This window comes from Mycolicibacterium psychrotolerans, from assembly GCF_010729305.1.
Taxonomy (GTDB): Bacteria; Actinomycetota; Actinomycetes; order Mycobacteriales; family Mycobacteriaceae; genus Mycobacterium; species Mycobacterium psychrotolerans.
In genome coordinates, this window is record NZ_AP022574.1 from 448,013 (window position 1) to 505,683 (window position 57,671).

At 68.4% G+C, this 57,671-nt stretch carries 48 protein-coding genes, 1 tRNA gene and 3 pseudogenes (2 of these 52 running past the window's edge); 23 read left to right on the forward strand and 29 right to left on the reverse strand.

From position 1 onward, the window contains the following. The 3 genes in view from G6N45_RS02285 to G6N45_RS02295 are tightly spaced (at most 39 nt apart) and all read left to right on the forward strand, a layout consistent with a single transcriptional unit that may run on beyond the window. Window positions 1–411, forward strand: the 3' end of a protein-coding gene (locus tag G6N45_RS02285; protein ID WP_163720239.1) for an LLM class F420-dependent oxidoreductase. The gene continues 522 nt to the left of window position 1, outside the view; the window shows 411 of its 933 coding nt (coding positions 523–933); the start codon falls outside the window, past its left edge; the stop codon is at window positions 409–411. Window positions 412–450: 39 nt separating this feature from the next. Next, a complete protein-coding gene (locus G6N45_RS02290; RefSeq protein ID WP_308207132.1) occupies window positions 451–903 on the forward strand; it encodes a hypothetical protein in 453 nt (150 codons plus the stop codon). Between the two features lie 27 nt (window positions 904–930). After that, window positions 931–1,419: a hypothetical protein gene (locus G6N45_RS02295; RefSeq protein ID WP_057150270.1), complete on the forward strand. Its 489-nt coding sequence runs from the start codon at window positions 931–933 to the stop codon at window positions 1,417–1,419. A 2-nt stretch (window positions 1,420–1,421) separates the two neighbouring features. Here G6N45_RS02295 and G6N45_RS02300 read toward each other — a convergent pair whose 3' ends face one another. The 5 genes from G6N45_RS02300 to G6N45_RS02320 all read right to left on the reverse strand — a co-directional run bounded on the left by G6N45_RS02300 (window position 1,422) and on the right by G6N45_RS02320 (window position 8,537). Beyond that, window positions 1,422–3,200: an Hsp70 family protein gene (locus G6N45_RS02300; protein WP_163720241.1), complete on the reverse strand. Its 1,779-nt coding sequence runs from the start codon at window positions 3,198–3,200 to the stop codon at window positions 1,422–1,424. Window positions 3,201–3,251: 51 nt separating this feature from the next. Next, a complete protein-coding gene (locus G6N45_RS02305) occupies window positions 3,252–4,733 on the reverse strand; it encodes a dynamin family protein (protein WP_163727624.1) in 1,482 nt (493 codons plus the stop codon). A gap of 42 nt (window positions 4,734–4,775) precedes the next feature. Next, entirely contained in the window at window positions 4,776–6,590 is a 1,815-nt protein-coding gene (iniA, locus tag G6N45_RS02310) for an isoniazid-induced dynamin-like GTPase IniA (protein ID WP_163720242.1), read from the reverse strand. 101 nt (window positions 6,591–6,691) lie between these two features. Continuing rightward, window positions 6,692–7,759: an IniB N-terminal domain-containing protein gene (locus tag G6N45_RS02315; protein ID WP_163720243.1), complete on the reverse strand. Its 1,068-nt coding sequence runs from the start codon at window positions 7,757–7,759 to the stop codon at window positions 6,692–6,694. 262 nt (window positions 7,760–8,021) lie between these two features. Beyond that, window positions 8,022–8,537, reverse strand: a complete 516-nt coding sequence (locus tag G6N45_RS02320) for an Rv0340 family IniB-related protein (RefSeq protein WP_163720244.1) — start codon at window positions 8,535–8,537, stop codon at window positions 8,022–8,024. Window positions 8,538–8,748: 211 nt separating this feature from the next. On the opposite strand from G6N45_RS02320, the gene G6N45_RS02325 reads away from it, so the two are divergent. The 8 genes from G6N45_RS02325 (at window position 8,749) to G6N45_RS02360 (ending at window position 22,645) form a co-directional block, all read left to right on the forward strand. Then, entirely contained in the window at window positions 8,749–10,536 is a 1,788-nt protein-coding gene (locus tag G6N45_RS02325) for an Hsp70 family protein (RefSeq protein WP_163720245.1), read from the forward strand. Between the two features lie 8 nt (window positions 10,537–10,544). Further along, on the forward strand, window positions 10,545–13,070 hold the full coding sequence (iniR, locus tag G6N45_RS02330) for an isoniazid response ATPase/transcriptional regulator IniR (RefSeq protein WP_163720246.1): 2,526 nt from the start codon (window positions 10,545–10,547) through the stop codon (window positions 13,068–13,070). Between the two features lie 136 nt (window positions 13,071–13,206). Next, on the forward strand, window positions 13,207–16,362 hold the full coding sequence (locus tag G6N45_RS02335; RefSeq protein ID WP_163727627.1) for a heterodisulfide reductase-related iron-sulfur binding cluster: 3,156 nt from the start codon (window positions 13,207–13,209) through the stop codon (window positions 16,360–16,362). 106 nt (window positions 16,363–16,468) lie between these two features. Next, window positions 16,469–17,734 (forward strand): pyridoxal phosphate-dependent aminotransferase, encoded by a 1,266-nt coding sequence (locus G6N45_RS02340; RefSeq protein ID WP_163720247.1) that lies wholly within the window; start codon window positions 16,469–16,471, stop codon window positions 17,732–17,734. A 34-nt stretch (window positions 17,735–17,768) separates the two neighbouring features. Further along, window positions 17,769–19,001: a YibE/F family protein gene (locus G6N45_RS02345; RefSeq protein WP_163720248.1), complete on the forward strand. Its 1,233-nt coding sequence runs from the start codon at window positions 17,769–17,771 to the stop codon at window positions 18,999–19,001. Between the two features lie 40 nt (window positions 19,002–19,041). Beyond that, complete coding sequence (locus G6N45_RS02350; RefSeq protein ID WP_163720249.1) at window positions 19,042–19,554, forward strand: 2Fe-2S iron-sulfur cluster-binding protein; 513 nt, start codon at window positions 19,042–19,044, stop codon at window positions 19,552–19,554. After that, the gene (locus G6N45_RS02355) at window positions 19,551–20,543 is read left to right on the forward strand and encodes an FAD binding domain-containing protein (RefSeq protein ID WP_163720250.1); all 993 of its coding nucleotides are present in this window, start codon (window positions 19,551–19,553) and stop codon (window positions 20,541–20,543) included. Before G6N45_RS02350 ends, G6N45_RS02355 begins: the two co-directional genes overlap by 4 nt. Then, window positions 20,540–22,645, forward strand: a complete 2,106-nt coding sequence (locus tag G6N45_RS02360) for a xanthine dehydrogenase family protein molybdopterin-binding subunit (protein ID WP_163720251.1) — start codon at window positions 20,540–20,542, stop codon at window positions 22,643–22,645. The genes G6N45_RS02355 and G6N45_RS02360 overlap by 4 nt, the downstream gene beginning before the upstream one ends. A 36-nt stretch (window positions 22,646–22,681) precedes the next feature. On the opposite strand, the gene rfbA is transcribed toward G6N45_RS02360, so the two are convergent. From rfbA to G6N45_RS02390, 6 genes and pseudogenes are all read right to left on the reverse strand, one after another. After that, window positions 22,682–23,545 carry a glucose-1-phosphate thymidylyltransferase RfbA gene (rfbA, locus tag G6N45_RS02365; RefSeq protein WP_163720252.1) on the reverse strand — a complete coding sequence of 288 codons (864 nt, stop codon included), beginning with the start codon at window positions 23,543–23,545 and terminating at the stop codon, window positions 22,682–22,684. Beyond that, the gene (locus G6N45_RS02370; RefSeq protein ID WP_163720253.1) at window positions 23,545–23,922 is read right to left on the reverse strand and encodes a nuclear transport factor 2 family protein; all 378 of its coding nucleotides are present in this window, start codon (window positions 23,920–23,922) and stop codon (window positions 23,545–23,547) included. Before G6N45_RS02370 ends, rfbA begins: the two co-directional genes overlap by 1 nt. Before the next feature lie 17 nt (window positions 23,923–23,939). Continuing rightward, window positions 23,940–24,686: a maleylpyruvate isomerase family mycothiol-dependent enzyme gene (locus G6N45_RS02375; protein WP_163720254.1), complete on the reverse strand. Its 747-nt coding sequence runs from the start codon at window positions 24,684–24,686 to the stop codon at window positions 23,940–23,942. A gap of 4 nt (window positions 24,687–24,690) precedes the next feature. Continuing rightward, entirely contained in the window at window positions 24,691–26,007 is a 1,317-nt protein-coding gene (locus G6N45_RS02380; protein ID WP_163727631.1) for a cytochrome P450, read from the reverse strand. Window positions 26,008–26,015: 8 nt separating this feature from the next. After that, window positions 26,016–26,208: pseudogene (locus G6N45_RS27960) on the reverse strand (hypothetical protein). Next, entirely contained in the window at window positions 26,205–27,533 is a 1,329-nt protein-coding gene (locus G6N45_RS02390) for a UDP-glucose dehydrogenase family protein (protein WP_163720255.1), read from the reverse strand. Before G6N45_RS02390 ends, G6N45_RS27960 begins: the two are co-directional and overlap by 4 nt. A 196-nt stretch (window positions 27,534–27,729) precedes the next feature. Between G6N45_RS02390 and G6N45_RS02395 the strand changes: the two genes are divergently transcribed. Then, the gene (locus G6N45_RS02395; protein WP_163720256.1) at window positions 27,730–28,320 is read left to right on the forward strand and encodes a DUF4232 domain-containing protein; all 591 of its coding nucleotides are present in this window, start codon (window positions 27,730–27,732) and stop codon (window positions 28,318–28,320) included. Here G6N45_RS02395 and G6N45_RS02400 read toward each other — a convergent pair. The 3 genes and pseudogenes from G6N45_RS02400 to G6N45_RS02410 all read right to left on the reverse strand — a co-directional run bounded on the left by G6N45_RS02400 (window position 28,317) and on the right by G6N45_RS02410 (window position 31,913). After that, complete coding sequence (locus G6N45_RS02400) at window positions 28,317–29,897, reverse strand: DUF7159 family protein (protein WP_163720257.1); 1,581 nt, start codon at window positions 29,895–29,897, stop codon at window positions 28,317–28,319. The genes G6N45_RS02395 and G6N45_RS02400 overlap by 4 nt on opposite strands. 206 nt (window positions 29,898–30,103) lie before the next feature. Continuing rightward, complete coding sequence (gene dcd, locus G6N45_RS02405; protein WP_163720258.1) at window positions 30,104–30,676, reverse strand: dCTP deaminase; 573 nt, start codon at window positions 30,674–30,676, stop codon at window positions 30,104–30,106. An 84-nt stretch (window positions 30,677–30,760) separates the two neighbouring features. Beyond that, window positions 30,761–31,913: pseudogene (locus G6N45_RS02410) on the reverse strand (IS30 family transposase). A 342-nt stretch (window positions 31,914–32,255) separates the two neighbouring features. Here G6N45_RS02410 and G6N45_RS02415 point away from each other — a divergent pair. Then, window positions 32,256–32,329: transfer RNA gene (locus G6N45_RS02415), tRNA-Gly, on the forward strand. Window positions 32,330–32,756: 427 nt separating this feature from the next. On the opposite strand, the gene G6N45_RS02420 is transcribed toward G6N45_RS02415, so the two are convergent. The 4 genes from G6N45_RS02420 to G6N45_RS27970 all read right to left on the reverse strand — a co-directional run bounded on the left by G6N45_RS02420 (window position 32,757) and on the right by G6N45_RS27970 (window position 38,159). Then, the gene (locus G6N45_RS02420; RefSeq protein ID WP_163720259.1) at window positions 32,757–34,883 is read right to left on the reverse strand and encodes an NAD-dependent epimerase/dehydratase family protein; all 2,127 of its coding nucleotides are present in this window, start codon (window positions 34,881–34,883) and stop codon (window positions 32,757–32,759) included. An 83-nt stretch (window positions 34,884–34,966) separates the two neighbouring features. Further along, window positions 34,967–36,556, reverse strand: a complete 1,590-nt coding sequence (locus G6N45_RS02425) for a lipopolysaccharide biosynthesis protein (protein ID WP_246228847.1) — start codon at window positions 36,554–36,556, stop codon at window positions 34,967–34,969. Window positions 36,557–37,348: 792 nt separating this feature from the next. Continuing rightward, the gene (locus G6N45_RS27965; RefSeq protein ID WP_246228848.1) at window positions 37,349–37,603 is read right to left on the reverse strand and encodes a glycosyltransferase; all 255 of its coding nucleotides are present in this window, start codon (window positions 37,601–37,603) and stop codon (window positions 37,349–37,351) included. 10 nt (window positions 37,604–37,613) lie between these two features. Beyond that, entirely contained in the window at window positions 37,614–38,159 is a 546-nt protein-coding gene (locus G6N45_RS27970) for a glycosyltransferase family protein (protein ID WP_246228849.1), read from the reverse strand. A 368-nt stretch (window positions 38,160–38,527) separates the two neighbouring features. Between G6N45_RS27970 and G6N45_RS02435 the strand changes: the two genes are divergently transcribed. Continuing rightward, complete coding sequence (locus G6N45_RS02435; RefSeq protein ID WP_163720260.1) at window positions 38,528–38,719, forward strand: hypothetical protein; 192 nt, start codon at window positions 38,528–38,530, stop codon at window positions 38,717–38,719. Beyond that, window positions 38,712–39,806, forward strand: a complete 1,095-nt coding sequence (locus G6N45_RS02440; protein WP_163720261.1) for a zinc-dependent alcohol dehydrogenase — start codon at window positions 38,712–38,714, stop codon at window positions 39,804–39,806. The genes G6N45_RS02435 and G6N45_RS02440 overlap by 8 nt, the downstream gene beginning before the upstream one ends. A gap of 19 nt (window positions 39,807–39,825) precedes the next feature. Here G6N45_RS02440 and G6N45_RS27975 read toward each other — a convergent pair. The 3 genes and pseudogenes from G6N45_RS27975 to G6N45_RS02450 all read right to left on the reverse strand — a co-directional run. Beyond that, window positions 39,826–40,002: pseudogene (locus tag G6N45_RS27975) on the reverse strand (IS3 family transposase); the annotation flags it as partial. A 158-nt stretch (window positions 40,003–40,160) separates the two neighbouring features. Beyond that, window positions 40,161–40,958, reverse strand: a complete 798-nt coding sequence (locus tag G6N45_RS28290; protein ID WP_322790465.1) for a lipase family protein — start codon at window positions 40,956–40,958, stop codon at window positions 40,161–40,163. Between the two features lie 94 nt (window positions 40,959–41,052). Continuing rightward, on the reverse strand, window positions 41,053–41,709 hold the full coding sequence (locus tag G6N45_RS02450; RefSeq protein WP_246228851.1) for a TetR/AcrR family transcriptional regulator: 657 nt from the start codon (window positions 41,707–41,709) through the stop codon (window positions 41,053–41,055). A gap of 95 nt (window positions 41,710–41,804) precedes the next feature. Between G6N45_RS02450 and G6N45_RS02455 the strand changes: the two genes are divergently transcribed. Then, the gene (locus G6N45_RS02455) at window positions 41,805–42,365 is read left to right on the forward strand and encodes an OsmC family protein (protein WP_163720262.1); all 561 of its coding nucleotides are present in this window, start codon (window positions 41,805–41,807) and stop codon (window positions 42,363–42,365) included. 407 nt (window positions 42,366–42,772) lie between these two features. Then, a complete protein-coding gene (locus tag G6N45_RS02460; RefSeq protein WP_163720263.1) occupies window positions 42,773–46,189 on the forward strand; it encodes a YncE family protein in 3,417 nt (1,138 codons plus the stop codon). Window positions 46,190–46,328: 139 nt separating this feature from the next. Here G6N45_RS02460 and nagA read toward each other — a convergent pair whose 3' ends face one another. The 3 genes from nagA to G6N45_RS02475 are packed head-to-tail and all read right to left on the reverse strand — an operon-like array spanning window position 46,329 to window position 48,739. Further along, window positions 46,329–47,471, reverse strand: a complete 1,143-nt coding sequence (nagA, locus tag G6N45_RS02465) for an N-acetylglucosamine-6-phosphate deacetylase (RefSeq protein WP_163720264.1) — start codon at window positions 47,469–47,471, stop codon at window positions 46,329–46,331. 1 nt (window position 47,472) lies between these two features. After that, the gene (nagB, locus tag G6N45_RS02470; protein WP_163720265.1) at window positions 47,473–48,258 is read right to left on the reverse strand and encodes a glucosamine-6-phosphate deaminase; all 786 of its coding nucleotides are present in this window, start codon (window positions 48,256–48,258) and stop codon (window positions 47,473–47,475) included. A 10-nt stretch (window positions 48,259–48,268) separates the two neighbouring features. Beyond that, the gene (locus G6N45_RS02475) at window positions 48,269–48,739 is read right to left on the reverse strand and encodes a PTS sugar transporter subunit IIA (protein ID WP_163720266.1); all 471 of its coding nucleotides are present in this window, start codon (window positions 48,737–48,739) and stop codon (window positions 48,269–48,271) included. 104 nt (window positions 48,740–48,843) lie between these two features. Between G6N45_RS02475 and G6N45_RS02480 the strand changes: the two genes are divergently transcribed. Beyond that, on the forward strand, window positions 48,844–50,397 hold the full coding sequence (locus G6N45_RS02480; protein ID WP_163720267.1) for a PTS transporter subunit EIIC: 1,554 nt from the start codon (window positions 48,844–48,846) through the stop codon (window positions 50,395–50,397). Between the two features lie 6 nt (window positions 50,398–50,403). On the opposite strand, the gene G6N45_RS02485 is transcribed toward G6N45_RS02480, so the two are convergent. From G6N45_RS02485 to G6N45_RS02495, 3 genes are all read right to left on the reverse strand, one after another. Next, window positions 50,404–50,820, reverse strand: a complete 417-nt coding sequence (locus G6N45_RS02485) for a hypothetical protein (protein WP_163720268.1) — start codon at window positions 50,818–50,820, stop codon at window positions 50,404–50,406. 99 nt (window positions 50,821–50,919) lie between these two features. Continuing rightward, window positions 50,920–51,084 (reverse strand): hypothetical protein, encoded by a 165-nt coding sequence (locus tag G6N45_RS02490; RefSeq protein WP_163720269.1) that lies wholly within the window; start codon window positions 51,082–51,084, stop codon window positions 50,920–50,922. A gap of 302 nt (window positions 51,085–51,386) precedes the next feature. Then, window positions 51,387–51,878: a peroxynitrite isomerase gene (locus tag G6N45_RS02495; RefSeq protein ID WP_163720270.1), complete on the reverse strand. Its 492-nt coding sequence runs from the start codon at window positions 51,876–51,878 to the stop codon at window positions 51,387–51,389. 94 nt (window positions 51,879–51,972) lie between these two features. Here G6N45_RS02495 and G6N45_RS02500 point away from each other — a divergent pair, with 94 nt between their 5' ends. Together G6N45_RS02500 and G6N45_RS02505 are read left to right on the forward strand one after the other, a co-directional pair. Further along, window positions 51,973–53,709, forward strand: coding sequence for an alpha/beta hydrolase family protein (locus tag G6N45_RS02500; RefSeq protein ID WP_163720271.1), 1,737 nt, complete (start codon window positions 51,973–51,975; stop codon window positions 53,707–53,709). A 52-nt stretch (window positions 53,710–53,761) separates the two neighbouring features. Further along, window positions 53,762–54,112 (forward strand): nuclear transport factor 2-like protein, encoded by a 351-nt coding sequence (locus G6N45_RS02505; protein WP_163720272.1) that lies wholly within the window; start codon window positions 53,762–53,764, stop codon window positions 54,110–54,112. Window positions 54,113–54,152: 40 nt separating this feature from the next. Here G6N45_RS02505 and G6N45_RS02510 read toward each other — a convergent pair whose 3' ends face one another. Beyond that, window positions 54,153–55,061 (reverse strand): short-chain dehydrogenase/reductase, encoded by a 909-nt coding sequence (locus G6N45_RS02510; RefSeq protein WP_246228852.1) that lies wholly within the window; start codon window positions 55,059–55,061, stop codon window positions 54,153–54,155. 99 nt (window positions 55,062–55,160) lie between these two features. Between G6N45_RS02510 and G6N45_RS02515 the strand changes: the two genes are divergently transcribed. Further along, a complete protein-coding gene (locus G6N45_RS02515; protein WP_163720273.1) occupies window positions 55,161–55,616 on the forward strand; it encodes a Rieske (2Fe-2S) protein in 456 nt (151 codons plus the stop codon). 85 nt (window positions 55,617–55,701) lie between these two features. Next, window positions 55,702–56,574, forward strand: a complete 873-nt coding sequence (locus G6N45_RS02520) for a glycoside hydrolase family 16 protein (RefSeq protein ID WP_163727643.1) — start codon at window positions 55,702–55,704, stop codon at window positions 56,572–56,574. A 97-nt stretch (window positions 56,575–56,671) separates the two neighbouring features. Here G6N45_RS02520 and G6N45_RS02525 read toward each other — a convergent pair whose 3' ends face one another. Further along, window positions 56,672–56,806, reverse strand: coding sequence for a DUF2256 domain-containing protein (locus G6N45_RS02525; protein WP_163720274.1), 135 nt, complete (start codon window positions 56,804–56,806; stop codon window positions 56,672–56,674). Window positions 56,807–56,888: 82 nt separating this feature from the next. Between G6N45_RS02525 and G6N45_RS02530 the strand changes: the two genes are divergently transcribed. Continuing rightward, window positions 56,889–57,671: the 5' portion of a lipocalin family protein gene (locus tag G6N45_RS02530; protein WP_163720275.1), read on the forward strand. It continues 1,053 nt past the right edge of the window; the window shows 783 of its 1,836 coding nt (coding positions 1–783); the start codon lies at window positions 56,889–56,891; its stop codon lies off the right edge, out of view.

The following is a 57,671-nucleotide window of genomic DNA, read 5'->3' on the forward strand; positions in this document are numbered from 1 at the left end:
ATCATCGGCGGTGGCGGCGCCAAGCGGACACCGGCGCTGGCGGCGCGGTTCGCCGCGGAGTTCAACATTCCGTTCGTCCCGCTGGAGACGCTGACCACGCAGTACGCCCGGGTGGCCGCCGCGGTCGAGGCGGCGGGCCGAGACCCGGACTCGCTCACCTATTCGGCGGCGTTCGTGGTCTGCGCCGGTCGTGACGAGGCCGAGATCGCCCGGCGCGCCGGCGCGATCGGCCGCGAGGTCGACGAGCTGCGGAGCAACTCACCCGCGGTCGGCACTCCCGACGAGATCGTCGACAAGCTCGGTCCATTCCTCGAGGCCGGGGTCCGGCGGGTCTACCTGCAGCTCCTGGACATGTCGGATCTCGACCAGGTGCAGTTCTTCGCCGAGGCCGTTATCCCCCAGCTCGGCTGACCAGCGGATCCCGCCGCGCCGCGGTTACTATCGGTGGCCGTGACCAGGCCGGATCGAGACGAGCACGCGCGTCCTGAGCCGCCGACCGTGCCGTGGCACAACCGCACCTCCACGCTGCTGGGCGTCAGCATCGCCGCGCTCGTGCTGATCGCGGTGCTGATCACGTCGGCGTCGTGGGTGTCGCGTCAGTTCAACGAGCCCGAGCAGGCGCCGCTGAACTTCGTCGACCCGTCTTTTTCGGCCACCGAGGAGACATCGGCCACGCTCACCACGACGGGCACGATCACCAGCACCAGCCCCCCGATGACCACCGACATCAACCCGGAGTCCACAACGCCGACCACGTCGGGGTCGGACACGTCCGGCTCGGAGACGCCCGGTCCGCCGCGGTCCACGCGCCCGCCGCGCACCCGCGAGGACGACGCAGGCACGTCCACGACCCGCAAACGGCCCAGGACCAACGTGACACGCACGCTCTACCCGGCGCCGTAGCGGCGAGCGCCCGCCTACTATCGGGCCGTGGCGCGATACGGATCCGGTGACGACGAGAACTACTACTCCGAGGACGAGCCGACACAGCTCAGCAACTACGGCTACGACCAGCCGCCGGCCGAGGATCCGGTTCCGTGGTATCGCAAACCGGCGGCGCTGGTCGCGTTCGGCGCGCTGGGCGCCGTGCTGATCGCGCTGATCATCTACGGTCTGGCCCGCGCCATCACCGGGGACTCCCCGTCGGAGCCGACGACCTCGTCGCTGACGCCACTGACCTCGAGCTCCGCGCCGGCGGTCGCGCCGACGTCCACGGCGGCCGAGACGACGACCGCCAGCTCGGAGCCGACCACCACCGAGCCCACGACGACCACCACCACGCCGACGACCACGTCACCGACGACGACCACGACCACGACGCCGACCACGACGGTGAGCACCAGCACGAGCACCGTCACCCAAACGGAGACCCAGACTCAAACGGTCACCGAGACGCCACCGCCGCCTCCGGCGCCGTAGCGTCAGCAGGCGGTCTCGGGCGTCGGCAGGCACTCCGGTGCCGGTGACGGTTCCCCCGTAGCCGACGGTTCGGGTGCGGCCGTGGCGGACGGCTCCGATTCAGGGGTGCTCGACGGGCTGGGTTCTGGCGACGGTTCCGGTGTCGGACTGGGTTCCGGCGACGGCTGCGGCGACGGACTCGGTGACGGCGACGGCTGCGGTGTCGGCGACGGGCTCGGTGACGGAGACGGACTGGGTTCCGGTGTCGGAGCGGGAAAGGTCAACGGCGGCAACGGGATCCGCGGCCACTTCGGTGCGGGCAGCGGGGCGGGCGCGGCGGGCACCGGAGCGGGCGCGGCCGGGGCCGGCGCGGGCTGCGGAGCGGCCTGCTTGGCCACCACCTGCTGCTGCGCCGGCGGCGCTGCAGGTGCAGGCGCGGCAGCCGGTTGCGGTGCGGGTGGAGCGGCCACCACGGTCTGGGTCCCCGGGTCGGCCGGCGGCGGCGCGGCGGGCTGGGCCGCCGGTTCGAGGGCGTGCGTCGCGACCGGCGTGCTGATGTCCGACACCCCGGTCGCCACGGTGCCGTCACCGCGGGCGATCTCCGCGGTCAGCACAACACCTGCGATGGCGACGGCGGCCACGCATGCGGCGCCTGCGAGCCACACCGGCGAGCGCCCCCACCGCCTCTGCGCAGGCTCGTCGACGACGGACTCGGGCTCGAAGCGCACCTCCGGCCGCGCGACATCACTACGGGGCAGCGCGAATTCGGTCGCGGCCTCGTCGTCGACTTCCTCGGCCGACCATGCCAGCGGCGTCGCGGCGGGGGCGAGCATGGTCGCCGCCGCGGGCGCGAGCGTGGTGGGTGCCTCGTGAGCGGCGGCCCGCACGGCGATCAGTTCCGCGCCGATGGCCGCAGCGGTCTGAGCGTGCGGCGCGGTGATCACCGGGCAGCGCAACGCTTCGGAAAGCCGTTGCGTGACAAGGGGAATGCGGGCCCCACCGCCCACAGTCACGACGCCCGCGAGGTGCGCCGTCGCGATGCGGTGACGGTGCAACAGGTCGAGAAGCGCGACCACCAGCCGGTCGAGCGGACCGGCGATCACCGATTGCAGCTCGGCCCTGGTCACCCGGATCGTGGTGTGCGGACCGGCGAGCGCGGTTGCCGTCGCGTCGGACAACCGTTCCTTGGCGGCACGGCACTCGGCACGCAGGTCGATCAGCGACGCCACCGCCGACGTCCCGGCCGGGTCGGCGTCGAGGCCGTCGACGACGTGCCGCAGCAGCGCCTGGTCGACGAGGTCGCCGGAGAAGTCGTCGCAACGGACGGTCTGCCCGATCACGGCGAGATCGTTGCCTGCGTCGGCCAGCGTTATGTTCGTGCCCGAGGCGCCGAGGTCGCAGAGCGCGACAACGCCGCGAGAGGGCAGGCCACCACCCGCCGCCACGGCCGTCAGCGCGGCGGTCGCGTCGGAGACCACGTGCAGGTGCGGCGCCTGCGCGCGCATCGCCGCGACGGCCGCGGCGGACCAGTGGGCCGGCACCGCGACGGCCGCCACATCGGGCCGGCGCCGGGGTGCGGCGAGCCGGGTCGCCGCCTCGATCGCGGCGGCGGCCAGCCGGTCCGCGCGGTGCGGGGAGCCGTCGCCGGCGAGCATCGGCACCGGGTCGCCGACGCGGTCGACGAATCCGGTCACGGTGAGGCCGGGCCGTACCGTCACCGCCGCGGGCCGCACCGTCGGCCGGCCGTCGACCACCGCGACGAGGTTCGCCGTGCCCAGCGAGATCCCCAGAGAACTGCGCATACCTTCTAGTCGTTCGGCGCCGCCGAAACGTTAGGCGCGCGCGCCCGAATGTCAGGAGTACTCGGCGACCAGCGCTTCGGCGCTGCGCATCGCCGCCCGGCAGGCGCGCGTCGTGAACGGGTCGTTGAGCGGATGCTCGGCGCGCCGACGCCAGCGCTGGGCGGCGGCGAACGCGGCCCGCGGGCCGTCGTCGACGGTGTCGGGCCCCAGCCCGAGCCGGCTCGCCGCGTCGGTCCCCGAGCCGCCGATCAACCGGCGCAGCGACGCCATCTCCTCCGGGTTCAGCGACGTCGGCCGCGAGCGCAGCGCACTGAGCAGCCGCAGCTCCTCGAACGCGTGGGTGTCGGCGAGCAGCGGCTCGATGTCGGCGAGGATCGCCGGGGTGGCGTAGATCGGGTGGCGAGCCACGATCTCGCGCAGGGACAGTAGCGCGGTGTGCGCCTTGAGCAGGTCGGAGCGCTGCGCGAACTGCTGGTCGATCACCTCGCGCAGCGCGACCAGGCCGCTGCGTTCGAGCAACTCGTCGGCCAGGGCCACCGAGTCGCCCACACCGGCACGCAGCGCCGCGATCGAGATCCGGATACCGAACATGCCGAACCGGTCCAGCAGGGCGGCGCGGGTGGCGGCATCAACGGGAAGGGAACTGTCCTCGCGGACGAACCGGTCGACCGACAGCATCGCCTTTGCGAGCTCGGCAGAGTCGACACCGGCCAGCTTCTCCAACGCGACGAACTCGCTCTGCCGCAGCGTGCGGGCGGTCAGCGCCAGCAGCCCGGACACCGGCACGACGGCCTGGCAGATGCCGGTGCGGTCCATCTCGGCGGTGAACCGCTGGGCGACGTCCTTGGCCGACATCATCGCGTCGATGCGCCCCGCCCCGATCTCGTCGGCCCGCGACGCGACACCGATCACCCCGAGCGCGCCTGCCGAGCCGCCGACCAGTTCGCCGATCTGCTTGAGCAGCGCGATGTCGGCGGCGTTGAGGGTGCGCAGCAGGAACACCACGGCGTCGACTCGCGGCACCCCGTCGCCGGGCACCAGCAGCCGCAGCGTGCGGGCCGACACGTCGCGCGACAGCGACGACGTGCCGGGCGTGTCGATGATCGTGGCGTCGGTCAGCTCGGCGGCCGGCCACTCGACGTCGAGGTCGATGACGTCGTCCGGGTCGAGCTGAGCCAGGTCGAACGTCAACCCCCGGTCGGAGGGGTCGCGGGTGATCGGCACGTTCGACCGCCGGCCGTCGCGGTGGTTGGCGGTCACCCGGGGGGTCGGGCCGTGCCGGAACCACGTGACGATGCGGGTGGCCTCGGTGGCGTCTGTGGGCGCGATGGTGTCGCCGACGAGGGCGTTGACCAGCGTGGACTTACCGGCCTTCAGGGTGCCGGCCAGCGCGATGCGCATCGGCTCGTTGAGCCGGTGGCCGATGCCGGCCAACTCGTGCTGCACGTCGGGGCGCTGCCGGTAGGTGGGGTCGGCCCGGTAGGCGGCGATGGTGCCGCCGAGGATCGCCCGCACGCGGTCGCTGGTGCTCAGTGCCGTCCCGTCCCGATTAGCCCGACTTCTAGGCCCTAGAGCTTAGTGACCCCCGCCGGCAAGCTTGTCGGCGTGCTCGACGACCTGCTTGAGGATGTTGAGCTGGCGTTCCAGCTCCTTGACCCGTCCGGCCCGCTCGGTCTCGGCGACCTTGGCCGCGGCGAGTGTGGCCTGCAGCGACTCGTTCAGCGAGCGGGTGGTCTGGTTGGCGATCTCGCGGTAGTGGTCTCGCAGCTGCCGCTGGATGCCCTTGAGACGGTCGCGGGACTCCTTGCCGACGACGAACGCGACATCGTCGACGAACCGGCGCACGTTGGTCTTGGCCTCGTTGCGCACCCGCAGCATCCGGTTCTCCATGTCCTCCTTGTAGGCCTTGCGCCCCAGCACCAGCCCGGCGCCGAGCGAGAGCGGGTTGAACATCCCCAGTCCGGCGAAGGAGGTCAGCATGCCGAACATCAGCACGCCGCCGTAGGAGCCGCGCATCCCGGTCACGATCTTGTGGCCGGTCTTGATCGGCTTGGCCTCGAGCTGGGCCAGCGAGTTGAATTCGCCGAAGTCCGCGCCCATGTCGCGGGCGTCGATGGCAGGCATGCGGACCGCGTCGAGCCCGGCCTCGGAGAAGGTGCGGGCCACCTCGGCGGCCAGCGCCTCGGCTCGCTGGTAGGCCCACACGAAGTTGTCGCCGACCGCCGTGGCGACCGCGTCCTCGAGTTCGGCGCCGATCTCGGCCCAGTGCAGTGTCGGATCGCCGGCGTCGATGACCCGCTCGGTGTGGAAGGTGATGGTCCGAAACCGTTGCCGCAGATCGTGATCCACATCGGAGGTGAGGTCGGCGATGCCGTCGTTGAGCACTTGCTGCCACAGCGCGGTCTGCTGCAGCGCGTCCTGGGCCTCCTGCTTGCGGGCTTCGAGATCGGCGGTCAGGGCGTCGCGGGCGTGCGGGTCGCCCAGCGCCGAGAGCTCGGACTGCACGGCGAGCATCAGATGTTCGGCGGCGGCCCGGACGTCGGCGAGCACCTGGTCGCGCACCCGGTCCTTCTGCCGGCCGAGCACATCCTCGGAGAGGAATTTCACGATCGTCGGGAAGTTCGACTCCTCGTTGAGTTCTTTGTCGTTGAGCTGCACGGCGTGGCTGCGCAGGATCGACGACGCCGGGATCATCGGCACCCCGAGGCCGGCGCGGCGCAGATGCGCGGCGTTGGCGTCGGTGATCTGGCGCCAATGCGGATACAGATCGGTCTTGGTGGCCACGATGACCGCGACCGGGCACACCTCGAGGGCCTGCCGGATGAACGTCATCTCCGGTTCGGTGAATTCCTGGCTGGTGTCGCTGATCATCAGCATCGCGTCGGCGTCGGGCAGCAGGCCGAGCGTGGCCGACAGATGCGGCTGACCGTGACCGCCGACGCCCGGAGTGTCGATGAACGCCAACCCACCCTTGAGCAACGGGCTGGGCGCGGTCACCTCGACGCGCAGCACCTTTCGGCCGCGGGCCTGCGGCGCCCGGCGCAGATCGTTGCGCAGGTCGGCGACGGGGATGTCGATCAGCTCGGGTTCCTCACCGTCGGGCCGGGCGACCACCAGCCTCGCCGACGCCTGCTCGCCGTAGGACACCACGGTGGCGAGCACGGTGGACTCGTCGTCCCCGACGCGCGCGACCGGCATGTTGAGCAGCGAATTGAGCAGTTGGCTCTTGCCCTGCTTGAGCTGGCCGGCGATCACCACCCGGATCTGCGGGTCGTCGACGCGTGCCCTCGCCCTGGCGAGCCGGGTCACCAGGTCGCCGCGCTGCTGGGTGTCGGCGATCGCGCTGGTGTGGTCGATCAGCTCGACCAGCACGCGATTGGGTTGGGTCATCACGGCCCCTCTACTCGGCGGCACTCTCGAAAGGTCAACGGTAAGCGCGCCACCGGCGGGGACCGATGCGGTCCCCGCCGGCGGCTGTGAGCAGGTTCGGATCAGAACGCGTCGAGATCGGTCGCTGTGGTGTTGTGGGACGCCAGATCGTTGTGGGAGGCCAGATCCGTGTGCGACGCCAGACCGGTGTCGTTGCCCGAGAACAGCGACGTGTCGGTTTCGTTGCCGGAGCCGATCGCGGTCTCGTTGCCCGACCCGATGTTGGACTCGTAGCTCGACGAGTGGTCCTCGATCGACGATTGGCTGGAGGTCTCGGTCGAGGTCTCCACCGAGGTGTTGACGGAGTTGTCCTCGGTGTTGTCGCTGCCGTAGTCGCCGTGGACCTGGGTCCCGGTGTTGACGCCGTTGTCGGTGATGATGATGCCGCCACCGCTGCCGCCGTCACCGCCGGCCGCGTTGCCCGAGCCGATGCCCAGCAGGCTGCCGCCCCCGTCGGCGCCGCCGCCGTGGCCGCCGCTGGTGTCGACGTCGTTGAGCACCGGGGCGTCGTTGTCCGAGATGAGGTCCCCGCCTGCGGTCTTGGAGTTGTCCTCGACCTCGTTGTCCTTGCCGACGACGACGTTGGAGCCCGAGCCGGCGAGGATGTCGCCGTTGTTCATCGTGTTGCCGTCGCCGAGCACGGCGCCGTCGCCGCTGACGATGTCGCCGCCGTTGTCGCCGTCGACCACCACGCCGCCGTTGGTGGCGGTGTTGGTGCTCTTGTCACCCAAGGTGATGTCACCGAAGCCCAGGTTGAACGCGCCGTTCTGGGCGTTCGCACCGGCGTCCTGCACGGGGCTGGCGATGGGCACCTGGTTGCCGCTGAGCAGATCGGTGTTCGTCTCGGGGGCGAACGTCGGTGCCCACGAGGTCTGCGGGGAGAACGGGGAGGCGAAGTTCGAGGCCAGCTGGTGGTGGTCGGCGACCGCGCGCTGCAGGCCGACGATCGGGTCGCCGCCGCCGAGGGCGTAGCCGGCGGGCGCCGCGGTGGCGGCCACCGAGGCCAGCTGCGCGGCGGTGACGTTCGGCAGGCCGGCGTCGCGCAGGGCGCCGTCGGGGTCGATGACGAACGACGCGGCCGACGCGGGGCTGCGGAACAGGTCGAGGATGAAGTCGATCAAGGTCGTCATGGGAGTGCCTTTCTGGAGCTGTTGCGTGGGTCCCGCCGGCGCTTCCCGGCGATCTGCAGACCACGTTATGGAGTTCGCCGGGCCCCGGAAACGGGGACGGCACCCACCGCTGCATCACCCCCATGAGGGATACCGGGGTGAACCTGTTAGGGGATTAGGGGATAGCTCGGGGAGCGTGGGGAATCCACGTATCACCGCAGCTCAGAACGCAGAAGACCCGCGCGGACAAGGTCCGCGCGGGTCGGGTGGAGAGCTCCCGTCGTCAGTCGAAGAGGTCGAACCCGGGGCCGTGGTCGACGGGGTGATCGAGGCTGTGAACGTCGTCCGCCATGGGCGCCCAGTGGTCGTCCACGGACGCTTCGGTGATCGCGGGCTGGTCGAAATCAACGTCGTCGACCTGCAGGGACGGCGCCGGATCCGGCGCGGCCAGCGCCGCAGGCGGTTCGTCGAGATGATCGACGATGGTCGGCACCGCACTGTCGGTGTCGATGACCGAAGCGAGTGGGACATGGTCGTCGAAAGCGTCGAACGCGGCGGTCGCGGCGCCACTGGCCCACACATTGGACACCGGCTCGGCGCCGAAGGCGTCCAGGCCGTGGGCCGGGGCGGACATCGACAGCGACTCGGCGACGACGGGGATCAGATTCTGCACATCGACGCTGGTCACGTCGGTCAGGTGGGCGTCGGCCAGGGCTTGAGCGGGGTCGGCGGCGTAGCGTGCGGCCGCATCCGGATCGCGGACCAGCGACATCACGAAGTCCAGTAGTGAGTTCGCCACGGTGACCCTTCCCCTCGATATGTCCTCGATGCTATCGGCGCAGCGCCGTCCGCGGATCGGTGCGGAACCCAACCCCGCGCCAGGGCCATTAGGGGATTGCCCGTTAGGGGATCGACCACACTAGGGGCGCCTGCGCCGTGGGCGGCGCGGCGGCCGTTAAGGTGGTGGGCGGTCCGCTCGACCGGGCTGGCCGGGGAGGAAACCCACCACCATGACCGAACCACTGGGGTTGTCGATCGGGATGACGAACCTGGTGGCCGCACGTGTCGGCCGCCAGCCGGTGACGCGGCGCTCGATCCTGACCGTCTACCCCGACCGTGCTCCCGAGGTCGGGGTGCCCACCGACGCGACGCCCCCGGGTCTGGTGCTCAGCGGGTTCGTCGACCGGGTGGGCGACCCGGTGCCGCTGGTCGCCGCGGACGGTTCGGCGCACCGCGGTGAGGTCGTGCTCGCCGAGGCCCTGGCCGCGATGGCGCGGTCGGTGGACGGCGGCTCACCCGTGGCGATCGCCGTGCCCGCGCACTGGGGGCCCGGGACCATCGGGGCGCTGCGCGGCGCGCTGCGTTCGCGCCCGATCCTGGCGCCCGGCGGCGTGCCCGCCGCACTCATCCCGGATGCGTCGGCGGCACTGGCGGCGCTGCAGGCCGCGCCCGGTCTGCCGGATCAGGGGGTGGTCGTGCTGGTCGATCTGGGAGGCAGCGGCACCAGCGTCACGCTCGCCGACGCCGGCGCGAACCTCGACCTCGTGGGTCAGACGGTGCGCTACGCGGACTTCTCCGGAGACGCCGTCGACCAGGCCCTGCTCGACCACGTGCTCGCCGGTATCGCCGAGGCCAACGATCCCGATCCGGCGGGTACCGCGGCGGTCGGCTCGCTGGCGAGGCTGCGCGACGAATGCCGTCAGGCCAAGGAGCGGCTCTCCGAACAGACCGCCGCCGTGGTCCCCGCCGAGCTGCCCGGTTTCCGCTCGGACATCCGCGTCACCCGCCCCGAACTCGAGCAGCTGCTCTCCGATCCACTCGGCGGGTTGCTCGCGGCGATCGACGACACGCTGCAGCGCGCCAACGTGTCGGTCGCCGATGTCGCGGCGGTGGCCACCGTCGGCGGTGGAGCGGCGATTCCGATTGTGACGCAACGCCTTTCGGAGCGTCTTCGGGCGCCGGTCATCACCACCCCGGAACCGGCGCTCAACGTCGCCGCGGGGGCGGCGCTGGTGGCCAACCAGAGTCTGGACGCGCAGGCGGCGACGGGACTGGCGCCCGCGGCCGGTGAGGCGACCGAGATGGCACCCGCGGCGTGGGCAGCCGGGGCGGCGGGGCTGGCCGCCGGCCAGGCCGCCGACGACGGGGCGGCGTCGGCGACCTTCCGCGCGCTGGCCTGGTCACAGGACGACGACATCGGTGCTGAGCCGGTGCCGTACACCGGTCCGGACTACGTCTCGTCGCCTGATCCGGCGCGTCCTGCGGTGGCGTTCGCGCCCGAGGACGAACGCTACGACGAACCCCTGCCGCTGCCCTGGTACAAGCGCCCGCCCGTGCTGTTCGGCATCGCCGCGGCCGCGGCGCTGCTGGCAGCCGGCGGTCTCGCCGTGACGCTGACCAGCAGCGAGGGCGATCAGACGCCGGTCACCGAGACGGCGACGCCGCCGTCGGCCGAGCCGTCCCTGGCTGAGCTGCCGCCCCCCGTCACCACGGTGACGATCGGGCCCGACGGGGTGGCGACGACGACCGTCAGCCAGCCGCCTCCGCCGCCCCCGTCCGAGACGACGAGCACGTCGGCGTCGACCACGACGACCGCGCCGACGACCACGACGACCACCACGACGACGACCACCACCACCACCGCGCCGACCACGACGACGACGCGGACCACCACGACGCGTCCGACGACGACGCCGCCGACCACGACGGTGGCGCCGCCGACAACCACGGTGGCGCCGCCCACCACGGTCGAGCCGCCCGTGACGACCTCGGTGATCCTCCCCGCCGACGGCGCCTGACGGCGGCGATGACCAGTCCGGCGCCGCAGCGGCCGACGGATCTGCCGCCCGCCGCGCGGGATGCGGTGGCCGCGGTCGACCGGGATCCCCGCGCCGCGGTGAAGCTGCTGGTCACCGGCGGCATCGGGACGGGTAAGTCCACTGTGCTGGCGGCGTTGCGCACGGTGCTGCGCGCGGCTGATCGCCCGGTGCTGTCCCGGCCGCCGCGCCCGGACGACGCCGCCGGGGCCGCGGTGGTGGTCGACGATGCCGAGCTGCTCGACGACGCACAGCTCGAGCAGCTCACCGACCTGGTCGCCGATCCTGCGGCGACGGTCGTGATCTCGACCCAGCCGCTCGCCCACCACCGCGCGATGCGTGGTCTTGTCGTCGCGCTGCAACGGGAGAACCCGGCGGTGACGCTGGGCCCGATCCCGCCGGTCGAGGTCGGCAGGATCGTCGCGGCGACCTTCGGCGAGGCCCCGGCGCCCGATCTGGTGCGGCTGCTCATCGCGGCGACCGCCGGGCTGCCGTTCCTGCTGCGCGCGACGCTGTCGGCGGCCCCCGACGGTGCGCAGGCCGTGCGGCAGGCGGCCCGCGTCGCGCTGATCGGACGACTCCGCCGCCTCGACGAACCGCTGCTCGACACACTGCTGGTCTCGTCGCTCACCTCAGGGCTCGGCCCCGACGACGTCGCCGCCGGGCTGCGGATGACACCGGAGGCCGCGCTCACCGCGGTGGACCAGGCCCGCGCCAGCGGCCTCCTCGAGCCGTCGCACCCTGCCGGGTTCCTGCGCGAGGTGCACGACGGCGTCGCCTCGATCGTCGGGACGTCGCGGCACCACGAGCTCGAGGTGTCGCTGCTGACCGCGCAGCTCGACTCCTCGACACTGACCGCCGACCTGGCGTTGCGGCTGGCCGAGCACGGTCTGCGCGACGAGCGGTTGGCCGGCGCGCTGACCGAGCTGGCCGGACGCAGCACGGCGCACCCGGCGCGGGCCGCCCGGCTGTACCGGGCGGCCGCGGACGCAGGCAGCTCGGCGCCCAGCGCCCAACTGGCCGACGCCCTCGCCTTGACGGGAGATTGTGCGACGGCGGCTCGGCTCGCCGACAGCATGCTCACCGCGGCCGACCCCGTCCAGCGGGCCGCCGCGGTTCGCATCGCGGCGAGCATCGCCTTGCATGACGGCAGCGCCGCCCAGGCCGGTGACCTGTTCGCCTGGCTGGGCCCGGCACCCGACGCCGTCGTCGGTGCCGCCGCCACCATCGCCACCCTGGCGACGGGCAACGCGGCCGCGGCGCGGGCGAGCAGACAGACCACCGACGCGGGGCCGCCGACCTCGACGGCGCGGGCGGCCCGGGCCGTCACCGAAGGCCTGCTGATGACGCTCGACGAGCCGTATCCGGTGGCGCTCGCCAGGTTGAGCCAGGCGATCGGTGCCGAACAGGACCGCTCCGTCGTCGCTCCCGACACCCCGGCCGCCCTGGTCACGCTCGCCGCGCTGCACGGCGGGGACCCGGTGCGTGCGCGGTCGGTGATCGGACGCGCCGTCCGGGAAGGGTCTCGCACCGGCGCCGCCGATGCGATCTTCGTCACGTACCGGCACCGGCTGCTGCTGGGCTGGTCGTTGATGCAGGATGGTCACCTGCCTGCAGCCGGTGCGGCCGTCGCCGCGGTGGCCGGCCAGCAGCTGCACCGGCGCGACGCGCTGTGGGCCGCGGCGCTGCAGACGGCCGTCGCCCGGCGCGGCGGCGACACCGGAGCCATGCAACAGCACTGGTATTCGGCGATGGAGGTGCTGGCCGAGTGCTCGACCGAGGTGTTCGCGCTGCTGCCGATCGGCGAGCTGTGGGTGGCGGCGGCGCGGATGCGTCAGGTCGACCGGTTGACGCACACCCTCGACGAGGCGTTCGGATTGCTGAGCGGGCTCGGCGATCCGGTGCTGTGGTCGGTGCCGCTGCACTGGGCCGGGGTGCACGCGGGCATTCTGGCCAACTCCCCCGACGACGTCGCGCCGCACGGGCAGGCGCTGAGGGCGGCCGCCGCGCACAGCCCGTTCGCGAAAGCGCTGGCCACGGCCGGGCGCACCTGGTTGCGCATGCTCGCGGGCCACGTCGACGTCGACGAGGTGGCCACTGCGGCGCGCGCGCTCGCGCAGTTCGGCCACACCTCGGACGCCACCCGGCTGGCGGGCCAGGCCGCCCTGCAGACCGCCGACCCCCGCGTCTCACAGGCGATGCTGCAACTCGCCCGCGATCTCAAGCAGGCGGTCGCGGCGCACGAGCTGACCGAGGAACCCGTGCCCGCGGAACGTCCGGCGGCCCCGGGGCAGCGGCCGGGCCCGGCGCGATCCGCAACGCAGCTGTCCGACCGTGAACGTGAGGTCGCCGAGCTCCTGCTGCAAGGCCTTCCGTACCGGGACATCGGGGCGCAGCTGTTCATCTCCGCCAAGACCGTGGAGCATCATGTCGCCCGGATCCGGCGCCGCCTCGGGGCCGAGTCGCGTTCGGAGATGTTGTCGATGCTCAGGGTCATGCTCGCCCCAGCGCACTGACCGCGGCATCAGGTTAGGACAGCCTGTGTAGCGGTGTATCCGCGCAGGATGTAACTATGAGCTCGCAGCGAGCTAAAGTTACTTATCAGTAACATGGTCTAAGTTACCCGCTGGTAACCAGAACCGGAGGATGCGCGTGGAAACCCAGATGCTCATCAGAATGATCGTCGGGGCGCTGATGATCGTGGTCGTCGGTCTTTTCGCCGCCAAGCGCGTGCTGTGGCTGACGAAGCTGATCCGGTCCGGCCAGCCCATGAGCGAGGCCAACAACCGCAAAGACCACCTGCAGAAGCGGATCACCACGCAGTTCGAAGAGGTGTTCGGCCAGACCCGGCTGCTGCGGTGGTCCGTCCCCGGCATCGCGCACTTCTTCACGATGTGGGGCTTTTTCGTCCTGGCGACGGTCTACCTCGAGGCCTTCGGCCTGCTCGTCGTGCACGACTTCCACATCCCGATCGTCGGCCGCTGGGACGCGCTGGGCTTCCTGCAGGACTTCTTCGCCGTCGCGGTGCTGGCCGGCATCATCACGTTCTCGATCATCCGCATCGTGCGCGAGCCCAAGAAGCACGGCCGCGACTCCCGGTTCTACGGCTCCCACACCGGCGGCGCCTGGCTGATTCTGTTCATGATCTTCAACGTCATCTGGACCTACGCGCTGGTCCGCGGCGCCGCCGTGGTGACCGGCAACCTGCCCTACGGCAACGGAGCCTTCTTCTCGCAGCTGATGGGCGCGATCCTGCGGCCCCTTGGCGTGCCCGCCAACGAGTGGATCGAGACGCTCGCCCTGCTCGGCCACATCGCGATCATGCTGGTGTTCCTGCTGATCGTGCTGCACTCCAAGCATCTGCACATCGGCCTGGCGCCGATCAACGTCACGTTCAAGCGGATGCCCAACGGGCTGGGCCCGCTGCTGCCGGTCGAGTCGAAGGGCGAGGTCGTCGACTTCGAGGATCCCGCCGAGGACGCCGTGCTGGGCCGCGGCAAGATCGAGGACTTCACCTGGAAGGGCTACCTCGACATGACCACCTGCACCGAGTGCGGGCGTTGTCAGTCGCAGTGCCCGGCGTGGAACACCGGCAAGCCGCTGTCCCCGAAGCTCGTGATCATGAACTTGCGCGACCACATGTTCGCCAAGGCGCCGTACTTCCTCGATGGCAAGGAATCCCCGCTGCAGAACACGCCCGAGGGAGGTCTCGGCGAGGAGCTGCGCGGCGAGAAGGCCAGCGAGAAGCACTCGCACGAGCACGTGCCGGAGTCGGGCTTCGAGCGCATCCCGGCCGACTCACCGCTGCAGGCGACCCGGCCGCTGGTCGGCACACTGGAAGAGGGCGGCGTCATCGACCCCGACGTGCTGTGGTCCTGCACCACGTGCGGCGCCTGCGTCGAGCAGTGCCCGGTCGACATCGAGCACATCGACCACATCGTCGACATGCGCCGCTACCAGGTGATGATGGAGTCCGAGTTCCCCGGTGAGCTCGGTGTGCTCTACAAGAACCTGGAGAACAAGGGCAACCCCTGGGGCCAGAACGCCAAGGACCGCACGAACTGGATCGACGAGGTCGACTTCGACGTCCCCGTCTACGGCAAGGACGTCGAGTCGTTCGCCGGCTACGAGTATCTGTTCTGGGTCGGTTGCGCCGGCGCGTTCGAGGACCGCGCGAAGAAGACCACCAAGGCCGTCGCCGAACTGCTGGCCACCGCCGGGGTGAAGTTCCTGGTGCTCGGTGAGGGCGAGACCTGCAACGGCGACTCCGCGCGCCGCTCGGGCAACGAATTCCTGTTCCAGCAGCTCGCCGCGCAGAACGTGGAGACGCTCAACGACCTGTTCTCCGGCGTCGAGCGCGTGGACCGCAAGGTCGTCGTGACGTGCCCGCACTGCTTCAACACGCTGGGCCGGGAGTATCCGCAAGTCGGCGGCAATTACACGGTGCTGCACCACACCCAGCTGCTGAACCGGCTGGTGCGGGACAAGAAGCTGGTACCGGTCAAACCTGCCGACGGTGGAATGGACATCACCTACCACGACCCCTGCTACCTGGGCCGGCACAACAAGGAGTACTCGGCGCCGCGTGAGTTGATCGGCGCGTCGGGGGCCAAGCTGACCGAGATGCCGCGCCACGCCGACCGCGGCCTGTGCTGCGGCGCCGGTGGCGCCCGGATGTGGATGGAAGAGCACATCGGCAAGCGCGTGAACGTCGAGCGCTCCGAGGAGGCCGTGGACACCGGCGCGTCGGCGATCGCGACGGGCTGCCCCTTCTGCCGCGTGATGATGACCGACGGCGTCGACGACGTCACGTCCACCCGCAGCCTGGAGAAGGCGCCCGAGGTTCTCGACGTGGCCCAGCTGCTGTTGGGCTCGCTCGACAAGACCGGCGTCACGCTGCCCGAGAAGGGCACGGCGGCCAAGGAAGCCGAGGAGCGCGCCGCACGGGTCGAGGCCGAGGCACCCGCGGAGGTCGTCGAGGAGGTCGAGGAGGTCTCTGCGGCGAAGGTGTCTGCGGAGGCGACCGCGAGCACGGAGGCGGAGTCCAAGCCGGTCACCGGCCTGGGGCTGGCCGGCGGAGCCAAGCGGCCAGGAGCCAAGAAGGCGGCGGCAGCCGCCGAGGACAAGCCCGCGGCCGTCGAGCCCAAGGGCCTGGGTATCGCGGGCGGGGCCAAGCGGCCAGGCGCCAAGAAGGCCGCGGCGGCACCGGCGGCCGAGAGCGCGCCTGCTGAGGCACCGGCGAAGGCCGAGCCCGAGGTCAAGGGGCTGGGAATCGCGGGCGGGGCCAAGCGGCCCGGCGCCAAGAAGGCCGCCGCGGCGCCGGCCGCCGAGAGCGCGCCTGCGGAAGCACCGGCCACGGCCGAGCCCGAGGTCAAGGGGTTGGGCATCGCCGCGGGAGCGCGCCGGCCCGGCGCCAAGAAGACGCCGGCCTCCCCGAACGAGGGCGCGTCGACCGTCGTCCAGCCGGCCAACGTCGACCCGGACAAGGCCGAGGCGGGTACCGAGGCCCCGGACACCGTCGATTCGGACCGGGGACTGGACGCCAAGCCCGAGCCGGAGGTGAAAGGCCTGGGTATCGCACCGGGCGCGCGTCGCCCCGGCGCCAAGAAAGCGCCGGCCTCGGCACCCGCGCCCGCAGCGGAACCGGCGGCAGAGGCCGCGCCTGAACCCGAGCCCGCCCCGGAGCCCGAGCCCGAGCCTTCGGCCCCGGCGACGAACGGCGACGGCGAGGCGCGCGTGGTCGGTGACGAGCCGCCCGTGAAGGGCCTCGGCATCGCCAAGGGCGCTCGCCGCCCCGGCCGCAGGTAACCGATTTCAGCGAGACTGCATCCAGGGTCGTGATCAGCGCCGATCAACGACCCTGGGTGGACTCTCGATTCATATTTCGGTGGACGACGATGCGACACTTGTCGACATGACGACCCATCAGGTGCCGTGGCAGGCGGGCAGCGGGCACGCGCGTCAGCGCGAGTTCACGCAGTCCAGCAAGCTGCAAGATGTTCTGTACGAGATCCGCGGCCCCGTACACGAGCACGCCTCGCGCCTGGAGGCCGAAGGCCACCGCATCCTCAAGCTCAACATCGGTAATCCCGCGCCGTTCGGCTTCGAGGCGCCCGACGTAATCATGCGCGACATGATCCAGGCGCTCCCCTACGCGCAGGGATATTCGGACTCCAAGGGCATCGTCAGCGCCCGGCGCGCGGTGTTCACCCGCTACGAACTCGTCGACGGCTTCCCGCGTTTCGACATCGATGACGTGTTCCTCGGCAACGGAGCCTCCGAGCTGATCCAGATGACGTTGCAGGCCCTGCTCGACAACGGCGACCAGGTACTCATCCCGGCGCCGGACTATCCGCTGTGGACGGCATGCACCTCGCTGGCCGGCGGCACCCCGGTGCACTACCTCTGCGACGAGACGCAGGGCTGGAATCCCGACGTCGCCGACCTGGAGTCCAACATCACCGACCGCACCAAGGCGATCGTCGTGATCAACCCCAACAACCCGACCGGTGCGGTGTACAGCCGCGAGACGCTCGAGCAGATCGCCGACCTGGCGCGCAGACACCAGCTCCTGCTGCTGTCCGACGAGATCTACGACAAGATCCTCTACGACGACGCGCAGCACATCTCCATGGCGTCCGTGGCGCCCGACGTGCTCACGCTGACCTTCAACGGGCTGTCGAAGGCCTACCGGGTGGCCGGTTACCGCTCGGGGTGGCTGGTGATCACCGGACCGAAAGAGCACGCGGGCAGTTTCATCGAGGGCATCAGCCTGCTGGCCAACATGCGTTTGTGCCCGAATGTGCCCGCACAGCACGCGATTCAGGTCGCGCTCGGCGGCCACCAGAGCATCGACGACCTGGTCCTTCCGGGCGGCCGGCTGCTCGAGCAGCGCGACGTGGCGTGGGGCAAGCTCAACGAGATCCCCGGGGTCTCCTGCGTGAAGCCTCAGGGGGCGCTGTACGCCTTCCCGCGGCTGGATCCCGAGGTCTACGACATACAAGACGACGAGCAACTGGTGCTGGACCTGCTGCTGCAGGAGAAGATCCTCGTCGTACAGGGCACCGGATTCAACTGGCCCACACCGGATCACCTGCGGATCGTGACACTGCCGTGGGCGCGCGACCTGGCTGCTGCCATCGAACGCCTGGGCAACTTCCTGGTCAGCTATCGGCAGTAGGTGCGCTGACTGCCCGACCGCCTACTCTGTCCGGGTGGCGCACTCCCACTCACACTCGCATTCGCTGAGCGGACCGTCGCCGCTCGGGCCGCTGGCCGCGAAGATCGTCGTCGCGATCCTGGCCGCCTGCGCGGTGGCGGTGGCCATCGGCGCGGTGGTGCTGTGGCCCAGCGGGCAGAAGGCCGACATCCCGCTGCCGTTCCAGAACGCCGCGGGCGGCGCCGTCACCACCGAGGCCGGTCACGTCGTGTCGAGCAGCACCGCGACATGCGGCAGTCCGTCGGCCGGGGCGGTGCTCACCGCCGATCCCGTGCCTGCGGTCGGTGAGGGCGCCCAGTGCGTGCGGACGGTGGTGGCGATCGACTCGGGGCCGAATCAGGGTGCGACGACGTTGCTCGAGTTCAGTGGCGGCCCCGGGCAACCGCATCTGGCCGTCGGCGACGACATCAGGATCAGCAGGCAGGTCGACGACGTCGGCACCACGAGTTACGCGTTCTACGACTACGAGCGGACGTGGCCGCTGACCGTCTTGGCGGCGGTGTTCGCGGTGGTGATCGTGGCGGTCGCGAGATGGCGGGGGCTGCGCGCGATGGTCGGCATCGTGATCGCGTTCGGCGTGCTCGTCGTGTTCCTGCTGCCCGCCTTGCGCGACGGCGCCCCCGCCGTCCCGGTCGCGCTCGTCGCCTCCGCCGCCATCCTGTTCGCGGTGATCTACCTCGCCCACGGTGTGAGCCTGCGTACCAGTGCCGCGCTGCTCGGCACGTTGACCTCGCTGCTGGTGGCGGCGTTGCTGTCCTGGGCGGCAATCGAATTCGCCCACCTGACCGGGCTGTCGGAGGACCAGAACAACGAGGTGGCGGCGTATCTGGGCAACGTGTCGATCACCGGGCTGCTGCTGGCCGGCTTCATCATCGGCTCGCTGGGTGTGCTCAACGACGTCACGATCACCCAGGCCTCGGCGGTGTTCGAGCTCGCCGAACTGGAGCCGGCGGGCCGGCGGGCGATCTTCGTGGGCGCGATGCGGGTGGGCCGTGACCACATCGCAAGCACCGTCTACACGCTGGTGCTGGCCTACGCCGGTAGCGCGCTGCCGCTGCTGCTGTTGTTCAGCGTCGCGAACCGGCCGCTGGGCGACGTGCTGACCAGCGAGAGTGTGGCCATCGAGATCGCCCGGTCAGCGGTCGGTGGTATCGCTTTGGCGTTGTCGGTGCCGCTGACCACCGGCATCGCGGCGGTGCTCGCGACGCCGCAGCGCGCGGCGGACTGAACGAACGTTTCACCCACGGCGCGCCGGGTAACCGGGCGCGGTGAGCCACACCTCCACGGTGACGTTGTACGTCGACGGTCAGCAGCACACGGTGACACTGGACAACCGCGTCACCCTGCTGGACGCGCTGCGCGAGCGATTGGCGGTGACCGCGCCGAAGAAGGGCTGCGACCACGGCCAGTGCGGCTCCTGCACCGTCCTCGCCGACGGCCGCCGGGTCACCAGCTGCCTGACGTTCGCCGTCGCCGCCGACGGCGCCCACATCACCACGGCCGCCGGCCTAGGCGCCGGCGACCAACTGCATCCCGTCGCACAGGCGTTCCACGACGAGGACAGCTTCCAGTGCGGCTACTGCACCCCGGGCCAGATCTGTTCTGCCGTAGGCATGTTGGACGAGGTGAAGTCGGGCGCGCCGAGCTTCGTCACCGAGGACCTGGACGGCACACCGGCACTGACCGACGACGAGATCCGGGAACGGATGAGCGGCAACCTCTGCCGATGCGCGGCCTACCCGAACATCGTCGCGGCGATCGGCAAGGCGGCCGGGCAGTGAAGCCGTTCGCCTATCACGTCGCGACCAGTCCTGCCGACGCGGTGGCCACGCTGAACGGCCATCCCGGTGCGGCGTATCTGGCAGGCGGCACGAACCTGGTCGACCACATGAAACTCGGTGTCGCCGAACCGGATCTGCTCGTCGATGTGAGCCGGCTCGCGCTGGACGACATCGCCGCCACCGACGACGGCGGCGTGCGAATCGGCGCCAACGTGCGCAACAGCGACCTGGCGGCGCATCCGCTGATCCGCTCGCGGTACCCGGTCCTGTCGCGGGCCATGCTCTCCGCGGCGTCGGGCCAGTTGCGCAACGCCGCAACCACAGCCGGAAATCTGTTGCAGCGCACACGATGTGTCTACTTCCAGGATGTCACCACGCCGTGCAACAAGCGCGTCCCCGGCTCCGGGTGCTCGGCCGTGGGCGGATACGTCCGCTATCACGCCATCCTTGGCGCCTCGGCCGAGTGTCTGGCCACGCACCCATCCGACATGGCGGTCGCGATGAGTGCGCTGGACGCCGAAGTTCTCGTCGAAGGCGTGGACGGTGAGCGCCGGATCCCGGCGACGGAATTCCATCGACTGCCCGGCGACGAACCGCACCGGGATACGGTGCTGCATCACGGCGAATTGATCACCGCGGTCGAACTTCCGCCGCCACCACCGGGTGCGGTGTCCGACTACCGCAAGGTGCGCGACCGCGCCTCCTATGCGTTTGCGTTGGTGTCGGTCGCGGCGGAGCTGAGCTTCGACGGTGACGAGATCGCCACTGCGCGCATCGCTTTGGGCGGTGTCGCGCACAAGCCCTGGCGCGCAAGGCGTGCCGAACAGATCCTGACCGGTGGCGTACCGTCCGCCGACGTCTTCGCCGCGGCCGCCGACGTCGAACTCGCCGATGCGCAGCCGTTGCCCGGCAACGAGTTCAAGATCGCGCTCACCCGCCGCACCCTCGTCGCCCAACTGCGCAAGCTGACAGAGCGGGGCCGGCGATGACGTCTCTGCTCCAGCCGAACGCCATCGGCGCATCCGTCGCCCGTCGCGACGGCCGGGCCAAGGTCACCGGAACGGCGCCCTACGCCTTCGAACACCCCGTGGACGGGCCGGCGTATCTGCATCCGATCCAGGCCACCATCGCCCGCGGGCGGATCACCAGGATGGACACCGGCGCGGCGCGGGCGATCGACGGCGTGCTCGACGTGCTGACCGTCTTCGACGCGCCGGAGCTGGCCGACGCGTCCGACGGCGAACTGGCGATCCTGCAGGACGCACAGGTCCGCTTCCGCGGCCAGCTGATCGGAGCCGTGGTGGCCGAGACCGCCGAGATCGCCCGGGAGGCAGCGGCTCTGGTGGTGCCGGAATACGTCGCAGAACCCCACGACGCCGAGCTCACAGCCGACCATCCGGGGCTGTACACGCCGGAATCGGTGAACCCCTCGTATCCTCCGGACTCCGATGACGGCGATGTCGACGCCGCCCTGGCCGCGGCCGACGTGACCGTCGACCAGACCTACGAGACGCAGATCGAGCACAACAACCCGATGGAACCGCATGCGTGCATCGCGCAGTGGAGCGTCCGCGAGGGCCGCCCCGAGGTGACGATGTACGACGCCACCCAGGGCGTGCACGCCGTACGCAAAGCGCTGGCACCGGTTTTCGGGCTCGAGGTCGATCAGCTACGCGTCGTCGCGCCGCACGTCGGCGGCGGATTCGGCTCGAAGGGCGCGCCTCACGCCCACAACGTCCTGGTGCTGCTCGCCGCCCAGCGTGCCGGCGGCCGCCCGGTCAAGCTGGCACTGACCCGCCAGCAGATGTTCTCCCTCGTCGGCTACCGCACTCCGACGATCCAGCGTGTCCGGCTGGGAGCCGGCACCGACGGCCGGCTCACCGCCATCAGTCACGAGGTCATCGAACAGACCTCGGCCGTCAAGGAGTTCGCCGAGCAGACCGCGGTGACGTCCCGAAAGATGTATGCGGCCCCCAACCGGCGCACGTCGCACCGGCTGGCCGCGCTCGACGTGCCCGTACCGTTCTGGATGCGTGCCCCCGGCGAATGTCCCGGCACCTACGCCGCCGAAGTCGCGATGGACGAGCTCGCGGTGGCGTGCGGCGTCGACCCGGTCGAGCTTCGGATCCGCAACGACCCCGCGGTCGACCCGGAGACCGGCAATCCGTGGTCGGGCCGGCACCTCGTCGAGTGCCTGCAGCTGGGCGCCGAGCGCTTCGGGTGGTCGTCGTGGGAGCGGGGCGCCGGACGGCACCGGGACGGCGAGTGGTATCGCGGGGTGGGGGTCGCGTCGGCGACATACCCGGCAATGCAGATGCCGGGCAACACCGCGCGCGTCACCTATGACCGCGAGGGCCACTATCTGGTCGAGATCGGCGCGGCCGACATCGGCACCGGCACGTGGACGACCTTGACGCAGATCGCCGCGGACGCATTGGATTGCGACGTCGACGCGGTCGAGCTGCGCATCGGTGACAGCGCGCTGCCCGACGCATCGGTGGCGGGCGGATCCTCGGGTATCAACTCCTGGGGCCGTGCGATCGTTGCTGCGGCACAACAGCTTCGGCGTGATCACGGTGCTCCGCCGACGGTGGGCGCCTCGGCGGTGGCCGAGGCGCCGGCGAACCCCGATGCCGAGCGGCTGACACTGCAGTCGTTCGGGGCCCACTTCGTCGAGGCGCACGTCAACGCCGACACCGGCGAGATCCGGGTACCCCGCATGCTGGGTGTCTTCGACGTGGGCCGGGCGATCAACCCACGCACCTTGCGTTCTCAGTTGATCGGCGGAATGACGATGGGCCTGTCGATGGCGCTGCACGAGGAGAGCGTGCGCGATCCGCGGTTCGGCCATGTGGTCACCCAGGACCTGGCCACCTATCACATCAGCGCCCACGCCGACGTCGCCGACGTCGAGGGGATCTGGCTCGACGAGCCCGACGAGCACGCCAACCCGATGGGTTCCCGTGGTGCCGGCGAGATCGGCATCGTCGGTTCGGCCGCGGCCGTGGTCAACGCCGTCTACCACGCCTGCGGGGTGCGTGTCCGCGACCTTCCGGTCACGCTGGACAAGGTGCTGGCCGGGCTCGCTTAAACGGGGATCGTCCAGCCCTCCGTCCCCCGAACCGGCTCAACGCTGCAGCAGCTCGAGCAGATACGCGCCGTAGCCGGACTTGAGCAGTTTGTGTGCGCGGGCAGCGAGTTCGTCGTCGTCGATGAAGCCGACCCGCCACGCCACTTCCTCGGGGACACTGATCTTCAGACCCTGACGACGTTCGATCGTGCGCACGTAATCGCTGGCGTCCAGCAGCGAATCGAAGGTCCCGGTGTCCAGCCACGCGGTGCCGCGGGCGAGCACCTCGACGCTGAGCCGGCCCTGCTCCAGATACCTCTGGTTGATCTCGGTGATCTCGTACTCGCCGCGCGCCGACTTGCGCAGCGATCGGGCGATGTCGACGACGTCGTTGTCGTAGAAGTAGAGGCCGGGCACCGCATAGTGCGATTTCGGCGCGGCGGGCTTCTCCTCCAGCGACAGTGCCGTGCCGTCCTCGGCGAACTCGACCACGCCGTAGGCCGACGGGTCGGCCACCCAGTACGCGAAAATAGCCCCGCCACTGACGGTTTGGAACCTGCGCAGGCTCGTTCCCAGGCCCGGCCCGTAGAAGACGTTGTCGCCCAACACAAGCGCGACGGAGTCGCTGCCGATGTGGTCGGCGCAGATCACGAAGGCCTGCGCCAGACCGTCGGGTTGGTCCTGCACGGCGTAGGTGAGGTTGATGCCGAAGTCCGAACCGTCACCGAGCAGGCGGCGGAACGCCGGGGCGTCGTGGCCGGTGGTGACCACCGCGATGTCCCGGATGCCCGCCATCATCAGCGTGGACAGCGGGTAGTAGATCAGCGGCTTGTCGTAGACGGGCAGCAGCTGCTTGCTCGCGCCCATCGTGATCGGGTACAGCCGGGTACCCGAACCGCCGGCGAGGATGATGCCGCGCATCAGCCGGTCAGATCGGCTTCGGTCAACTCGGTGGCCGCCAACGCGGCGACCAGATCGTCATGCCGGAACACCGACGTCACGTGATCGTGGACCACACGAAAAGCAGAAGCCGCCGAGGCGGCCGACCCGGCTTCCCCGGCGGCCGAGACGGTCTTCTCTTCGACCACCACCACCCCGTCGTGCACATAGATGCGGCCCGGCTCGATCGTGCGGCCGAGCCCCTGCGCCCATGCCCGCAGCGCCTCGTGGCCCTGCGCGGCGCCGTGCGCGTCACCGATCTCGATGTCGTCACTGGACAGCGAGAGCAGGGTGTCGACGTCGCCGGCGTTGAGCGCGTCGTGCCAGGCGAGAACGGTGGCCATCTCCGAAGTGGTCATGATCGAAAGCTACGCCCTCAGAACGGCGTGCGGTCCAGCCACCCGTCCCAGACCGCGGTGTCACCGTGCACCTCGATGTCAGCATCGGCCACGGTGGTGCGCCGGACCATCGCCAGCAGCAGATCCCTGGCCGGGCCCCGCAGCGCGACGCTGCCCTTGCCGTGATCATGCGACCACCACAGGCCTTCCTCATCGTGCACGATCATCCACTCGCCGGTCGGGCCCAGTTCGGGATCAGTGGCATGTAGGTGGATGGAACGGCCCCGCTCGAGCGCCGGCGCGTGCCGCCTGTCCATCGAGACGCGGTCGATCCACTCGCTCAGCGCGTCGGCGGCCAGGTCCGCCGACAGCTCGTATGGAACGCCCAGCGCCAGTGCGGCGTCGGCGCGGTGCACGGTCGCCTCGTGCAGCCGTCGCCGGATCCACCAGCCCGCCGGCCGGGGGCCGACGAGCGTCCACACCCGGGTCTCGGCACCGACGCGGTCGATCGCATCGCTGATCAGCTGGGCGCCCTGATAGAGCCAGTCCGCTGCGGCGTCGGGATCGTCGGGCGGTTTACCGTCCCGGACGTCGCGCGGGTCGAGCGGCTGATTGCGCCGTTCGAGGATGATCTGTGCGGCCCAACGGTTTCCGCGTCCGACATGGCGGAACAACTGTTTGAGGGTCCAGTCTCCACACGTCGGCACGGGAGTCGCCGGGTCTCCCGTTCGGATCAGGTCGCCGAATGCTCGAGTCTGCTCGAGCAGAGCTGCTCGGAAGTCCACGAGTTCACGCTAGCGCGGCGCGCGCGGTCCCAAGCGTGATCGGCAATGTTGACCAGCCGCGCAGCACGCGGGTGTCCCGCCGATGGCCCTCGCCGGCCAGCCGGGCGCCGGGATAGCGCTCGAAGAAGGTCCGCAATCCCACCTCGCCCTCGGCGCGCGCAAGCGCGGCACCCAGGCAGAAGTGCCGCCCGCCGGAGAACGACAGATGCTTGCCCGCGTTGTCGCGTTCGATGTCGAAGCGGTGCGGATCGGTGAACACCTGCGGATCGCGGTTGGCCCCGGCCAGGTGGATCACCACGAGCTCGCTCCGTCCGATGCGGGTGCCGGCGATCTCGACGTCACGACGGGCCAGGCGTGCGCTCAGCTGCACCGGCGAGTCCAGCCGCAGGATCTCCTCGACCGCACCGGGCCAGAGCTCGGGCCGGGCGGCGAGCGTCTCTAGTTGCTCGGGGGCGTCGAGCAGCATCCTGATGCCGTTGCCCAGCAGGTTCACCGTGGTCTCGAAACCGGCGGCCAGCACCAGACCGGCGGTGGCCTGCAGTTCGCGCTCGGACAGCCGCGCGTTCTCCTCAGACGCGTGACTGGCCTGGATGAGCTGGCTCATCAGGTCATCGCCGGGGTTGCGTCGCAGGTACTCGAGGTGCTCCCCCAACCAGGCGTTGAAGCCCGCGATCCCCTCGTGCACCTGCTGGTACTGCCGCCAGGACAACCCGATGTCGAGGCTGGGCGCAGCGAGCTCGCCGAAGCGCAGGATCTGCTGCCGGTCGGACTCGGGCACGCCGAGGATGTCGCTGATCACCGCGACCGGCAGCTGCGAACAGTATTCGGCCACCACATCGACCACGCCGGACCGGTTCTCCAACTGATCGAGCAGCTCGTCGGCGGTGTGCTGCACCCTGTCGCGCAGCCCGTTGACCGCGCGGGTGGTGAACACCGAGGACACCAGCTTTCGGCACCGCGTGTGGTCGGGCGGCTCGATCGACAGCAGCGACGGCGGCTCGATGGGGTGCAGGAGGCCGGGGTCGGTCTTCTCGTTGATCCAGCGCAGCGGCGTGGGGAGGCCGGCGCCCAGCGCGGAGACGCGGAAGTCGTCGGAACGCAGGATCTCGTTGGCGACGGCGTGGTCGAACGTCATGTACACCGCGCGGCAGCGCACCACCGGCCCGCGCACCCGCAGTTCGTCGGCGAACGCCGCGGGGTCGGCGCGCACCGCCGGGTCGGCGATCAGCCGGGCCTGCGGGTCTCCGCCGCGCCGGGTGCCCACCGCCGACAACGTGCGCACGATGCCGTGCAGGGCGAGCCAGCGGATCCGGTGCCGCATGCGGTCCATCACTCGAGCTTAAGCAGCGGCCGCAGATCGTCCAACCGATCGAACAGATGCCAGATATAGGACGACGCGCCGTTCTCCCGGTGGGGCTGCAGGTCGGCCAGCTCCGGCGACCTCTTGCGGTGAGCGCTTCGAATAGGCGCGGTACTCGTCGCGGTCGACGACGTCGAACAGGTTCAGCGCGTAGACGGTCAGGTTCCGACGCTACGGCCCAGCGCGTAGACCCGCCAGCCCGCCTGCCGCCACCGCTCGACGTCGAGGCAATTGCGGCCGTCCACAATGACTTTGGTTCGCACCGTGGAGGACAGAGCGTCGGGATCCATGTCGACGAACTCGGCCCATTCGGTCAGCACCAGCACCGCGTCGGCCCGTTCGCAGGCCTCGGCGGCCGACGTCGAGTAGTTCAGCGTCGGGAACAGCCGGCGGGAGTTCTCCATCGCCTTGGGGTCGTAGACGTTGACCGTGGCACCGTTGAGCTGCAGCAGGCCGGCGACGTTCAGCGCCGGCGAGTCGCGCACGTCGTCGGATTCCGGCTTGAACGCCGCGCCGAGGACGCCGACGTTCGCGCCCAGCAGGGAGCCGCCGCAGGCCCGGGTGGTGAGTTCGACCATCCGGGTGCGGCGGCGCATGTTGATGCTGTCGACCTCGCGCAAGAACGTCAGCGCATGGTTGGCGCCGAGCTCACCCGCGCGGGCCATGAACGCCCGGATGTCCTTCGGCAGGCAGCCGCCCCCGAATCCCAAGCCCGCGTTGAGGAATCTTCGGCCGATGCGCGCGTCGTACCCGAGTGCGTCCGCCAGCGTCGTCACGTCGGCGTCGACGGCCTCGCACACCTCGGAGATCGCGTTGATGAACGAGATCTTGGTGGCCAGGAACGCGTTCGCCGAGACCTTGACCAGCTCCGCGGTCTGCAGGTCGGTCAGCAGAAACGGCACGCCGGCGTCGAGCAGCGGCGCATAGAGCGCACGTACGGCCGCCTCGGCCAGCTGCGAATCGCGTTGCACACCAACGACAATCCGGTCCGGGTGCAGGGTGTCGTGCACCGCGAAGCCCTCGCGCAGGAACTCGGGGTTCCACGCGACTTCCACGGTGACGTCCTGCGGGGCGAGGGCAGCCGCCCGCGCCGCGAGGTCGGTTGCGGTGCCGACGGGCACCGTGGACTTGCCGACGATGAGCGCGGGCCGGGTGAGTCGCGGGACGAGCGCGTCGATCACCGCGTAGACGTGCCGCAGATCGGCGCCGTAATCGCCTTTCTTCTGCGGCGTCCCGACGCCGAGGAAGTGCACGTCGGCGAAGTCGGCTGCCTCGGCGTAATCGGTGGTGAACCGCAGCCGGCCGGTCTCGAGGTTGCGCTGCAACATCTCTGCCAGCCCGGGTTCGTAGAACGGAACGTCGCCGGCGGCGAGCTTGGCGATCTTGCCCGGATCGATGTCGACGCCGATCACCTCGTGGCCCAGCTCGGCCATGCCGACCGCGTGGGTGGCTCCGAGGTATCCCGTGCCGAAGACGGTGCATCGCATACCGCCTCTCTATGCAACCAGGGTGAGGTGACTGCGACGCGACACTGGCCGTCAGGCCAACGACAGGTGACGAACGCGCGTGCAGCTGCTACCGCGAGCGTGCAGCCACGGTTGTGACTTGCGGCGGCGCACGACCGTGCATGCACGCTCGGCGATTGTGGGATCGGTAGCCGTGCCGGTGGCCTGTACTGAACGGGTGACGACCACACCTCTGCTCCGCGCCACGGTGACGGCTACCGCGCTGGCGGTCCTGCTCGCCGGGTGCGGCTCCGACGGCGACGATCAGCCGGTCGCGGGCCCCGCCCCCTTGTCGAGTTCGGCGCCGGAGCCGTCGCCGACCACGCCCGCACCCACGTCCCAGCCGTCGACGCCTTCAGCCACCGGGTCCGAACCGGCCGTCCCACTCGCGTGCGGCAACGCCGATCTCGACGTCAGCGCGGGGCCGGTGTCGGAGACCGACACGACGCGCCAGGCGACCGTGACGTTTACGAACATCTCGCCGAACGCCTGTGCGCTGGTGAGCTTTCCGGGCGCCGATCTGGTGACCGCCGCGGGCGGGCTTCTGGTCCACGTGGCGCGTCGGCCCGCCAACTCCGCGCCCCACTTGGAGCTGCAACCGCGCGAGGCGGCCAGAGCCGACGTGCAGGCCTCGGCGGTCGACACCACCACCGGTCAACCCTGCGGACGGACCGGCACGCTGGTCGTCACGGCACCCAACACCACCGAGTCGCACCTGCTGCCGGTGAACCTGCCGATCTGCGAGGCGACGATCAGCGCGGTTGGCTAGCCGCGACCGCCGCCGGGCGCGCAGAAGATCAGGAAGCAGTTGTTGCCGCCCGACGATCCGCTGCTGCCGCGCGACGAGTCGGAATCACCGAATCCGCCTGAGCCGCGGCCGTAGTCGCTGTCACCGCGACCGGAGGAGTTCGACCCGCTGCCGGACCCGCTGCCCGAGCCAGGCCACTGCGGGGTCTGCGGAACTTGGGGCACCTGCGTGACCGGCGGGTTCCACGGAGGAGTCTCCGGCTCTTCAGGCTCGGGCGCCTGCGGCTTACTCGGCCACGTCCACGCCGGCTTCGGCTGCGTCCACACCGGCCATTGACGCCGCGGCACCACGATCACCGGCGGCGGCACCACGACCGGGGGCGCGACCACAGGAGCGGGTGCAGCGGGGGCGGGAGCCGGTGCCGGTGCCGCAGGCGCGGGGGCCGGCGCTGCGGGCGCCGGGGCGGGGGCCTGCTCGACGTACACGGTGCGCGGCGCCTGCTGCGGTGTCTGCTGCACCGCGACGGGCACGGGCGGTTTGATGGTCTCCGCCGACGGCGCCGGAGGGGGCGGCACCTGCGCGGCCTGCTCGATCGGCTTCGGGGCGGGCGCCTGGCTGCTCGGCGCGATCACGGCCTGGGCGGGGCTCGGCCGGGAGTCCACCGTCGGCCGGATGCTGACCGCGAGCGAAAGGACGAGTGCCACAACGCCGATCACGAACACCGAGGTCAGTGCACTACCGACGAGCAGGAAGGGCTTGCGTCCCTCCTCGATCTCGCGCATCTCCGTCGGTGCGAACTCGTCGACGACCTCGTCGGCTTCGACCGCTGCCAGCTGGGTGTCCGCGCCGGCGAGGCCAGCGTAGAGAGAGCCCGCGGTGGCGCCGTCCGGATCCTGCGAGTACGCCAGGCCGACGGTGGTGGCCTCGAAGGCGGGAGCGGCGGCGGAGGCGAGGGCCGCGCCGCGCGCCAGCGCCAGTTCGGCGTCGTCGGGCGCGTTGACCGGCAGGGCGACGAGATGCTCGAGGTGGGCCTTGACCGAGCTGACGTCGACCCCGGAGCCGACGACGAACAGGCCCTGCGGGGGTGCGTCCTGGGCGGCGACCGCGGCGGCCATCTCGGTGAGCACCGCCATCGCGTCGGCGCTGTGCAGCGTGCGGCTGAGCACCTTGACCACCGAGCCGTCGTCGGTGCGGACCACCGACAGCGTCGCGGTGTCGCGGTCGACGAACAGAAGCGCGGTGGTGTCGTACCCGACCGCGCGCCCGACTGCCTGCGCCAGCGACGCGGCGGCGTGGCTTTCGGCCACGAGCATGACGTCGTCGATGCCGTGCGCGGTGAGCGCATCCCGGAGCGCCGATGCCTCGGTGTGGTCGCTCCACGTCACACCGATAGATTTCAGGTGATGCCCGCCGGTCTCCGCGCTCTCCTTGGTGCCCTGGATCGCGGCGACGACCTGCTCGGCGACGTTTGCCGAACCGTCGACGGACGCGACGTTGAAGACGTCGTGGTCGACGGTGACACCGTCCGCGTTTTCGCCTTCGACCAGCACCATGCGGACCGTCGTAGGTGTCATCGACACACCCAGTACGATGTCCACTCCACCCCTCCAAAAGTTTGCTGCAGCCTGGTGGTCGTCCCTGCTCACCTGCGCGCTGCGAGCCGACAACTAGTACTTCATCGGCACGAACAGCCAGTGCGTTACATCGGTCGCTGTTAGCTGAACGCGGTCGCGGCAGGGCTGGTCGCACCAATACTTATGACATTACTAGCCATGGCTAGGCGGCGGCTGTGTCGATTCCCAGATCAGCTGGATTGGAGGAAGTTCTGATAGGACCGCGACGGCGTGGGACCGCGCTGGCCCTGGTACTTGGAGCCCGCCTTGTCGCTCCCGTAGGGGTGCTCGGCCGGGCTGGTCAGGCGCAGCAGGCACAGCTGTCCGATCTTCATGCCAGGCCACAGCGTGATCGGCAGGTTCGCGACGTTGGACAGTTCGAGGGTGATGTGACCGGTGAATCCCGGGTCGATGAACCCGGCCGTCGAGTGGGTGAGCAGGCCGAGGCGGCCGAGGGAGGACTTGCCTTCGAGCCGGCCGGCCAGGTCGTCGGGCAGCGAGCAGCGTTCCAGCGTCGCCCCCAGAACGAACTCGCCCGGGTGCAGGACGAAGGGCTCCCCCTCCTTGGGCTCGACCAGCGTGGTGAGGTCGTCCTGGCGCTGCGCGGGGTCGATGTGGGTGTAGCGGGTGTTGTTGAACACCCGGAACAGGGTGTCGAGGCGGACGTCGACGCTGGACGGCTGAATCAGACCGTCGTCGAACGGGTCGATGCCGAGCCGGCCGGCGTCGATCTCGGCCCGAATGTCGCGGTCGGAGAGCAGCACGGGACGAGCGTAACGGCGGCGTCGGGCTCAGGGCGTCCGACCTCGCTCCGACTGTGCGCTCAGGGTGGCCCGCGGGCCTTGAATTCAGGCGGTCGCTGCAGCGAATGTGGACGGGTCTGAGAGTAGTCGGTCGAGTTCTTCGGCGGGGGTCCGCCAGCCGAGGCGTTTGCGGGGTCGCGCGTTGAGTTCGGCGGCGACCTGGTCAAGCCATCCGGGCCCGTAAAACGACAGGTCAGTGCCTTTGGGGAAGTACTGGCGCAGCAGTCCGTTGGTGTTCTCATTGGTGCCGCGCTGCCAGGGGCTGTGCGGGTCACAGAAGTAGATCGGTAGTCCGGTGGCTTCGGTGATCTTGGTGTGTAGCGCCATTTCGCTGCCTTGATCCCAGGTCAACGAGCGGCGCAGGATCTCGGGAATGTCGGGAATCTTGACCGCCATCGCCTCGGCCAGGGTGGCCGCGGTGCGGTCATCGGGCAGGTGCAGCAGCACCACGAAGCCGGTGGTGCGCTCGACCAGGGTGCCGATCGCCGAGCCTGAGGCGGTACTGCCCAGGATCAGGTCCCCCTCCCAGTGGCCCGGGATCGCGCGGTCGGCGGCCTCAGCGGGCCGCTCGCTGATGTTGATCATGTCGCGGATCTTGCCTCGGCCGTCAGCGGTGTTGCGGCCGTGTGGTTTCGTCGCACCCGACCGGTGCGCAGCGCGGTCTTGACCAGCCGGGCCAACTCGCCGCGGGGTTGGACGTAGAGGGCTTGGTAGATCGTTTCGTGTGACACCCACATCTCCGGATCGTCGGGGAAGTCCTGGCGCAGCCGGCCCGCGATCTGCTCGGGGCTGTGCTTGTGCTCCAAGCCTTGCAGAACCTCTGCCAATAACGCAGGCCGCGACTCCAGCCGCCGTGGTTTGGGTCGTGTGCGTTTCTGCTCGGCGACGTCCTGGCCGACCCGGGCCCGATACCCCGAGCCGGTCGCCCGCGGACGAGCTCGCGACCGATCGTGTCGCGATGACGCTGCAGCAGCCCGGCCGCCCGTTCGGGGGTGTAACCGGTCTCGAGCAACTCCTCGAGCCGGCAGCGTTCGGTGAACGCCAACGGCGCGCGCGGGCGCTGCGATCGGTCGGGTTCGACCACGGCAAGCACGGGGGTTCTGGGCACGTACCCAGCCTGTTTGACCCAGCGCAGCGCGGCGTTCTCCGACACGCCGGCCAGCAGGGCCGCCTCAGTTGTCGATCCCCCGGAATGCATCGCCGCCCAGAACACCGCGCGCGCCGCCGCCGAATACCGCAGCCCGTGATGCCGGTTATCGGCAGCGATCCCGGCGGCACCGGCCCACTGACAGCCCGTCTGATGGGACACCCCGGCCACCGTCGCCGCCGCCGACTGCGACAACCCCGACCTCAACGCCTCCAGAAACACCTCGCGTGCCGGCCCGGGCACCTCTTTGCTGCCCTGCTTGCGAAACCCCATCGAACAACACCCCTTACGAATCAGGTGCTGCAACGACCGATTGAGTCTGAGGGCCGGATCTCCGCCCTGGACGCACACTCGGCGGCGGGTCGGCACGTGTTAGCCTTCTCGTTCGAACAGGCCGATGTAGTTCAATGGCAGAACATCAGCTTCCCAAGCTGAATACGCGGGTTCGATTCCCGTCATCGGCTCCACGTGTGCCTCCCGCTTCGGGTCCAGTACCGCCGCCTGGCCGACGCTGTGGCCGTGTTCCGGATCGCCGAGCGTCACCGCCGCCCGACCAGGCCACGCGACGAGCGCACCGCGATGCCCACGCGCATCGGGGGGCATCGAGCCCCATACCAAGTTTCCGGATACCGCGATCGCTGCACATCGACGCTATGTCACGTTCGGGCCGCATTGGCGCACACCGCCTAATTCGCCGCGCCATACACCTTCTGGTCGGTCGTCATGTTGTTTCAGCACAGCGTCATACAGGCGGCGCCCACCGCGGTCAGTTTCACGGCGTTGGCGAAAAGGGTGGAGCCAGTCAGGCCAGACATCCTGTCATCTGCGAGTTCGTATGCGTGTCGGCGCAGATGCGCACGAGCGAACGGCAGCGATTCCGCAAGCAGGTCCAGATCACCGGATGAGCGCTTTGGCAGGCTGTGTGACGCCCCGGGACAACAACACAGTCCGGTCGGACTCAGGATGCCAGTCGAGCGCGGCCTCGGTAAGTGAACAGTCGAACGGCGAGGCGAAGCTACGACCGCTGGAATCCGCCCACCTCGGAAACGACTCCTTCCTGCCAATTGCCTTCTTCACCAACCACTTCGCCACCTGTGACGCGTACAGCGATCGGAGTGATTGCGGTTTCCGGAGAATCGGCGTTGCGGACGCCCGCGCGACTTCATCCAGATACTCCTCGGCTGTGATGCACGCGGGGCTCGACAGGTTGAAGCAGCGTCCCTCGATCCCTGGTTGATCGAGGGACTTGGCGAAGCCGTCGGCAACGTCATCGACGAGCACAATGGGGAGTTTGTTGCGCCCACTGCCCCAATGGAGTGCCACGTTCGGATGCGGCCACGAGGCAATCCCAGCGTGGGAAGGATCTTGACCGACACCAAGCACAATGGCCGGTCGGATGATGACGGCGGGGAACCCGGCTAAGCGGTGGCGTTCGAGCAGATACGACTCGATCTCAGCCTTCGCCCGCGCATAGATTGACGACGCGACCACTCCCGGACTTGCCGGCGTTGCCTCGGTTATCGTTCGCGAAGCATCGCCCGCATCAAAGATCGCAATCGACGACGCATATACGAATCGACCGATGCCCGCGTCCGCACAGAGATCGATGAATCGCTTCGTCGGTTCCACCTCATGGCGAAGCGTGGCCTCCCACGTGTCGTGGAGGGATTTAGCCAGGTGATACACGACATCGACATCAGCTAGGTACCGCTGCAGCTCGTCTGGCCGTTCTAGATCCCCATCGACCACATCGACGCTGGGAAGGTCTGCAAACCGCGATTGTGCCGCCCCTGGGCGGCGGGCGACGACCCGGGTGTACACACCCTTTGCTGCGAGACGACGTACCAAAGCCGTGCCGATGAACCCCGTACCGCCGATCACCAATGCGCGCGGTTGTGTCGGATCGGGTGCCGGACCTGCGACCTGTACCTGGCTGGCCTCCGTCGGTTGCGGGGTCTCGGGAAGCCGGGCAGCTTCCGCAATGTCCTCGCCCAAACGGACGACGCGCAATGCCAAATCAGAACCGAGGCGCCGGTCGAGCGCTCGCGCCTGCCCCCGGTCGGCGGCGAACTGGGCGACCGCCCGTTCAATGCTCCGCTCGTAGGGAGGGCCGAACTTCTTCGAACCGAACTTTCCGACCACGGAGTCGACCATCGTGCCGACCGCTCCCCGAGCGTACGCACTCGCCGAGTGAAGGCCTTGCTCGGCGAGTTCGACGTAATCCGCCGCGAACGATTGAGAATTCAATATGACGGTGTTGTGGACGAAGTCGACCACCACTGAACCCGTGGACCCGCGGACGTGGACGAGAAACTCGCTGTACGCCTCTTCGAGGGAGAGATCGAACCGCACCGAAACGTCCCCGGATTTGCCCAGAATGTCCCATTGCCGGAAGAAGCGCACGCCGTTGGGCAGATCCTGTGGCCGTGATGGCGTTACGTGCGCGACGTCGACCGACGGCACGAGGTCGAGCGCACTCGCGAACAGGTGGGGGGCGACTTCGAAGAGAATGTTGCGCGACGCGCGCATCGCCCAGGGCTGTGTGTTGTTGGCACGCAGTGGCGGGTACGGCTGTCGCCACCACACATCGATCGAGCGCAGGGCGCCGATCGCGCCGACGTCGACAGCCGATTTGAGCTTTTCCCAGACCGGGTAGAAGAGGAAGTTGTGACCTGTTCCCAGCAAAGCGCCGCTCTCATCGGCCTGTGAGACGAGGCTCCGTGCGTCCGACGAGAGGTCGCACATCGGCTTCTCGATCAGAACGTCGATGCCGGCCGCCAGGAGCGGCCGGGCCACGACGAAGTGGACGTTGGGCGGGGTGAGCACGTGTGCCACGTCAGGCTTGAGTGCCACCAAATCGTCAAGGTCGTTGACGACCGCCACGACGCCTGGACGCGACGCGAACGCTTCGGCCACAGCCGGGTTCACGTCGCACCCGATTATCTCGTCGGCGCCGGCCTTGCGGACCGCTTCATAGTGATGCTCAGCGATGTAACCCAGACCGACGAGCGCGACACGCATGTTTGCCTACGTTAATCGGCAGCCACGCTGTCCGACGGTGAACGGCAGGATCCCGTGGTTGCTGGTCTTCCTGCGCGCGGGTCTCAGATCTTCGGTCCCGAGTCCTCCGGCGGTGTGACCTCCAGTCCCACGGGCTCGTCGGCCGGTGATGACTCGGTACCGCGGCCCCGCACGGATCGGAAGGCAGCCAAGCCCATGTCGAAAAGGTCTCGAGCGGTCAGCCAGAGCATTACGACGTACGCCACCAACCCCGCCAAGACCGTGATGACGAGTATCGCTATCGAAGGCAGCGAGATCAGCAGCTGCCCTCCCCCCCATATGACGGCGCCCATGGTCATTGCAGCCGGCATCGGTTTCAGCACCGATTTCAAATTGGCTCGGTAAGAAATGTCGGCCACCCTTCGCAGGAGCACCGCATTTGCGATGAATGGAGCTGTCTCCACAAGCACCAGCGCCAGCGCCACCATGACGATGCTGTGCCCGGCCGCCCACCACACCGCTGGAACCAGTAGGGCCAGCCTTCCGGTTTCGAGGAAAACAATGATGCCTGGTCGCCCGATGGCCTTGAACATGTCGCCGGAATGATGCGTCATGGACATGAACAGGACGTACAACGACAACACCGCCAGCGCCGGTGCGGCAGCGGCGTATGCGGGCCCGTACATCGTGTCGATCACCGGGGGCGCCGCGGCGGCTAGGGCGATGCTCATCGGTGCTGTCAATGCCATCGCCACTGTCGTCACCTCTAGGTAGTGCTCATTCAGCAGTTGGCGAGAATGCTGCAGCCGCGACAGCGAACTGACAAGCACTTCGCTGATGACGATGCACAGGTTCAGTATCAGGAGCTCGGGGAGCCGATACGCGAGCGTGTACAGGCCGAGTTGGATGTCTCCCAGTCGCATTCCAATGAACAAGTAGTCCGTGTTGAACATCGCGTAAGCCAGCAATGTGACCGCACTGAGTGAAGTTCCGAATCTAATGAGATCTCGGGCTTCGTGCCGGTTGAACCCGAATTTCACCGGAACGCGGGCAACCAACCAATAAAGCAGCGTAGTGACGACGGTACCCACGAGCTGGCCGTAAACGAGGCTCCACACACCTAGTCCCGCCGCGGCTAACGCGATGGTCAGCCCAGCTTTGACCATGGCACCCAGAAACTGGGGCCACAGTCGTCGGCGGAATTCGAGGTCGCGACGCAATCGAGCGTCGGGGAACACACCAAGCGCCGAAATGACCAGTCCAATCGCCAGTACCTGTATCAGCGGCGTCAGGCTCGGTTGGTGCAGCGTCGCGGCGCCCAAGGGTGCGATGGCCGCGAGGATTGCACCGACGCCTACGCCGGTGATCACCGTCAGCGTCAAACCTGTTGGCGCGAATCGATTCCAGTTACCGGGACGCTGAACCAGCGCCAGACCAACGCCGAGATCCTTCATGTAGTCAAAGAGGTTGGTAACCAACAATGCCATGGCGAAGACGCCGAAATCGGCGGGCGTCAACAGGCGCGCGACGATGACCGTCATGATGAGCGTCGAACTCTTGCTCAGCACGAAGACCAGGTAATTCCATACGCTCTGACGCCCGGTGGCGGGGGCCTTGTCCGGCACCGCCGACGGGATGTCCTCGATGGGATGGGATATGTCGCCGGTTGGCTTCGGATCCTCCGCCTGCGACACGTGCAGATCCCCCCAATCGACCAAGAGTCGCCCCCGATTCCCGTGGTCATTCTAGAGCTCGGAAACACACCTACTCGGCAATTCAACGTCGCCGAGTCCGGGGGTCTACCGCCATTCTCTCAGCGCAGCAGGCGCGCACGAGCGAATCGCAGCTATTTCTCGAGCCGAGCCCTCGCGTCTCTTGCCGCCTGCGCACCCGAGGTGGTCGAAGGTCCCGTGGCAGGAAAAGTCGCCGGCGGCCGGCGTTTCGCAAACTACACAGTGGGCATGGGTACCGCAGCCCGGAACCAGGTATTCGTCGGTCGAGACGTTGCCGTCGCACAGGTGGAGGTGCACCTGCCCGTCACGTATGGACATGCCGTGTCAACCGTGTCGGTTACGTGCCGCCGCGGTGTCCGACAGGCCGAGCGTGTAACGGCATTTACCGTCCACCGGGCCATAGGAGGGCGCGAACGCCGGGATACCGGTGCAGGCGACCATCACGTCGCTGGCCGCCTTCCCGTCGTCAGTCCGCGAGCCGTACTGCCATCCGGCGACCGTCCGGGAGCCTTCAGCCCGCGTCAGACTAGACGCCGTCCCCCATCAATCTATCTGTGGGCGTACCGCGCCCGAACCGTAGGTGCCCGAGTGGTGTGCTAGCTGGCTGTAGGTCGAGTCCAGGGGTATGCGTAGGCCTTCGTTCGTGGCTCCGCTATCGAGCCCGTAATGCATTGGTCGTAGAGCTCGAGATAAGTCGCGGCCATGACACTCGGAGTGAACCGGCGCTCTGCCGTTGCGCGGCATTGGGCGGGATCAAGCTCGTCGACATCGGGCGATCAACCGAGCCAATGCGGCTTCGTCGCCGAAGTCGGCGAGTGATCCCGTGCCGGGTTCGATGAGTTCGGGAAGACAACCGCGGCGATAGCCGACGACAGGTGTGCCCAGGGCCAGCGATTCGATCACTGCCGTGCCGCCCGGTTCGTCCCAGCACACCGGAAACAGTGTCGCCCGCGCGGTCGCGACAAGATGGTCGCGCTGGTGGCCGGTCACATTCCCGCTCCACCGCACCCGGTCACCGTCAACGTGCGGGGCAACCGTTTCGCGCCAAATACCTGACATCGGCATATCGATCGGCATTCGGATCGGCGCTGAGCTGCTCCGGCGTGGTGAAAGGCCCGATTGGTCCGGCCAGCACCAGCTCCCAGCCGAACTGCTGCGCAAGGCGCGCAGCGATGTGCTGGCCCTTTCTCCGGTTGATTCGCGCGACGAGGACCAGATGGTCATTCTTGGCTGGGGCAAGCCGACGTGTGGCGTGGTGTGCGAGCGGGGTGGCCAGATGGACATGCCCGCGAATGTGGTGACGAAGCCCGTCGGGCGCGCGCTGCAGTTGCGCATCGGAGACACCGTTGACGTGAAAGCGATCGTAGTTGCCGAATCGGCGGTAGAAAGCCCGGTGCTTCGCCAGGTCCCAGTGCAGAGTGTGGAGCACCGCCGGCCGATCGGCTCCCATGGCCGCGAGCATGGTGGGGCCGAGAACCTCCATGTGGTCGTGGACCAGGTCGATGTCCGAGCGGTGTCGCAACTCGGCGACGATGCGTTGCAGGTGCGCCGCTGCGCGACACACCGACAACGTCGTTGTACGGCTCGGCGAGGGGGGCGAACTGCGGCTCGTCGAACACGTGAATCTTCTCGTCGACGTCGATGGCGCTCTGCCCGACGGTGGCAAGGATGACACGAACGCCGCGTCGGCGTAGCTCCGGAATCAGCGTGGCGATGATGTTCTCGATTCCGCCGTAGCCGTCCGGCGGAACCGTCGGCCACGGTCCGGCATTGATCAACACCGTCGGGGTCATGGCCGCTGCTTCTCGAGCGGCCACGCGAAGGCGCCAGGAGCGGCGGTGAGCACGTCGGCAACGGCACGGACATCAGCCAGAGGGGGCCTCTCCTGCACCGCGACGTTACGGGGTCATCTCGCGGACGGTCGAAGAAACGGTGCAGCGCAGCCTGCAACCCGACGATGCCAAGCGAGCCGCGGATCGCGCATTCATCAGCGGCGTCATCGGCAACGGGGCGGCTCGCGGCGGGATTCTGGTGGACTACGACGAAGCACTGCGGACCCACCAACTGGCCTGCGCCATAGCGGATTCCGCTGCGCACAACCGTCCTGTGAGGCTCGATGACTGACCGGGCCTTCACCGTCGTGGTCGAGCGTCGCGGCGTCGTCACGCTACGCGATGAACCACCGCCGCAGCCCGTGCAGGATGGGCAATTCGACGTCGAGACCGTGTTCAGTGGGTTCTCGACCGGGACCGACCTCAGTTGGGTGAAGGGCACGAACCCCGCCCTGCACCGCAGATGGGATCCCGAGCTAGGCCTGTTCATGCCGGGCACCCCAGACGTGGGCTATCCGATCGACAAATTCGGCTACATGCAGGTGGGGCGGGTCACGGAAAGTGCGACACCTGCCGTCCGGCCGGGCGACCTCCTCGCCATGACCTACGGCCACCGCAGCGCCTATCGCGCCGACGCGCTGACCGACCGATTCGTCAAGCTACCGACCTCACTCGAGCCAGTGCTGGGCATCTACGCGGCACACATGGGACCGATCTGCGCGAACGCTCTGTTGCACGCCGCCGCCGATATACACGGCACCGATTTGCGCAGTCTCGCCGACGGCGTGCGTGGTCGCCGCATCGCCATCACCGGGGCCGGCGTCGTGGGTCTGCTCACTGCGCTGTTCGCCCGCTTACACGGCGCAGAATCAGTAGCGCTGGTCGAGCCGACCCCGGCACGCCGCCAAGTCGCGGCCGACCTCGGCCTGGAGGTGGTTGATCCTCACGATGTCGACCCAGCCGTCATACTGAAGAGCCGTTGGCGTCACGGGGCCGGGGACCGCGGAGCCGACGTGGTATTCCAATGTCGCGGTCAGGCAAGTGCATTGGCTCTGGCTCTTCGCATAGTGCGCCCCCAAGGTACGGTCATCGACCTCGCGTTCTACCCAGGCGGGAGCGAGGAAGTCCGACTCGGGGAACAGTTTCACCACAACGGACTGAGCCTGCGCTGCGCTCAGATCGGGCGGGTGCCACGCGGAACCAGCCATCTGTGGGACCGCGAACGCCTCAGCACTGAGACTTTGGCGCTTCTGACCGCCCATGGCAGGGACATCGCCAGGCACATCATCACCGACTACGTGCCACTGTCTGAGGCGCCGCAGACCCTGACACGACTGGCCCATAGCCGGCACAACGGGCTACAACTCGTCTTCACCTGAACGAACCCTGGCCACTGGGTTCGCCCACGGATCCGATCGAGGGCAGCGCGCTGATCTCGGCGAGTTGTCCGCCGTAGCGAATGGAGGTGGACTGTGAGCCGGCACCGCTATGATATGTCAAGCCGCGCAACGTATTACCGCACTACCAGCGGGCCATCTCAAGTGCGGCGAGGACCATGGTGGTGCCCATGTCGGACCTTTGGGAGGACATCACACCAGGCCTGGCCATCAAGCCTTCGACACCCGGGTGCGATCGCGGGCGGTCTGCAGTACCTGGCTCGACCCAGTGCGTCGGCTGAAGAGAGCTTCTGCTTGGCCCGCGACCTAATTTCTGGACGCGGGCACGAGCAATCCTCAAGCAGCCCAGGCAGGCTGCGCTTGCACTAGGCCATTTAGGCCGGAACGGTAAGCGTCCAAGCTGTGGCGGTGGGTTTGATCGATGGAACCGCCCGAATCCACGGCGATCTGCACATCGACGTGCGTATAAGGCAGCCCGGGCAACGCCAACGGCAGGTGGGGAACGATATCGAACAGGTTCACCACCCGAGAGCAGCTGTCGATCAGCAGGTTGAACGGCACCGCGAAGTCGTACAGGCCGGGGCGTGGGCCCCCGAACGTCGTCAGCTCCGGTTCGGGAACCGACAGGCTTTTGGCGATATCCGGCGCGGCGAGCACCGCGAGGGCAGCACCGAGACTGTGGCCGGTGACGATCACATGCTCGCAGCCGGCGCAGGCGGCCGGCAGATTCGCCGCGAGATTGGCACGCATGCTCTCGTACAGCCCCATCCATCCCATGTGGACGTCGCCGAATCCGGGAGACCGGTCGGTAGCGCGTCGCATCCAGATCGAGGTTCTGCAACCACTCCCTCTGTGATTGGGTACCGCGGATGGCGACGAACGCTGTCTTGGTTGCAATGTTCCTGCCCACCAGGCCGAAGATTGTGGTGGCGCCAGCGACCGTTCGGACGAATGAGCGGGCGCTGTCCGATATGTCTGCGACGAAGTCGAGCAGCGTCGGGTCCGCTTCGAGCAGCGCTGTCTTCTGTAACCGGGCGGCAGGGGCGGGTCTACGCCGGGGTGGTGGAACACCTGGTAGGCGGCCTCGATAAGGGGCAGTATCGTGTCACGGGCGAATTGGGGATCGAAACTCATACCGCACGTCTACTCTTCTCCCCGCTGCGGCACAGCGATACCGTCGATGCTTTCGTTCCGACCGAGTCTGGCGTCAGCTGCCCCAGCAGTAACGTCAGCGCGCGCCGGCCTCTGGCCCGCCGTCTAGTCCCAGCCTTCGGCGGACGACCTCGCGGGCCAAGTCGAGGACTGCAGGGTCGTCGTGCAGGACGAATTTGGTGTCAGCGGCCAGCAGCATCGCGTGCAGCTCGAATGCGAGTCGATCGGGGTCCTCGTGGGCGGGAAGTTGTTGCCGCTCAAGCGCAGTGACTGCGAAGCCCCGAAGCAGCGCTACAAAGTTGGTCTGGATGGCCGCAACCCGATCCTTGACCGGCCCGGGGCGGGTTCCCATCTCCAGCGCCGTGGCAGCGAAGAAGCAACCGCCGGGAAAGACGTGGCGCTGCACGTAGCTGAAAAACGCCTCGCACACCGCCGCCAGTTGGGCCAACCCAGGCTCGGCCTCGAGCGCCGGCTGTACGACTTCGGCGGCGAGAATTCGCTCTGCCTCATCCACGGTGGCCAGCTGAAGTTCCTGCTTCGAGCCGAAGTGCGCGTAGAGACCGCTCTTGCTGATGCCCGTTGCGACGGCCAGATTGCCGATCGAGAGGCCCTCAAGTCCGTCTACGGTGGCCAGTGACGCGGCAGTTTTCAATATTGCCCTGCGGGTCCGCTCGCCGTCGGCGCGAGGGCGTCGCTGAGCACTATGGCGCTGGTCCATCTCATCGTCCGCCATGTTGACAAGATAGCACGATCGGTCGTACTTTCAGACTTAGCACGATCGGTCGTGCTAAATCCTGAGGCTGCGGCCCATCACGTAAGGAGCTCACGATGCAGGCAACCAGCACTGTCAACGGCGTCGACCTCGACCGCCTGTCGGCAACGATCGAGTCCATCAGTGCGAAGCCGGAACTTGCGCGGTTTCAGTTCCGCGCGCGGAATCGATGGATTGACGGCGGCCACAGCCGCACGGTGATCAAGGATTTCTACGGGGCCGGCGAAGAAGACGCCACCCGCACCGAGCCGTTCACTGTGGACACCGACGAGCCGGCCGTCCTGCTCGGGGAAGACCGCGCGCCCAACGCGGGCGAATACGTCCTGCATGCACTGGCGGCATGCCTGACAGGCACCATCGCTTACCACGCGGCCGCCCGCGGCATCGCGCTCGAAACGCTGGAGACCACCATCCGAGGCGACCTCGACCTGCAGGGCTTCCTCGGTCTGGACAGCGATGTCCGCCCGGGCTGCGAGCGGATCGAGGTCACGATCAAGATCACCGGCGACTTCGACGACGATCAGCTTGCCGAGCTCGCCGGCCTGACCCGTTACTCGCCGGTCCGCGACATCGTGAGCAATCCCGTACCCGTCACGATCGACGTGGCGCGGGCCTGAACCGCTCGCATGGTGTCCGCGCCAACAGTTTCCCGGCGCGGATACCATGCCCGAAGGGCAGTGGCGTTACCCATTCCCACGCTCAATCTCAAGCTGGCGCCCGTTACCCCTTTCGCTGGCCGGCGATGACCGCCCTCGTCTCAGTATTACTCTCCTGGCACTGCGGGCACCGTCCCGTTCAGATACCCGCCTCCGATTGTTGATCGCTACCCCTGAAGAATCCATGGTCGCGCTCGAACGGTTAATACCTCTAATACGGGCCTTGCATACGGTCGCGTGTTCGCTCCCATAAGTGCAGTAGCGCATTACTGCGTTCGGTCGGCTGAACCTGGGACAAGATCCAGGTCATAACAAAGGCGAAAACCGACGACAGGGACGGCATGGGCAGCGCCAGGTATATCGGTCGGGTGGGCGGGTTGGCAGTCGCTCTGGGGATCGGCATGGCGCTCGCCGCCACGCCGGGGACCGCTTGGGCCAACCATTCCACGTCTGCGGCCGCGGAGACCAAGGACGGGTCAGGACCCGCGGGGCCGAGCGAGTCCGCGGCACCCAAGAAGACTGAAGGCACCACCGATTCGTCCTTTGCTGAGCCTTCCGATAAGGACGGCGACTCCGCAAAGACGACCGATCCGGAAAGGGTAGGACCCGCGGACGCGGAGTCGAGCCCAGATGACCGCATGGAGTCGGATCCCGCTAAGGACGATGAGCGACCGAAGAACCGGCAACGAGGCACGCGGCGCGCAACGCTGTCCGTCGCAGACAGGGAGGCCGGAGAGGTCAAGGCTCCTCCGCGGCGGATTCCTTCACTGCGCGACCGCGCCGTTGTTGAGGCAGCGGTGGCGCAGTCCTCCGCGCCGCCAGCCACCATGGTGGTCATGCCTACGGCCGCGCCGACGCGCGCTGGTGTCGTTGCCCATCAGGGAATTCCGGTGGGGGCACCAGACGCGGAACCTTCTCAACCGGCGACCCTAAAGATGACGATGAACCTCCCGACGCCGACGGCCCTTGGCTCGTCCAGTAGCGACGGCCCCGCACCGATACCGGTCGACTCGCAACTGGAGACGGCGCTGGCGGCGTGGGCTGGCCGCCCACGCCTCAGCGGTGTCGCGCCGAGCAGCCGAAGCACCGAGACTGGGCAGACTTTCGCCACAGCGCTTGCGCTGCCGAATTCAGCACCCGACGTTCGCCCCCAGCCCGTCGGCATCCCGGATCCGGTGACTGGCCTGGTCACCGGCACGGTGATCGCCACAGATCCAGACCACAACACGCTCACCTACGCCGTGGCCAGAGAAGCGAACGGCGGATCGGTGGTGGTGAACCCGCAGACGGGCAGATACACCTACACCCCAACCGAGGCCGCACGGTTGGCTGCGGGCACGACGACGACGGCCGACATCGACTGCTTCACCGTCTCGGTCGGCGACGGTCAACAGACCAGCATCGCGACGATACAGGTGTACATCTCGCCGACGAGGTTGGACACCAAGGCCTCAATCGCGGTGGGCAGCCGCCCCTCGGCGATGGTGATGACGTCTGACGGCCGCATGTTCGTCGCCAATACGGGCAGCAACACCGTGTCGGTGATCAACACTGTCACCGGCCAACGCATTGACGCCAACACGAGCGTGTTTTCCCGAGATATCTCCGTGGGCTCAGCACCCAGCGCATTGGGGCTCAGTACGGACGGCAAACGCATGTATGTGGCCAACACCCGCAGCGGCTCAGTAACAGTCATCGACACTGCCACCTACAAACGCGTCGACGCCAACACGAGCATTTTCTCGACGAGCATTGCGGTAGGTTCATCACCTGCCGCGATGGCGCTCAGCGGCACCCGACTGTATGTCGCCAACCGCGGCAGTAACACAGTGTCGGTCATTGACACCACAATCAACAAGATGGTTGACATCAATGCGAATGTTTCTGGAAATCAATCGATTTCCGTCGGTTCCGGGCCTACCGCGTTGGAACTCAGTGGCAATCGCCTCTATGTGGCCAACCGCAGCAGCAACACCGTGTCGGTGATCGACACCAGCACCAACACCGTCATCAAAACCATAGCCGTAGCCAGCCAGCCCTCCGACCTCGCTATCGGATCCAACGACCGGTTGTATGTGGTAGGCAACGGCACCGTCTCGATTATCAATACCGGCACCGATGAGCTCGCTTCTGTTGACCCCAAAGGCTCTGGCACAAACCCGATCCCAGTAGGTTTGTCACCAAGTTCGGTAGCAGTGAGCCCGCTGGGGAACTTGGCCTATGTCGCCAACGGCGACGACAGCATCTCGGTGATCGACACCGAGGCCTTCACGGTGCTCCGCACCGTGGCGATCGACTCTGACCCGACCGGTGGCCACATCGTCACGATCAGCCCTACCGGCACCCTCTACGTCTCCGATGCTGTCGACAACACCGTGCGGGTGCTGGCCATCACCCCCGGCAGTACGCCGCCTCCCGACGCCACGAAACTTGCAGTCATTGGCAATATCAGCCTGCCGGGCTATCGCTGGGGACCCCCTGTGCTGAGTGCCGATGGCAGTCGCGGCGTCATCACCGGCTCGGACGGCGGCAACGGAGTGGTGGTGATCGATCTGGCCAGCGGCACGCAGATAAGCAACATCCAGAGCGGCAGCCCTTCTTCGACAGACGCCTCTCACTCCTCGACCGACGGCACTCACACCCTGGTGTACAACATCGTCGGAACACCGTCGACCGGATTCACCACCCAGGTGACGGTCGTGGACGTCACCACCGGCGCCCAGATCGGCTCTACCTTCGAGCTCGCCGGTGACGGCTCACTGTACGGCCCGGAGTTGAACTGGGATGGCAGCCGCGCGCTCATCACCACCCGCGATTGGGACCCGGACACCAACTTCATCACCATCCGGGCGGCGGTGATGAACACGGACACCGGGGATCAGCTCGGTGACACCGTCATCCCCGTCGGCGAACCGTACCCGATGTTGAGCGCCGATCGCACCCGCGCACTGATCTTCGACTCCGTGTCTGACCCGACTCTAGGATCCGTCACGCACATCACGGCGATCGACCTGGATACCGGCACCCACACCACTACGACCCGCACCGGCGCCTGGCGAGTACCGCTGATCGGCACCGACTACAGCCCTCAGCTGTTGGATGACGAGGGCAGCCGTGCGCTGATGGTCAGCGATGTACCCGATCCGCGTAACTTGGGCAACCCGACCACCCTGGTGGCGGTCATCAACACCATCACCGGTGCACAGATCGGTACCACGCTGACACTGCACGGCAGCGAGTGGGGCTCGCGGCTGGTCAGCCTCGACCGCAGCCGCGCGCTGATCGTGACGAACACCTTCGACGGTCGCTTGGGCATCAACACCACCCGGTTGTCGTTGGTCGACACTGCGAACGCCACTCAAGTGGCCACCACCACCACGATGACCGGCTTCCTCGATGGCGGCTCAATCTGGTTCAGCGCCGACCTCAGCCGCGCCGTGACCCTGACGCTCAGCACGAACGTCGCATCCACCGGAACTCCTACCGTCCAGGTGTCGGTCGTCGACACCGATACCGGCAATCAGGTCGGCGCCGACCTCACTCTCGACGACAACTACGGCTCGGTGGTGTTGAGCGCCGATGGCACCCGCGCCCTCGTCAGCACCGGCACCAAGCTCGCGGTGATCAACACTGCGACCGGCGCCCTGGCAGGTCCGATCCTGAAGGGAACATGGGGCATTTCAAACGTGCTGAGCCCTGACGGACGTCGCGCAGTGACCGCAGATGTCGTCTTCAACCGTTTCACTGGGTACAGCACCAAGGTGTCCGTGGTGCAGATCGGGTAACGCTCTGAACGCGTTGCCCGCCAGCACATCGGAGCCCCAGTCGGACTCGAACCGACACTCGCAGAGTGCGAGTACGGGGCCTGCCGCTTTTGGCGACCTGGCAAGGCAACCTTGGCGCTCACGACCTCCGCGCCCGAGGTCACGCCGGTGTGACCACCCAGGAGCCCTTCCGCAGCACGCCGATGACGGCAAGTTCCCCGTCGAGCACCACCAGGTCGGCCGCCGCGCCGACGGTCAGCTCGGCGCTCGGCAACCCGAGTGCCCGGGCAGGGTTCACCGACGTCTGCGCCACCGCGGCCTGCAGCGCCTCGTCCCGCGGCGCTCCGCTGTGGGTGACGGCGAACCGGAGCACCCGGTCCATCGTCGCGGTGCTGCCCGCGATGGTGTCGGTACCCGCCACCCGGGCCACACCGGCGGCGACGTCGACCGCCAGCGGACCGAGGAGGTAGCGGCCGTCGGACATCCCGGTCGCGGCCATGGCGTCGGTGATCAGTGAGATCCTGTCGACGCCAACGGCTTTGGAGACGAACCGGTAGATCGCGGGGTCGACGTGCACCCCGTCGGTGATGAGTTCGACCGTGACGCGCGGGTCTTCCATCAGCGCCACGATCGGTCCCGGTTCACGCCGATCGATCGGGCGCATCGCGTTGAACAGGTGTGTGCCGACCGTCGCGCCCGCGTCGATCGCCGCCCGAGCCTGCTCATAGGTCGCCTCGGTGTGGCCGACCGCGACCACGACGCCCGCAGAGGCGAGCTGTTCGATGGCGGCGATGGCTCCGGCGCGCTCGGGTGCGATGGTGACCATGCGGATCGCGCCGTCGGCGGCGCGCAGCACCGCATCGATCTCGGCGGGTTCCGGGTCTCGCATCAGTGCCGGCTGGTGGGCGCCACAGCGCAGAGGCGACAGCCATGGACCCTCCAAGTGGATTCTGTCGATCACGCCGGCGCGGACGTCGCGCGCCAACGCTGCAACCTGTCGCAGCAGTTCGGCGGGACCGGCGGTGACGAGCGAGGCGACCAGAGTGGTGGAGCCGTGCCCGCGGTGCAGCGCCGCGGCGGTGGCCGTCTGCTCCGGTTCGGCGGCCGAGAAGTTGGCGCCCCCGCCGCCGTGCAGGTGGGTGTCGACGAAGCCCGGAACCACAGTCGCGGCACCGAGGTCCGTATCGGGCGGTGCGGGCGGTGCGCCAGCACCCACCTGGCGGATCGCGCCGTCGGAGATCTCCAGCCAGCCCGGGCGCAGCAAATCCCGCCCGGTCAGCACGGTGTCGGCGCGCAGCAACACCTCAGACGCCCTGCCAGTCCGGCTTGCTGCGGTAGGTCTCGCGGTAGTAGTCGACCAGTTGGAGCCGACGGGCGGCCGCGGCGTCGAGAAGCACGGTGACGTGCGGATGATGTTGCAGCACGGTCGCCGGCCACATGGCGCTCACTGCGCCCTCGACGAGATGGTGCACCGCTTCGGCCTTGCCGCGTCCGGTCGCGACCAGGACGATGTGCCGCGCCTCGAGGATGGTGCCCAACCCCTGGGTCAGGCAGTGCGTCGGCACCGCATCGACGTCGTCGTCGAAGAACCGGGCGTTGTCGATGCGCGTCTGCCGGGTGAGGGTCTTGATGCGGGTCCGCGAGGCCAGCGACGAGCCGGGCTCGTTGAACGCGATGTGTCCGTCGGTTCCGATGCCGAGGATCTGGAGGTCCACCCCGCCCGCGTCGCGGATCGCCGCCTCGTAGGCCGCGCAGGAGGCGGGGATGTCGGCGGCCAGACCGTCCGGACCCTGCACTGCCCCGTCAGGAAAGTCGACCCGCGACACGAACACCTGGTCGATGACGTTGCGGTAGCGCTCCGGGTGGTCGGCCGGCAGTCCGACGTACTCGTCGAGGGTGAATCCGCGGGCCTGGCGGAAGGACAACCCCCCCGCCTCGTGGCGCGCCGCCAGTTCGTCGTAGATGGTCAACGGCGACGAACCGGTGGCCAACCCGAGCACCGCGTCCGGCTTGCGATTCAACAACGCCTCGACCGCGTCGGCGCCGACCCTGCCGATCTCCGCACGGTCTTCGAGGATGACGACTTCCATCAGGTGGCCATCAGGCGGTCAGGGTGAAGAGTCCGTCACCGTGGGCGATCACCGCGCCCTCGAGCACAGCCTCGGCCGGAGTGATGGCGTCGGCGTCGCGCTGGTCCATCACCACAACGGGGACAATGGGATTGAGACCTTTGGCGGCGATGGCAGGCACGTCGTAGGTGATCATCTTCTGGCCCGCGGTGACCTCGTCGCCCTGAGCGACGTGGGTGGTGAATCCCTCGCCGTCGAGCGCGACGGTGTCGAGGCCCAGATGAACCAGCACACCGACGTTGTCGGAAGTCATGATCACGTAGGCGTGCGGCATCAGCTTGAGCACCTTGCCGGTCACCGGAGCCACCGCGTCGATCACCTCCCGCGGCGGATCCACCGCCGCACCCAGACCCACCATGCCCGCGGAGAACACCGGGTCGGGGACATCGGAAAGCGGGACCGCGCGCCCGGCGACCGGGGCGAGGACGGACGTGTTGCTCATCGTCGGTACTCCTTTTGTCCGATCGGATGAAAGCCGATCGCTCCCAGAATAGGCTTGTCACACTTGCGCAAGGGCACGAAACGGGCGAGAGAGAAGGCTGATCTGTGACCAGTAATTCTGCGAAACCACAAGAAGCGCAGAGCAAGTCGGGCTTACGGATACCAGGATTCGCCCAGTTGCAGCGGCTGGGCAAGAGCCTCATGCTGCCGATCGCGGTCCTGCCCGCTGCGGGCATTCTGCTTCGATTGGGGCAGCCGGACCTGCTGGGCCGGATCGAGGTACCGGTCATCGGGCCGTTCTTCAAGGCGATGAGCGCCGCCGGCGATGCGCTGTTCACGAACCTGCCGCTGCTCTTCGCCGTCGGCGTGGCCATCGGTTTCTCCAGGAAGGCCGACGGATCCACCGCGCTGTCCGCGGTCGTGGGTTATCTGGTGGTGCAGGCGGTGTTCAAGACCATGTCGCCGATCGTGCTGGCCGGTCAGCTCGACAAGTCGGGTGACCAGGCGCAGATCAACTACAGCGTCTTCGCCGGCATCATCGTCGGCTTGCTCACGGCCTGGCTGTTCGACCGCTACCACACCATCGTGCTGCCGTCTTATCTCGGATTCTTCGGCGGCAGAAGGTTCGTCCCGATCGTCGTCTCGCTCGCGTGTCTGTTCCTCGCGTTCGCGATGAGCTACTTCTATCCCGTCTTCGACGCCGGGCTGACCGGCCTCGGTGAGTTCATCGGCGGGTCGGGAGCAATCGGGGCGTTCGTCTACGGATTCGCCAACCGCATGCTGATTCCGCTGGGGTTGCACCACATTCCGAACTCCTACATCTGGTTCCTCTACGGCGATTACCAGACGCCCTCCGGTGAGACGGTCACCGGCGAGCTCACCCGGTTCGCCGCCGGCGACCCGACCGGCGGCCACCTGACGGCGGGCTTCTATCCGATTCTCATGTTCGGTCTGCCCGCCGCCGCCCTGGCGATGATCCATGTGGCGAACAAGAAGCAGCGCAAGGTGGCGGTCGGCATCCTGTCGGCCGCGGCGCTCACCGCGTTCGTGACCGGGATTACCGAACCGCTGGAGTTCGCCTTCATGTTCGTGGCGTTTCCGCTGTACGTCATCCACGCCGTACTGACGGGACTGTCGCTGGCGATCGCCTACCTGCTCGACATCCATCTGGGGTTCTCGTTCTCCGCCGGACTGATCGACCTGCTGCTCTACGGCACGGCGCCTGCCGCGAAGAACATCCCGCTGCTGATCGGGATGGGCGTGGTGTTCTTCGTCGTGTACTACCTGCTGTTCCGGTTCGCCATCACGAAGTTCAACATGCGCACCCCCGGCCGCGAACCGGAGGACGAGTTCGAAACCGAGGAGCAGGCGAACCTGGAGGCAGGCACGGGCGCAGCAGCGACGACGACGGCGGTCGCCGCGCCGGCTCAGACGAAGGCCGAGCAACTCATCGCCGCGTTCGGCGGCCGCGACAATCTGGTCAACGTGGACGCCTGCATCACGCGGCTGCGCATGGAGGTCAACGACAAGTCCAAGGTGGATCAGGCGCAGCTCAAAGCGCTCGGCGCCGCCGGCGTCCTCGAGGTGGGCAACAGCGTCCAGGCGGTGTTCGGCACCCAGTCCGAGGCGTTGAAGAACGACATCCGCGACGCGCTGTAGCTGGGCTCAGCCGACCTTCTGAAGCTGGAACGGGCTCTGGGTGACGAGGCCGCCTGCGCATCCGAAGTTCGAGTCCGACGACACCACACCGCTCAGCGTCACCGGGTCCACCGACATCGACACCACGGCCGGTTCGTAGTGTCCGTCGTCGCAGGTGAGTCCGCCCGGCTTCGTCACCGTGAACACCCACCGGCCGTCGGTGAAGGTCGTGGGAGTGCTCCAGCCCTGGTTGCTGGCGACCGTGCCGGTGCATCCTGTGGGGGCGCAACTCGTCGCGATGGTCCACACGTTGTACGGATCGCCGTCGGTGGACCCATAGGTGCCGTTGAGCAGCGGCGGATCAGCGGCCGCGCCCCCAGCGAGAGCCATTGCCGCGATCGCCGGTGCGGCCACGGCGGCGAGAGCACTCAGAACCTTTGCCATAGTGATTCGCAGGGTACGGGCTCGTCAGCTTGGATCGACGCAGGCGGACGGCCTGATCCCTGGTCGTGTCCGTCGTGTCGCCGAACCGAGATCTGCGGGCTAGGCGATCTTGAGGATCGAGACCCTGGCGGTCGAGGTGAGGCTGAGCCAGTTGGCTTGTGTGGTGACGATCAAAGCGTGAGCGCGGTCCGGACTGAACACACTCGACGAACCGTAGTTGCCGCCCGCGAAGGCGAGTGTCTTCCCGATCTGTGTCCCGGTCACTGTGTTGACCACCGACGCCCGAATGCTGTACCGCCCTAACAGATCGTGGCCCCTGCCAGCATCAGGCCGCGATCTTTGTCCTCACTGAAGATCGGTGAGGATGTGCCTCCCACACTTGAATACGTTCGGGGCACACGCTCGCGGAAGGGACCGTCATTCTGAGCGGTCCGGATCTGTGGGAGGGCGTCACTCCCGGCCTCGCTATCAAGCCCGATCGATCACCGGCGAGCAATCGCCGCACACGGTTCCCGCCGACCGAGGCACAATGTGGCCGAGTCATTGTGGAGGGACCTGACATCGGCCTACCGTCGCCGCAGTACCGCCGACAGGTGGTGCTGTAACGGCTGCCCCACGGCGGCCATCCGCAGGCTGTAAGTCAGCGTGTCACCCCGGACCTCCATCGACCGGCACACAGCCATCACCTCCTTGGCCGACTCGGCGCGGCCGATCTCGCTCGACACCAGATCCATCCGCAGCCCATTGCCGTCGGCGGCTATCCGCCCCTCCTGGATCTCGGTGATGCCGGTCGGATGCGCGAGGATCCACTCGACGCGGTCCGCCGCGGGCGCGCGCAGATAGCCCGTCTCGGCGTGCAGCGGCCGGCCGTCGTCGGTGGCGCGGGTGCGCTGCACGTACGTCAGAAACGGCTTGCCGGCATGGCCGAAGGTGACCTCTTCGATGTAGCTGAACGGCTCGATCGTCGGATACTCCCCCGCGCCCTCGCCGGCCCATGTGCCGAGCAGAGGCGCCAGCACTGCGATGTCAGGATGCAGCTCAGCACCAGAAACGGCCACCGGACCAGCGTACGTCGCACCCCCCGATGTGACTACGCTCACAGGACAACGTAGGTTGTCAGGGTTGGGCTTGAGCAGGACGGAGTCGTTTGCGGTGATTGATGGGGAGCGGGCGCGCAGACGCCCGAGGATTCGATACGCCGTCGTCGCCGTGGCGCTCTGCGCCGGGATCGCCGCCGCACCGGTCCCGAGCATCGCATGGGCTGACCCCTCGGGGTCGGACTCGACATCCAGCACGACCGTCCACGCCGGCCCGGCCGACGCGGACACCACCTCACCCTCCACCGGCCGTCAGGACACCGAGACCGACACGTCTCCTTCGCAGTCGCAGGACGACGCCCCGAAGGACGAGGCGGAGCCCGAGATCCGCGATCGGGACGCCGACGTCGACGCCGGTCAGGCCGACGAATCCGACAGCACTGATCACGCCGTGGCCGAACGCCCTTCGCGTCGCGATGAAACGGCGCAGCTCGCGAAACCCGAGCGTCGCACGCCGCTCCTCGATCGGCTCCGCGCACGAATCGACCACACACCGAGGGACGACGACAGCACGGAAGCGACGCCGCCGACCCGTCACCTGACCGTCGTCCGTACTGGGAAGGCCGAACCGGCAGCAGCCATGGCCCCGACCGTCGCCGAGGTCGACGTGCCGGTCGCCGCCGTGACACCACTGCAGCCCCAACCGCTGTCGCCGCTGGGCAAGCTGCTGCAACTGCCGGGCCATCTCGTCAACACGGTGCTGCAGATCTTCGACATCACCCGGTCCTCCCAGGGGCCTGCTGCGCCGATCAAGATCGCGCCGCCGATCAACGACCTGCTGTTCGCCGCGTTCCGCGAAGTGGAACGGTGGATCGGGCTCGATCGCACTCCCCCGCCGCAACCGCCGTTCCCGACGCTCACCTACACGGGTCCCACCACCGCGAAAACCCCGACGGTGGCGCAGTTCCTCAACGCGTCGGCGGCCGCGTACGGTCTCGGGACCACACCTGGCGGCCTGGTTCCGTTCACTGTCAACGGCTTTCAGATGGCGTCGGCGAACATCATGTCGGGCATGGCAGCCAGGGTGTGGGTGACCCCCGACAATCAGATCGTCATCGCCTATCAGGGCACCACCGGCGGGACGAATCTCCTCTTCAACGCGTTCATCGCGGCCGCGCAGATCTTGACGGACCTTCAGGTGATTTTCACGCAGACCACACCGTGGGCCTTCCACGATGCGCTGCGCTTCGCCGAGCGGGTGCAGGCCGCCGCAGCTGCGCAGGGTTACGGCGCCGACGACATCTTCGTCACGGGTCACTCGCTCGGAGGGTGGGAGGCCCAGTACGTCGCTCAGCAGATCGGCCTCGCCGGCGTCGGCTTCGAGAGCCCGGGAATGAGCAGCACGGTCCCCGGCAACGGTGCGGATTCGCTGTTCGTCAACATCGAAACCTACGGCGATCCAGCACCGTTCATGTCGTCAGACCTGCCCGGCCTGCAGCCGCTCATGCCGCCCTATGTCCCCGGCGGCGGCACCAAGCCGCACTACGGACACATAGTGATGATCGGTGATCCCGCGGCGATGACACCGCTGCTGAACGCGGTGACGCTGTGGCGCACAGGCCCGATCCGCAGTCTCATCTTCTTCGTGGATTTCCTCGGCAACTTCTTCCAGTACCACCTGCCGGGCATCCAGGCCTACCACCTCGGCGTCGTCCCGGACCCCGGCGTGGTGCCGTGGCTGGGCACCGCGCGCGGGCCCGTCAACACCGGCTGGGGTGATCTCACGATCACCGAGTTGCTGCAGGCCGCTTCGGATGGCGGGAGCCTGCACCGCTCCACCGTCGCTGCCTGACCTCCACGACGAGCGCTTGACCCTCCCCCTGGGGAATCTCCACTGTGGCGGTATGACTGACACCGACACCATGTGGAACGCCCTGCCCGCCGTCGTGCCCACCTACCTGAGCGCCCACCAGACCCGCGACGTGGCCGCCGCCCTCAGCACCTTCACCGCCGACGCCGCCGTCACCGACGAGGGACACACCGTCGCGGGACGACAGGCCATCGGCGCCTGGCTGGACGACGCGGGCAGCGAATACACCTTCACCACCACGTTCACCGGCGCCACCGTCTCCGGTCCCGAGCACATCGACGTCGTCCAACGTCTGGAAGGCGACTTCCCGGGTGGGGTGGCCGATCTGCACTACCGGTTCACCCTGGCCGGCGACCTCATCAGCCGGCTCGTGATCGAGCCCTGAGACGGCGTCGAAGACATGGCGTCAGCAGCTGTGGCAGCGACTACGAACCATCTTGCTGCGCAGCTGTTTCCGCCCTGGTGATCGCCGCCTGCACACCGCGATTGTGCAGCAGCACATCGTCCATCACCGCCGTCGTCAGGGACCGCACGGCCAGCAACGGGCGGACCCAGGCCGGCGCACTGACGCGTGCCGCGCGCCGCTCGATCGCGTCAAGCACCGCGTCGGCTGCCGCGCCGACCGTCATCTCCCTGGTGAAGATGCCGGGCACCGCCCGGCGCACCGCCGCGGCCGCCTCGTCGGCGAACGCATCGTTGGCCAGATCGGTGTCGATGAAACCGAGATAGGCGATCCCGGCCGTGACGCCGTGCGGCGCCAACTCGACCCGTAGCGCCCGCGCCAACTGCTCCACTCCCGCCTTGCTCACCGCGTACGGCGCGGCCAGCACGCCGTTGAAGAACGCGTAGATCGAGCCGACCAGCAGCACGTGGCCGCGGCGCTCGAGCACGCTGGGCAGTGCTGCCCGCACGGTCCGCCACTGGCCGAGCAGGTCGACTTCGACGGTGTGCTCGAAGGCGTCCGGGGCGATGGTGGCCACGGTGCGCGACGGCGGGGCGATTCCGGCGTTGGCGACGATCACGTCGATCCCGCCGAACGTCGCCGCCGCGTCGTCGGCGGCGCGCTGCAGCTTGTCCGCCGAGGTGACGTCCGCCTCGAAAGCGGCTGCGCCGTCGCCCAACTCGTCGGCGAGCGCCTGCAGCGTCGCCAACGTCCGTCCCACCAGCGCCACCCGCGCCCCGCGGGTGTGGGCGCGGCGCGCGGTCTCAGCACCGAGCCCACGCGCGGCGCCGGTGATGAACAGCACCCGGCCGTCGAGGTCCATCCGCGCCGGCCGCGTCACCACGCGCGCAGCAGTCCGGCCGGCCAACCGCACAGCGTCGTCGAGGAGCACGGGTCCGAAGGTAGCCGTTCACGCGTCGACCGAAACCGGTACCGATGACGCTTTGGTGACGTCATGTTCGCGCCGACAGGCCGCGGGTAGCTCTCGGCCATGACCAGTCTCCGCAACGACCCCCACGAGCGGGGAGTCGACACCGGCAGCATCTTCCCGCCCCTCACCCACGACAACGCGGTCCGCGCACAAGGGTCGCTGCTGATCCGGCTGACCGACCTCGACGAGCGCGGGGTGCGAGAGGTCAGGACCGATCGGCACGGCGTGCTGGCTGTCGGCGTGACGCCCGACGGGACCCCGTTCGCGGTCGGCAACACCTGCCGGCACCAGTTCGCTCAGTTGGGCCGCGGCCGCGTCACCGAGCAGGGCTGCCTGGAATGCCCGTGGCACCGCGCCCGCTACGACGTGGGCACGGGCGCGATGACGGAGGGACCCAAGGGCCGGTTGTTCGGTTTCAAGCCCTATTCGGCGTTGATCCGCGCGTTCGGCAGCCGGCTCAAGCTCGCCACCGTTCGGGTGCACATCCGCGACGAAGCCATCTACCTGGACGAATAGAACGGCGAGACACGCCAGATCCGGCAGATGCCGGGGATGGCAAACGCCTGGGGCCGACATCATTTATCGTCGTGCCGTGCCAGAAATGGATCGTCGTCACCTGATGTTCATGATCGGTCTGGGCGCCGCAGCCGCGGCGCTGCCCGCCGCGACCGCTCACGCCCAACCCGTCCCCGGCGATGTCCCCCCTGTTCCCGTACCCCCCGGAGCGGCGGCGCCCCCGACTGCAGACGTCGCCCCGGCGTTCCTGTTCCAGGAGGAGTTCAACGGCCCTGCCGGCGCACCGCCGGATCCGGCGTGGTGGTTCATCGTCCCGGAACGCGAACTCATCAAGAACCCCGTCGAGTGGGACAAGCCCTACAACATGGGACGCTACGTCACCGACCAGGAGCACATCTTCCAGGACGGCAAGGGCAACCTGGTCATCCGCGCCACCCGCGGTCCGGGCAACACCATCCAGGAGAAGTACGCGAGCGCCAAGGTCATCGGGAACTGGCGCGGCGGGGTCGGCACCACCTGGGAGGCGCGGGTGAAGCTCGACTGCCTCACCGACGGTGCCTGGCCCGCATTCTGGCTGCTCAACGACAACCCCGTGCGCGGCGGTGAGGTCGACCTGATCGAGTGGTACGGCAACAACGACTGGCCGTCCGGCACGACGGTGCACGCACGGCTGGACGGCACGTCCTTTGCCACCGATCGCCACCCCATCGACAACGCGTGGCACACGTGGCGCATGACGTGGCTGCCGACAGGCATGTACTTCTGGAAGGACTACCAGCCGGGCATGGAGCCGTTCTTCACCGTGCCCGCGAATTCCATCGACGACTGGCCGTTCAACGACCCGGGGTACACCCTGGCGCCGGTGTTCAACATCGCGGTCGGCGGCTCGGGAGGCCGCGAGCCCGCGGGCGGCAATTATCCGGCTCAGATGCTCATCGACTGGATCCGGGTGTTCTGACCGCCCCACCTCTGCACGTTCTGCACAGGAAGTCCGAGTAGCGGCCTGCAGAACGTCGCGGGGTGGGGCTCGTGGGACAGACCCGGTGACGGCGAGATCAACGGGCCGCACCGCGGCAGCGCCGGGAGCAGTACACGATCCGATCCCACTGCCCGCGCGAGCTCCATTTCTTGCGGTCGTGGAAGGGCCTGCCGCAGACCGGGCAGACCTTCACCTGCGGCTTCTCACTCATCACCGCCATTGTGACGTGACGGGACCCTGACGTTGCCGACAATTTGCTTCGCGGTTCGCCAGTTCACGGTTAGATTTCGCACGTGACGTCGAGAAATATCGGTTACTGGTTCTTTGCCGCAGGCGCGGGCGCGTGTATCGCGCTCAGCGCCGGACACGGTGTCGCCGCCGCCGAGCCCGACACCGGCGAGGACTCCGCGAGCCGGTCGGCCGACACCAATAGTGCGGGTCCGGCCCGGGACACCTCGGCCGAAGACGAGGGCGCCACCCGGGGAGACGCGGACCCCGCGTCGGCTCCGGCGTCCACCCGGGAGCGCGACGACGAGCCGGACGAGGACGAGGCGGAGGCGCCGACCACTCGCGTCAAGCACCACAAGCTCTTCACCCTCGGCCAATCTGAGGAGACCGAGAGCGAGGAACCCGCCGAGGACACGGCACCCCGGGAGACAACTGATCACCGGCGCTCACCTGAGCCGCTGGCTCCCGTGGCACTCAACCTGATGTCGGCCCTGGCCAAGCCCGAACGGCTGGAACCCGTCGACACCCCGCCGGTACAGACGCTGTCAGCCCCCGCCGGCGTCGTCACCGGCGTCAAGACCGGTCGCGCCGCGCTTGACATTCCGATCGGCGACAAGACGCTCACCACACGTGCGGACTGGTACTTCCCCACCCAGGGGGGCGGTTCGGTAGCGGCCAAGGGCGTCATCTACCTGCAGCACGGCTTTTTTGGTAGCAGCTTCTTCTACTCCGCGCTTGCCAAGAACCTGGCGCAGCGGACCAACAGCATCGTTGTGGCCCCCAATCTGCCGTCCCTCCCATCGCTGCGGTGCGGCGGATGCTGGATCAACGGCGTATCGACCCAGAAG

Coding starts and splice junctions, on each gene's coding strand:
- G6N45_RS02300 (WP_163720241.1), bottom strand. CDS start 3,200: ATGCGCAGTTCTCTGGGGATCTCGCTGGGCACGGCGAACCTCGTCGCG.
- iniA (WP_163720242.1), bottom strand. CDS start 6,590: ATGACCCAACCCAATCGCGTGCTGGTCGAGCTGATCGACCACACCAGC.
- G6N45_RS02315 (WP_163720243.1), bottom strand. CDS start 7,759: ATGACGACCTTGATCGACTTCATCCTCGACCTGTTCCGCAGCCCCGCG.
- G6N45_RS02325 (WP_163720245.1), top strand. CDS start 8,749: ATGACCGAACCACTGGGGTTGTCGATCGGGATGACGAACCTGGTGGCC.
- iniR (WP_163720246.1), top strand. CDS start 10,545: ATGACCAGTCCGGCGCCGCAGCGGCCGACGGATCTGCCGCCCGCCGCG.
- G6N45_RS02340 (WP_163720247.1), top strand. CDS start 16,469: ATGACGACCCATCAGGTGCCGTGGCAGGCGGGCAGCGGGCACGCGCGT.
- G6N45_RS02360 (WP_163720251.1), top strand. CDS start 20,540: ATGACGTCTCTGCTCCAGCCGAACGCCATCGGCGCATCCGTCGCCCGT.
- rfbA (WP_163720252.1), bottom strand. CDS start 23,545: ATGCGCGGCATCATCCTCGCCGGCGGTTCGGGTACCCGGCTGTACCCG.
- G6N45_RS02370 (WP_163720253.1), bottom strand. CDS start 23,922: ATGACCACTTCGGAGATGGCCACCGTTCTCGCCTGGCACGACGCGCTC.
- G6N45_RS02380 (WP_163727631.1), bottom strand. CDS start 26,007: ATGCGGCACCGGATCCGCTGGCTCGCCCTGCACGGCATCGTGCGCACG.
- G6N45_RS02390 (WP_163720255.1), bottom strand. CDS start 27,533: ATGCGATGCACCGTCTTCGGCACGGGATACCTCGGAGCCACCCACGCG.
- G6N45_RS02420 (WP_163720259.1), bottom strand. CDS start 34,883: ATGCGTGTCGCGCTCGTCGGTCTGGGTTACATCGCTGAGCATCACTAT.
- G6N45_RS02440 (WP_163720261.1), top strand. CDS start 38,712: ATGACTGACCGGGCCTTCACCGTCGTGGTCGAGCGTCGCGGCGTCGTC.
- G6N45_RS28290 (WP_322790465.1), bottom strand. CDS start 40,958: ATGAGTTTCGATCCCCAATTCGCCCGTGACACGATACTGCCCCTTATC.
- G6N45_RS02450 (WP_246228851.1), bottom strand. CDS start 41,709: ATGGCGGACGATGAGATGGACCAGCGCCATAGTGCTCAGCGACGCCCT.
- G6N45_RS02455 (WP_163720262.1), top strand. CDS start 41,805: ATGCAGGCAACCAGCACTGTCAACGGCGTCGACCTCGACCGCCTGTCG.
- nagB (WP_163720265.1), bottom strand. CDS start 48,258: ATGGAAGTCGTCATCCTCGAAGACCGTGCGGAGATCGGCAGGGTCGGC.
- G6N45_RS02475 (WP_163720266.1), bottom strand. CDS start 48,739: ATGAGCAACACGTCCGTCCTCGCCCCGGTCGCCGGGCGCGCGGTCCCG.
- G6N45_RS02485 (WP_163720268.1), bottom strand. CDS start 50,820: ATGGCAAAGGTTCTGAGTGCTCTCGCCGCCGTGGCCGCACCGGCGATC.
- G6N45_RS02505 (WP_163720272.1), top strand. CDS start 53,762: ATGACTGACACCGACACCATGTGGAACGCCCTGCCCGCCGTCGTGCCC.
- G6N45_RS02515 (WP_163720273.1), top strand. CDS start 55,161: ATGACCAGTCTCCGCAACGACCCCCACGAGCGGGGAGTCGACACCGGC.
- G6N45_RS02520 (WP_163727643.1), top strand. CDS start 55,702: ATGGATCGTCGTCACCTGATGTTCATGATCGGTCTGGGCGCCGCAGCC.
- G6N45_RS02525 (WP_163720274.1), bottom strand. CDS start 56,806: ATGAGTGAGAAGCCGCAGGTGAAGGTCTGCCCGGTCTGCGGCAGGCCC.